At 68.3% G+C, this 54,591-nt stretch carries 61 protein-coding genes, 1 tRNA gene and 1 pseudogene (1 of these 63 only partly in view); 40 read left to right on the top strand and 23 right to left on the bottom strand.

Going from position 1 to position 54,591, the window contains the following annotated elements; genetic code table 11:
• On the bottom strand, positions 1-63 hold the start of the coding sequence (locus AC1D1T_RS05130; protein ID WP_047507726.1) for a phosphoribosylaminoimidazolesuccinocarboxamide synthase. Its footprint begins 843 nt before the window's first position; 63 of the gene's 906 nt are visible here — the first part of the coding sequence; its start codon is at positions 61-63; its stop codon lies beyond the left edge, outside the window.
• Positions 64-164: 101 nt separating this feature from the next.
• Positions 165-1,229: a class II fructose-bisphosphate aldolase gene (fba, locus tag AC1D1T_RS05125; RefSeq protein ID WP_477839225.1), complete on the bottom strand. Its 1,065-nt coding sequence runs from the start codon at positions 1,227-1,229 to the stop codon at positions 165-167.
• A gap of 254 nt (positions 1,230-1,483) precedes the next feature.
• Between fba and AC1D1T_RS05120 the strand changes: the two genes are divergently transcribed.
• On the top strand, positions 1,484-2,500 hold the full coding sequence (locus AC1D1T_RS05120; protein WP_477827827.1) for an ATP-binding protein: 1,017 nt from the start codon (positions 1,484-1,486) through the stop codon (positions 2,498-2,500).
• On the opposite strand, the gene AC1D1T_RS05115 is transcribed toward AC1D1T_RS05120, so the two are convergent.
• The 9 genes from AC1D1T_RS05115 to def form a co-directional block, all read right to left on the bottom strand.
• Positions 2,497-3,702 carry a threonine ammonia-lyase gene (locus AC1D1T_RS05115; protein ID WP_047507722.1) on the bottom strand — a complete coding sequence of 402 codons (1,206 nt, stop codon included), beginning with the start codon at positions 3,700-3,702 and terminating at the stop codon, positions 2,497-2,499. The two genes, AC1D1T_RS05120 and AC1D1T_RS05115, sit on opposite strands and share 4 nt — an antisense overlap.
• 19 nt (positions 3,703-3,721) lie before the next feature.
• Entirely contained in the window at positions 3,722-5,152 is a 1,431-nt protein-coding gene (gene pyk / locus AC1D1T_RS05110) for a pyruvate kinase (protein ID WP_047507720.1), read from the bottom strand.
• Between the two features lie 115 nt (positions 5,153-5,267).
• Positions 5,268-6,458 carry a phosphoglycerate kinase gene (locus tag AC1D1T_RS05105; RefSeq protein WP_465110645.1) on the bottom strand — a complete coding sequence of 397 codons (1,191 nt, stop codon included), beginning with the start codon at positions 6,456-6,458 and terminating at the stop codon, positions 5,268-5,270.
• 95 nt (positions 6,459-6,553) lie between these two features.
• Positions 6,554-6,883, bottom strand: coding sequence for an AzlD domain-containing protein (locus tag AC1D1T_RS05100; protein ID WP_465110646.1), 330 nt, complete (start codon positions 6,881-6,883; stop codon positions 6,554-6,556).
• A complete protein-coding gene (locus AC1D1T_RS05095) occupies positions 6,880-7,644 on the bottom strand; it encodes an AzlC family ABC transporter permease (protein ID WP_047507714.1) in 765 nt (254 codons plus the stop codon). The genes AC1D1T_RS05100 and AC1D1T_RS05095 overlap by 4 nt, the downstream gene beginning before the upstream one ends.
• A gap of 35 nt (positions 7,645-7,679) precedes the next feature.
• The gene (locus tag AC1D1T_RS05090; protein ID WP_477827465.1) at positions 7,680-8,132 is read right to left on the bottom strand and encodes a hypothetical protein; all 453 of its coding nucleotides are present in this window, start codon (positions 8,130-8,132) and stop codon (positions 7,680-7,682) included.
• Between the two features lie 115 nt (positions 8,133-8,247).
• Positions 8,248-9,093: a zinc metalloprotease HtpX gene (htpX, locus tag AC1D1T_RS05085; protein WP_465110648.1), complete on the bottom strand. Its 846-nt coding sequence runs from the start codon at positions 9,091-9,093 to the stop codon at positions 8,248-8,250.
• A gap of 54 nt (positions 9,094-9,147) precedes the next feature.
• Positions 9,148-10,104 (bottom strand): methionyl-tRNA formyltransferase, encoded by a 957-nt coding sequence (fmt, locus tag AC1D1T_RS05080; protein WP_477991542.1) that lies wholly within the window; start codon positions 10,102-10,104, stop codon positions 9,148-9,150.
• A gap of 13 nt (positions 10,105-10,117) precedes the next feature.
• Positions 10,118-10,630 (bottom strand): peptide deformylase, encoded by a 513-nt coding sequence (def, locus tag AC1D1T_RS05075; protein WP_047507706.1) that lies wholly within the window; start codon positions 10,628-10,630, stop codon positions 10,118-10,120.
• A gap of 208 nt (positions 10,631-10,838) precedes the next feature.
• Between def and AC1D1T_RS05070 the strand changes: the two genes are divergently transcribed.
• From AC1D1T_RS05070 to AC1D1T_RS05060, 3 genes are all read left to right on the top strand, one after another.
• On the top strand, positions 10,839-12,008 hold the full coding sequence (locus tag AC1D1T_RS05070; RefSeq protein ID WP_465110650.1) for a LysM peptidoglycan-binding domain-containing protein: 1,170 nt from the start codon (positions 10,839-10,841) through the stop codon (positions 12,006-12,008).
• A 59-nt stretch (positions 12,009-12,067) separates the two neighbouring features.
• A complete protein-coding gene (gene dprA, locus AC1D1T_RS05065) occupies positions 12,068-13,225 on the top strand; it encodes a DNA-processing protein DprA (RefSeq protein WP_477825074.1) in 1,158 nt (385 codons plus the stop codon).
• 63 nt (positions 13,226-13,288) lie between these two features.
• Positions 13,289-13,741: a Smg family protein gene (locus AC1D1T_RS05060; RefSeq protein WP_047507702.1), complete on the top strand. Its 453-nt coding sequence runs from the start codon at positions 13,289-13,291 to the stop codon at positions 13,739-13,741.
• 70 nt (positions 13,742-13,811) lie between these two features.
• Here the strand turns inward: AC1D1T_RS05060 and AC1D1T_RS05055 are convergent, their stop codons facing one another.
• The 4 genes from AC1D1T_RS05055 to yajC are packed head-to-tail and all read right to left on the bottom strand — an operon-like array spanning position 13,812 to position 19,440.
• A complete protein-coding gene (locus AC1D1T_RS05055; protein WP_477825075.1) occupies positions 13,812-16,103 on the bottom strand; it encodes a DUF1631 family protein in 2,292 nt (763 codons plus the stop codon).
• Between the two features lie 40 nt (positions 16,104-16,143).
• Complete coding sequence (secF, locus tag AC1D1T_RS05050) at positions 16,144-17,175, bottom strand: protein translocase subunit SecF (protein WP_477825076.1); 1,032 nt, start codon at positions 17,173-17,175, stop codon at positions 16,144-16,146.
• A gap of 32 nt (positions 17,176-17,207) precedes the next feature.
• Positions 17,208-19,097 (bottom strand): protein translocase subunit SecD, encoded by a 1,890-nt coding sequence (gene secD, locus AC1D1T_RS05045; protein WP_047507696.1) that lies wholly within the window; start codon positions 19,095-19,097, stop codon positions 17,208-17,210.
• 10 nt (positions 19,098-19,107) lie between these two features.
• Positions 19,108-19,440, bottom strand: coding sequence for a preprotein translocase subunit YajC (gene yajC / locus AC1D1T_RS05040; RefSeq protein ID WP_047507694.1), 333 nt, complete (start codon positions 19,438-19,440; stop codon positions 19,108-19,110).
• Positions 19,441-19,711: 271 nt separating this feature from the next.
• On the opposite strand from yajC, the gene rplN reads away from it, so the two are divergent.
• From rplN to AC1D1T_RS04905, 27 genes are all read left to right on the top strand, one after another.
• A complete protein-coding gene (gene rplN / locus AC1D1T_RS05035; RefSeq protein WP_011831006.1) occupies positions 19,712-20,080 on the top strand; it encodes a 50S ribosomal protein L14 in 369 nt (122 codons plus the stop codon).
• Between the two features lie 25 nt (positions 20,081-20,105).
• Entirely contained in the window at positions 20,106-20,423 is a 318-nt protein-coding gene (rplX, locus tag AC1D1T_RS05030; RefSeq protein WP_047507692.1) for a 50S ribosomal protein L24, read from the top strand.
• Positions 20,424-20,433: 10 nt separating this feature from the next.
• Positions 20,434-20,973 (top strand): 50S ribosomal protein L5, encoded by a 540-nt coding sequence (gene rplE, locus AC1D1T_RS05025; protein ID WP_047507690.1) that lies wholly within the window; start codon positions 20,434-20,436, stop codon positions 20,971-20,973.
• Positions 20,974-20,981: 8 nt separating this feature from the next.
• Positions 20,982-21,287 (top strand): 30S ribosomal protein S14, encoded by a 306-nt coding sequence (rpsN, locus tag AC1D1T_RS05020; protein WP_047507688.1) that lies wholly within the window; start codon positions 20,982-20,984, stop codon positions 21,285-21,287.
• Between the two features lie 27 nt (positions 21,288-21,314).
• Positions 21,315-21,710 (top strand): 30S ribosomal protein S8, encoded by a 396-nt coding sequence (gene rpsH / locus AC1D1T_RS05015; protein ID WP_047507686.1) that lies wholly within the window; start codon positions 21,315-21,317, stop codon positions 21,708-21,710.
• 16 nt (positions 21,711-21,726) lie between these two features.
• The gene (rplF, locus tag AC1D1T_RS05010; protein ID WP_047507684.1) at positions 21,727-22,260 is read left to right on the top strand and encodes a 50S ribosomal protein L6; all 534 of its coding nucleotides are present in this window, start codon (positions 21,727-21,729) and stop codon (positions 22,258-22,260) included.
• Between the two features lie 11 nt (positions 22,261-22,271).
• Positions 22,272-22,637 (top strand): 50S ribosomal protein L18, encoded by a 366-nt coding sequence (gene rplR / locus AC1D1T_RS05005; protein WP_047507682.1) that lies wholly within the window; start codon positions 22,272-22,274, stop codon positions 22,635-22,637.
• A gap of 44 nt (positions 22,638-22,681) precedes the next feature.
• Positions 22,682-23,200, top strand: coding sequence for a 30S ribosomal protein S5 (gene rpsE / locus AC1D1T_RS05000; RefSeq protein ID WP_047507680.1), 519 nt, complete (start codon positions 22,682-22,684; stop codon positions 23,198-23,200).
• 20 nt (positions 23,201-23,220) lie between these two features.
• A complete protein-coding gene (rpmD, locus tag AC1D1T_RS04995; RefSeq protein ID WP_047507678.1) occupies positions 23,221-23,403 on the top strand; it encodes a 50S ribosomal protein L30 in 183 nt (60 codons plus the stop codon).
• A 14-nt stretch (positions 23,404-23,417) separates the two neighbouring features.
• A complete protein-coding gene (rplO, locus tag AC1D1T_RS04990) occupies positions 23,418-23,849 on the top strand; it encodes a 50S ribosomal protein L15 (protein WP_047507676.1) in 432 nt (143 codons plus the stop codon).
• Between the two features lie 33 nt (positions 23,850-23,882).
• Positions 23,883-25,193 carry a preprotein translocase subunit SecY gene (secY, locus tag AC1D1T_RS04985; protein ID WP_047507673.1) on the top strand — a complete coding sequence of 437 codons (1,311 nt, stop codon included), beginning with the start codon at positions 23,883-23,885 and terminating at the stop codon, positions 25,191-25,193.
• A 39-nt stretch (positions 25,194-25,232) separates the two neighbouring features.
• Positions 25,233-25,451: a translation initiation factor IF-1 gene (gene infA / locus AC1D1T_RS04980; RefSeq protein WP_047489367.1), complete on the top strand. Its 219-nt coding sequence runs from the start codon at positions 25,233-25,235 to the stop codon at positions 25,449-25,451.
• 60 nt (positions 25,452-25,511) lie between these two features.
• Positions 25,512-25,625, top strand: coding sequence for a 50S ribosomal protein L36 (rpmJ, locus tag AC1D1T_RS04975; RefSeq protein ID WP_011830995.1), 114 nt, complete (start codon positions 25,512-25,514; stop codon positions 25,623-25,625).
• A 36-nt stretch (positions 25,626-25,661) separates the two neighbouring features.
• Positions 25,662-26,027, top strand: a complete 366-nt coding sequence (rpsM, locus tag AC1D1T_RS04970; RefSeq protein WP_047507671.1) for a 30S ribosomal protein S13 — start codon at positions 25,662-25,664, stop codon at positions 26,025-26,027.
• A 17-nt stretch (positions 26,028-26,044) separates the two neighbouring features.
• A complete protein-coding gene (rpsK, locus tag AC1D1T_RS04965; RefSeq protein ID WP_025495798.1) occupies positions 26,045-26,446 on the top strand; it encodes a 30S ribosomal protein S11 in 402 nt (133 codons plus the stop codon).
• 162 nt (positions 26,447-26,608) lie between these two features.
• A complete protein-coding gene (gene rpsD / locus AC1D1T_RS04960) occupies positions 26,609-27,232 on the top strand; it encodes a 30S ribosomal protein S4 (RefSeq protein WP_047507670.1) in 624 nt (207 codons plus the stop codon).
• A gap of 166 nt (positions 27,233-27,398) precedes the next feature.
• Positions 27,399-28,385 (top strand): DNA-directed RNA polymerase subunit alpha, encoded by a 987-nt coding sequence (locus tag AC1D1T_RS04955; protein ID WP_047507668.1) that lies wholly within the window; start codon positions 27,399-27,401, stop codon positions 28,383-28,385.
• A 132-nt stretch (positions 28,386-28,517) separates the two neighbouring features.
• On the top strand, positions 28,518-28,910 hold the full coding sequence (gene rplQ / locus AC1D1T_RS04950; protein ID WP_047507665.1) for a 50S ribosomal protein L17: 393 nt from the start codon (positions 28,518-28,520) through the stop codon (positions 28,908-28,910).
• 65 nt (positions 28,911-28,975) lie between these two features.
• Positions 28,976-29,920 (top strand): ATP-binding cassette domain-containing protein, encoded by a 945-nt coding sequence (locus AC1D1T_RS04945; protein ID WP_477827849.1) that lies wholly within the window; start codon positions 28,976-28,978, stop codon positions 29,918-29,920.
• A gap of 10 nt (positions 29,921-29,930) precedes the next feature.
• Positions 29,931-30,716, top strand: coding sequence for an ABC transporter permease (locus tag AC1D1T_RS04940; protein ID WP_047507663.1), 786 nt, complete (start codon positions 29,931-29,933; stop codon positions 30,714-30,716).
• A gap of 57 nt (positions 30,717-30,773) precedes the next feature.
• A complete protein-coding gene (gene dsbD, locus AC1D1T_RS04935) occupies positions 30,774-32,657 on the top strand; it encodes a protein-disulfide reductase DsbD (RefSeq protein WP_477991539.1) in 1,884 nt (627 codons plus the stop codon).
• A gap of 45 nt (positions 32,658-32,702) precedes the next feature.
• Positions 32,703-32,779 (top strand) — tRNA-Met (locus AC1D1T_RS04930).
• Between the two features lie 121 nt (positions 32,780-32,900).
• Entirely contained in the window at positions 32,901-33,365 is a 465-nt protein-coding gene (locus AC1D1T_RS04925) for a cupin domain-containing protein (protein WP_465110698.1), read from the top strand.
• Between the two features lie 127 nt (positions 33,366-33,492).
• Positions 33,493-34,599: a 6-pyruvoyl trahydropterin synthase family protein gene (locus AC1D1T_RS04920; RefSeq protein WP_477827334.1), complete on the top strand. Its 1,107-nt coding sequence runs from the start codon at positions 33,493-33,495 to the stop codon at positions 34,597-34,599.
• 43 nt (positions 34,600-34,642) lie between these two features.
• Positions 34,643-35,278 carry a 7-carboxy-7-deazaguanine synthase gene (gene queE / locus AC1D1T_RS04915; protein ID WP_477827335.1) on the top strand — a complete coding sequence of 212 codons (636 nt, stop codon included), beginning with the start codon at positions 34,643-34,645 and terminating at the stop codon, positions 35,276-35,278.
• Positions 35,279-35,282: 4 nt separating this feature from the next.
• A complete protein-coding gene (locus AC1D1T_RS04910; RefSeq protein ID WP_477991537.1) occupies positions 35,283-35,831 on the top strand; it encodes a methylated-DNA--[protein]-cysteine S-methyltransferase in 549 nt (182 codons plus the stop codon).
• A 41-nt stretch (positions 35,832-35,872) separates the two neighbouring features.
• Positions 35,873-36,196, top strand: coding sequence for a hypothetical protein (locus AC1D1T_RS04905; RefSeq protein WP_477825476.1), 324 nt, complete (start codon positions 35,873-35,875; stop codon positions 36,194-36,196).
• Positions 36,197-36,199: 3 nt separating this feature from the next.
• Here the strand turns inward: AC1D1T_RS04905 and AC1D1T_RS04900 are convergent, their stop codons facing one another.
• From AC1D1T_RS04900 to AC1D1T_RS04865, 8 genes are all read right to left on the bottom strand, one after another.
• The gene (locus tag AC1D1T_RS04900) at positions 36,200-37,282 is read right to left on the bottom strand and encodes a hypothetical protein (RefSeq protein WP_477825475.1); all 1,083 of its coding nucleotides are present in this window, start codon (positions 37,280-37,282) and stop codon (positions 36,200-36,202) included.
• Positions 37,283-37,610: 328 nt separating this feature from the next.
• Positions 37,611-38,327 (bottom strand): ABC transporter ATP-binding protein, encoded by a 717-nt coding sequence (locus AC1D1T_RS04895; protein ID WP_047509040.1) that lies wholly within the window; start codon positions 38,325-38,327, stop codon positions 37,611-37,613.
• Positions 38,324-39,073: an ABC transporter ATP-binding protein gene (locus tag AC1D1T_RS04890; protein ID WP_477825474.1), complete on the bottom strand. Its 750-nt coding sequence runs from the start codon at positions 39,071-39,073 to the stop codon at positions 38,324-38,326. The genes AC1D1T_RS04895 and AC1D1T_RS04890 overlap by 4 nt, the downstream gene beginning before the upstream one ends.
• Positions 39,070-40,044: a branched-chain amino acid ABC transporter permease gene (locus AC1D1T_RS04885; protein WP_477825473.1), complete on the bottom strand. Its 975-nt coding sequence runs from the start codon at positions 40,042-40,044 to the stop codon at positions 39,070-39,072. Before AC1D1T_RS04885 ends, AC1D1T_RS04890 begins: the two co-directional genes overlap by 4 nt.
• The gene (locus AC1D1T_RS04880) at positions 40,044-40,916 is read right to left on the bottom strand and encodes a branched-chain amino acid ABC transporter permease (protein WP_465110706.1); all 873 of its coding nucleotides are present in this window, start codon (positions 40,914-40,916) and stop codon (positions 40,044-40,046) included. The genes AC1D1T_RS04885 and AC1D1T_RS04880 overlap by 1 nt, the downstream gene beginning before the upstream one ends.
• 1 nt (position 40,917) lies before the next feature.
• A complete protein-coding gene (locus AC1D1T_RS04875; RefSeq protein ID WP_477825472.1) occupies positions 40,918-42,084 on the bottom strand; it encodes an ABC transporter substrate-binding protein in 1,167 nt (388 codons plus the stop codon).
• A gap of 17 nt (positions 42,085-42,101) precedes the next feature.
• Positions 42,102-42,917 (bottom strand): alpha/beta fold hydrolase, encoded by an 816-nt coding sequence (locus tag AC1D1T_RS04870; RefSeq protein ID WP_477825471.1) that lies wholly within the window; start codon positions 42,915-42,917, stop codon positions 42,102-42,104.
• Between the two features lie 3 nt (positions 42,918-42,920).
• Positions 42,921-44,489 carry a benzoate-CoA ligase family protein gene (locus AC1D1T_RS04865; RefSeq protein WP_477991535.1) on the bottom strand — a complete coding sequence of 523 codons (1,569 nt, stop codon included), beginning with the start codon at positions 44,487-44,489 and terminating at the stop codon, positions 42,921-42,923.
• 156 nt (positions 44,490-44,645) lie between these two features.
• Between AC1D1T_RS04865 and AC1D1T_RS04860 the strand changes: the two genes are divergently transcribed.
• The 9 genes and pseudogenes from AC1D1T_RS04860 to AC1D1T_RS04820 all read left to right on the top strand — a co-directional run.
• Positions 44,646-45,569 (top strand): helix-turn-helix transcriptional regulator, encoded by a 924-nt coding sequence (locus tag AC1D1T_RS04860; RefSeq protein ID WP_477825469.1) that lies wholly within the window; start codon positions 44,646-44,648, stop codon positions 45,567-45,569.
• Positions 45,570-45,646: 77 nt separating this feature from the next.
• A complete protein-coding gene (gene boxC, locus AC1D1T_RS04855; protein WP_477825468.1) occupies positions 45,647-47,329 on the top strand; it encodes a 2,3-epoxybenzoyl-CoA dihydrolase in 1,683 nt (560 codons plus the stop codon).
• A gap of 3 nt (positions 47,330-47,332) precedes the next feature.
• Entirely contained in the window at positions 47,333-48,760 is a 1,428-nt protein-coding gene (gene boxB, locus AC1D1T_RS04850) for a benzoyl-CoA 2,3-epoxidase subunit BoxB (RefSeq protein ID WP_477991534.1), read from the top strand.
• A gap of 7 nt (positions 48,761-48,767) precedes the next feature.
• On the top strand, positions 48,768-50,012 hold the full coding sequence (gene boxA, locus AC1D1T_RS04845) for a benzoyl-CoA 2,3-epoxidase subunit BoxA (protein WP_477991532.1): 1,245 nt from the start codon (positions 48,768-48,770) through the stop codon (positions 50,010-50,012).
• 80 nt (positions 50,013-50,092) lie between these two features.
• Positions 50,093-50,866 carry a crotonase/enoyl-CoA hydratase family protein gene (locus AC1D1T_RS04840; protein ID WP_477825510.1) on the top strand — a complete coding sequence of 258 codons (774 nt, stop codon included), beginning with the start codon at positions 50,093-50,095 and terminating at the stop codon, positions 50,864-50,866.
• Positions 50,863-52,713, top strand: a complete 1,851-nt coding sequence (locus tag AC1D1T_RS04835; protein ID WP_477825511.1) for a feruloyl-CoA synthase — start codon at positions 50,863-50,865, stop codon at positions 52,711-52,713. The genes AC1D1T_RS04840 and AC1D1T_RS04835 overlap by 4 nt, the downstream gene beginning before the upstream one ends.
• Positions 52,710-53,162, top strand: coding sequence for an acyl-CoA thioesterase (locus AC1D1T_RS04830; protein ID WP_477825512.1), 453 nt, complete (start codon positions 52,710-52,712; stop codon positions 53,160-53,162). The genes AC1D1T_RS04835 and AC1D1T_RS04830 overlap by 4 nt, the downstream gene beginning before the upstream one ends.
• Positions 53,159-54,298: an ABC transporter substrate-binding protein gene (locus tag AC1D1T_RS04825; RefSeq protein WP_477825513.1), complete on the top strand. Its 1,140-nt coding sequence runs from the start codon at positions 53,159-53,161 to the stop codon at positions 54,296-54,298. Before AC1D1T_RS04830 ends, AC1D1T_RS04825 begins: the two co-directional genes overlap by 4 nt.
• 16 nt (positions 54,299-54,314) lie before the next feature.
• Positions 54,315-54,591, top strand: a pseudogene (locus AC1D1T_RS04820) (branched-chain amino acid ABC transporter permease); the annotation flags it as partial.

The raw sequence follows: 54,591 nt of genomic DNA, 5'->3' as shown, positions 1-54,591 counted from the left end.
GCGAACCTTGCCGCGCGCGAGCAGGGGCAGGGAGGTGAGGGTGGAGTTCAGAACGGCGTTCATGGGCTCTTTCGGCGCAGGGGCAGGACAGCGCCGGATTGTAGTGAGCCACGAACGACGAAGCCCGGCATGGCCGGGCTTCATCAACAGTGAGGATGCGGGTTTCAGACCACCATCTGCGCCAGCTCACCCTTGGCGTAGCGCTGTGCCACCTGCGCGAGGCTCTGCGCCTTGATCTTGCCGGACTGGCCTTCGCAGCCGAACTCCAGGTAGCGCTGCTTGCAGATCGCCTTGGCGGCCTCGCGCGCCGGCTTCAGGTACTCGCGCGGGTCGAACTTCTCCGGGTTCTGCACGAAGAACTTGCGGATCGCCGCCGTCATCGCCAGGCGGATGTCGGTGTCGATGTTGATCTTGCGCACGCCGTGCTTGATGGCTTCCTGGATCTCGCTGACCGGCACGCCGTAGGTTTCCTTCATGTCGCCGCCGTACTCGCGGATCGCGGCCAGCAGCTCCTGCGGCACGCTCGAGCTGCCGTGCATCACCAGGTGGGTGTTCGGGATGCGGGCGTGGATTTCCTTGATGCGGCTGATCGCGAGGATGTCGCCGGTGGGCTTGCGGGTGAACTTGTAGGCGCCGTGGCTGGTGCCGATCGCGATCGCCAGCGCATCGAGCTGGGTGCGCTTGACGAAGTCGGCGGCCTGCTCCGGGTCGGTCAGCAGCTGGTCCATCGTCATCGTCGCGTCGGTGCCGTGGCCGTCTTCCTTGTCGCCCTTCATCGTCTCGAGCGAGCCGAGCACGCCCAGCTCACCTTCGACCGTGACCCCCACCCGGTGCGCCATGTCGACCACCTTGCGCGTCACGTCGACGTTGTAGTCGTAGCTCGCGATGGTCTTGCCGTCGGCCTGCAGCGAGCCGTCCATCATCACCGAGCTGAAACCCAGGTTGATCGCGCCCTGGCAGACGTCCGGGTTCTGGCCGTGGTCCTGGTGCATCACCAAGGGAACCCGGGGGTAACTTTCGACCGCCGCGAGGATCAGGTGCTTGATGAACGGCTCGCCGGCGTACTTGCGGGCGCCGGCGCTGGCCTGCAGGATGACCGGGGCGCCGACCTCGTCGGCCGCGCTCATCACGGCCTGCACCTGCTCGAGGTTGTTGACGTTGAAGGCCGGAATTCCGTAGCCGTTCTCGGCGGCATGGTCCAGCAGCTGACGCATCGAAACGAGTGGCATGGCGATGTCCCTGGAAGTGAAGAAACCCTTCAGCCGGCATGAAACCGCGCTGTAACTCGCAGCATTGTACTGAGCAGCTCCGCGGGAAAACCCCGTGCCGGCGATGGCCTCCCCCGAGCGCGGGGGGCGGCGAGCCGGTCTCCAGCATGCACCGGAAATGGCCGGTCTTCCAGCCGCTTTTCCTGCTCAAGTCGCGCGGCGGGCGCGGGACACTGTTTGCAACATCCGACCGTCCCGCTGGAGGGAAACCCGTCATGGCCCGACTCGACCTGAATGCACTCACGCTGTGGATCACCGCGGCGGCCCACCAACAACCGCAGGACTTGGCGTCGCAGGTGATGGAGCGGGCCGGCGTCTCGCGCGCCACCGCCAACAAGGCGCTGCGCCGGCTGGCCGAGATGGCGTGGCTGCTGCGCGAAGGCAGCGCCTCGCGGCCGCTGTACCGGCCCGGCACGATGCGCCAGGTGGTGCAGCGCTACCCGCTGCACGGCCTCGGCGAGGACCTGCCGTGGTCGCGCGACTTCTCGCCGTTCTTCACGCTGCCGGATGCCGTGCGCCGCATGCTGCACCACGCCTTCACCGAGCTGCTGAACAACGCGATCGACCACAGTGCCGGGCAGAGCGTCACGGTGTCGATGCGCCAGACGGCCAGCCACGCGCAGCTGCTGGTGTCCGACGACGGCCGCGGCCTGTTCGACAAGATCAACGAATCCTTCGCGCTCGACGAGCCGCATCTCGCGATGCTCGAGCTCAGCAAGGGCAAGCTGACCAGCGCGCCGGACCGCCACTGCGGCCGCGGGCTGTTCTTCACCTCGAAGCTGGCCGACGTGTTCGACCTGCACGCCAACGAATCGGCGTTCCAGCATCGCGGCTGGGAGGCCGGCCGCTGGCGCGAAGGCAAGCCGCTGAAGCACCAGGGCACGTCCATCTACGTGGCGTTCGCGCTGGACAGCACGCGCACGCTGGAGCAGGTGCTGCAGGCGCACAGCGCCGACGGTGCCGGCTACGACTTCGAGCGCACCGTGGTGCCGCTGCGCCTGCTGACGACGACGCAGTCGGGACTGGAATCGCGGGCACAGGCACGCCGCGTCGGCGCCCGCCTGAACCAGTTCCGCCGCGCGGAGGTCGACTTCAGCGGCGTGACGAGCGTCGGGCACAGCTTTGCGGACGAACTGTTCCGCGTGCTGGCGAACGAGCAGGAAGGCCTGGACCTGGTGCCGATCAACATGCTGCCGGCGGTGGCAGCCATGGTGGGCAGCATCCGCCGCTAGCCGATCCGCTCGGCTCGATAGCCCTGGGCGCGCATCGCGGCCAGGATCTCCTCGATGTGGGCCACGCCGCGCGTGTGCACCACCACCTCGATCTCGGCGCGCTCCACCGACAGCGAGCTGAACGCCCGCTGGTGCTGCACCTCGTCGATGTTGGCGCCCAGCTTGCCGAGCAGCGTCGCCACGTCGGCCAGCGCGCCCGGCACGTCGCGCACGTCCATGCGCAGGCGCGCCAGCCGGCCCGACTTCACCATGCCGCGCTGGATGATCTCGCCCAGCACCAGCGGCTCGATGTTGCCGCCGGAGAGGATCAGCCCGACCTTGCGTCCGGCGAAGCGCGCGCGGTGCTTCATCAGCGCCGCCAGGCCGACGGCGCCGGCGCCCTCGACCACCGTCTTCTCGATCTCCAGCAGCATCAGGATCGCCTGCTCGATGTCGTCCTCGCCGACCAGCAGCACGTCGTCGACATGCTGCTTGATCAGCGGCGCGGTCAGCACCCCGGGCACCTTGACGCCGATGCCGTCGGCGATCGTCGCCTGCGCGCTCTCGCGCTGCTGGTTGTGCACCACGTTCCAGACGGCGGGGAAGCGCTCGGTCTGCACGCCGATCACCTGGATGCCCGGCTTCAGCGCCTTGGCAGCGCTCGCGATGCCGCCGATCATGCCGCCGCCGCCGATCGCCACCACCAGCGTGTCGAGCGCCGGCTGCTGCGCCAGCATCTCGAGCGCGATCGTGCCCTGGCCGGCCGCCACATCGAGGTCGTCGTAGGGGTGCACCAGCGTCAGGCCGCGCTCCTGCGCGAGGCGCAGACCGTGGGCACGGGCGTCGTCGAAGGTGTCGCCTTCGAGCACCACGGTGGCGCCGAAGCCGCGCGTGCGCTCGACCTTCACCGCCGGCGCGAAGCGCGGCATCACGATGGTGGCGGGGATGCCCAGGCGCTGCGCGTGGTACGCGACGCCCTGTGCATGGTTGCCGGCCGAGACGGCGAGCACGCCGCGTGCGCGCTCGATGTCGCTCAGCTGGGCGATCTTGTTGAGGGCGCCGCGCTCCTTGAAGGAGGCGGTGAACTGCAGGTTCTCGAACTTCAGGAACACCTCGCAGCCGGCGATGGCCGAGAGGGTTCGCGAAGGCACGCAGGGGGTGTCGAGCACCTGGCCGTGCAGGCGCTCGGCGGCGGCACGGATGTCAGCGAGGACTAGGGTCATCCCGCCATTGTGCTTGGGCTCAGCCGACTCGGCACACCTTCAGCATGTTGGTGCCGCCGGGGTAGCCCATCGGCTCGCCGCAGGTGATCGCGTAGGTGTCGCCCGGCTTCAGCACGCCCTTCTCGACCAGCAGCAGCTCGGCGCGCTTCAGCGCCTCGTCGCGGTCGCTGAAGTTCGGCATCAGCAGCGGGCGCACGTTGCGGTACAGCATCATCTTGCGCTGCGTGACCACCTGCGAGGTCAGGCCGTAGATCGGCACGTGGATCTTATGGCGGCTCATCCACAGCGACGTGGAGCCCGACTCGGTCAGCGCGAGGATCGCCTTGCAGCCCAGGTGGTAGGCGGTGAAGAGCGCGCCCATCGCGATCGACTGGTCGATGCGGCCGAACTTCTTGTTCGTGAAGCCGGCGTCCAGCGAGATCTCCTCGGCGCGCTCGGCCTCGATGCAGATCGTGGACATCATCTCCACCGTCTCGACCGGGTACTTGCCGGCCGCCGTCTCGGCGCTCAGCATCACCGCGTCGGTGCCGTCGAGCACCGCGTTGGCCACGTCGCTCACCTCTGCGCGGGTGGGCACCGGGTTGACGATCATCGATTCCATCATCTGCGTCGCGGTGATGACCACGCGGTCCATCTCGCGCGCCATCTTGATCATGCGTTTCTGCAGTGCGGGCACCGCGGCGTTGCCGACCTCGACCGCCAGGTCGCCGCGCGCGACCATGATGCCGTCGCTCGCACGCAGGATGCTCTCCAGCGCCGGGATCGCCTCGGTGCGCTCGATCTTCGCGATCAGCGCCGGCTTGTGGCGCCACGGCTCGCCGGCCACGTTGGCCAGCTGGCGCGCCATTTCCATGTCGGTCGCGTTCTTCGGGAAGCTCACCGCCAGGTACTCGCACTGGAAGCTCATCGCGGTCTTGATGTCCTCCATGTCCTTGGCGGTCAGCGCCGGGGCGGTCAGGCCGCCGCCGGCCTTGTTGATGCCCTTGTTGTTCGACAGCTCGCCGCCGATCACGACGGTGGTGTGCACCTGGTCGCCGCGCACCGCGTCGACCGTCAGCTTCAGCAGCCCGTCGTTCAGCAGCAGCGTGTCGCCGGGCTTCACGTCGCGCGGCAGCTCCTTGTAGTCGAGGCTCACGAGCTCGTTGGTGCCGAGCGCGGTGCTGCTGGCGTCGAGCACGAACTTCTGGCCCGGCTCGAGCATCGTCTTGCCGCCCTCGAACTTGCCGACACGGATCTTCGGGCCCTGCAGGTCGGCCATGATGGCCACTTCCTTGCCGGCGGCGCGGGCGACCTCGCGCACCAGGTTCGCGCGGTCGATGTGGTCCTGGGCCTTGCCGTGCGAGAAGTTCAGGCGCACGACGTCGACGCCGGCGCGGATCATCTGTGCGAGCACCTCGGGCGAGCTGGAGGCGGGGCCGAGGGTGGCGACGATCTTGGTGGCGCGGGGCATGGTGGAGGTCTCCTGTATTTTCATTGTGGATCAGCGCGCTGCACCGGCCGCCGCCGGGCCGTCCCAAGGCGGCCGCGCCCCCTCGGGGGGCAGGAACGCAGTGACGTCGGGGCGGTCACCCTGCACGGCGCTGCAGGATCTCGAAGGCGGGCAGGGTCTTGCCTTCCAGCACTTCCAGGAAGGCACCGCCGCCGGTCGAGATGTAGCCGACATCCTTCTCGATGCCGTACTTCGCGATCGCGGCCAGCGTGTCGCCGCCGCCGGCGATGCTGAACGCATCGGAGGCGGCGATCGCGCGCGCCAGCGTCTCGGTGCCGTGCGCGAACGCATCGAACTCGAACACGCCGACCGGGCCGTTCCAGACGATGGTGCCGGCGGCCTTCAGCTGGGCGGCGAGCCTGGCCGATGTCTCCGGGCCGATGTCGAGGATCAGGTCGTCGGCTTCGACGGCCGAGGCCGCCTTCACGGTGGCCGGCGCATCGGCCGCGAAGGCCTTCGCGGTGACGACGTCGGTCGGGATCGGCACCGCGGCGCCGCGCGCCTTCATGGCCTCGATCACCGCCTTGGCCTCGCCGACCAGGTCGGCCTCGACCAGCGACTTGCCGATCGGCAGCCCGGCGGCCAGCAGGAAGGTGTTGGCAATGCCGCCGCCGACGATCAGCTGGTCGACGTTCTTCGCGAGCGACTGCAGGATCGTCAGCTTGGTGCTGACCTTGCTGCCGGCGACGATCGCCACCAGCGGGCGTTTCGGGTTGGCCAGCGCCTTCGTGATCGCGTCGATCTCGGCGGCCAGCAACGGGCCGGCGCAGGCGATCTTCGCGAACTGCGCGATGCCGTAGGTCGAGGCCTCGGCGCGGTGCGCGGTGCCGAAGGCGTCGTGCACGAAGATGTCGCACAGCGCGGCCATCTTGCGCGAGAGCTCCTCGCTGTTCTTCTTCTCGCCCTTGTTGACGCGGCAGTTCTCGAGCAGCACCACCTGGCCCGGCGCGACCTGCACCCCATCGACCCAGTTCGCGATCACCGGCACGTCGCGGCCGAGCAGCTCGCCCAGGCGCTTCGCGACCGGGGCCAGCGAATCCGCCGGCTTGAACTCGCCCTCGGTCGGGCGGCCCAGGTGCGAGGTCACCATCACCGCGGCGCCGGCCTTCAGGGCCAGCTCGATGCAGGGCACCGAGGCGCGGATGCGGGTGTCTTCGGTGATGCGGCCGCTGTCGTCCAGCGGCACATTCAGGTCGGCACGGATGAACACGCGCTGGCCTGCAGCTTTGCCTTGGGCTGCAAGGTCTTCAAAACGGAGAACGTTCATGGGTGGCCAAAGTTAGAGGGGGAATTCTAGGGATGCCGCAGGCGCAAAAGTTACGAAGCGGTTCCGAGATCCATTGGACACCAGCCGGACGGCGTCTACCACCCCAGCAGCAGTTTCAGCGGCATCAGCACGGCCATGCCGACCACGATGGTGCCGAGGATGCCGCGGCGCCAGAAGAACCAGGCGGTGGCGGCCGCCACGGCGTAGATGCGCGCGTCCTGCCAGGTGCTGATCAGCTGGCCGTGGCTCATCACGACCTCGGGCACGACGACGGCCGCCAGCGCCGCGAGCGGGGCGAAGCGCAGGCCGCGCTGCACCCAGCCGGGCAGGCGCAGCTCGCGTTCGGGAATCAGGAAGAAGCAGCGGGTGACCACCGTGATCACGGTCAGGCCCACGATCGTGATGAAGGATTCCCAATCACTCATGACGCCACCCTGTCGCGCGGCTTGGCGCGCATCAGCGACGCGAGCACGCGCCGTCCGGCATCGCCGCCGCCGTCGATCATCAGCCCGATGCACACCGCGGCGGCGATCGCGACCACGATGTTCAGCCGGTACGGCAGCGCGAAGGCCGCGACGGCGGCGGCGCCCGCCACCACCGCCGCGAAGCTGGTCGCCTTGTCGGACAGCAGCGCGTAGCCCAGCCCGAGCAGCGCCAGCACGCCGGCGAAACCGAGGCCCCAGTGCGTCGGCACCACGTCGGCCAGCACGATGCCGAGCACCGACGGCACCTGCCAGGCCAGCCAGCTCATGAAGCTGCTGCCGAGGAAGTACTCGACCTGGCCCTCGTCGTCGCGCGGCTCCTTGAACCTCTTCATGAAGAGCACGTAGTTCAGGTCGGCGGTCAGGTAGCCGAGCAGCATCCGCTGGCCGCGCGGGAAGCGCATGAAGAACGGCCGCCAGTGGGCGCTGAAGATCACGAAGCGCAGGTTCACGCACAGCGCGGTGGCCCAGATCACCCAGGCCGGCGAGCCGGCGCCCATCAGCGGGATGGCCGCCAGCTGCGCGCTGCCGGCGAACACCGCGAAGGTCATCAGCAGCGACAGCGGGATCGAGAGCCCCGCCTTCACCATCGCGACGCCGGTCACCAGGCCCCAGGCGGCGATGCCCAGGCTGACGCCGGACATCTCGCGCATGCCGAGGGCGAACTGGGGGTGGCGGACGAGGGCGCGCAGCGGGGAACTCATGCGGGCATTGTCACCGCATGCGGGTTATCCCGCTGTCAGGTGTCGTTGTGGCGGGCCGCCTTGGCGCCCGGCGTCTTGGCCGGCCGCTTCTCGGCGGCGGGCGCGGGGGTTTCAGCCGGGGCGTCGCCTTCGGGGGCGGCCTTGGCCTCGGACTTCGCGTCGGCGCGGACGTCCGCCTTGGGCTCGGCCTTGGATTCACCCGACTTCGCGCCGCCTGCCAGCTGCGGCACCACCGGCTCGATCTTGTTCTCGCGCATGTAGTCGTTCATGTCGCGCCAGCCGGCGAACACCGAGGCCTTGTCGGCCTTCTTGTTCAGCGCGTAGCAGTCCTCGATGGCCCGGTTGGCGTGGCGGCAGGCGCCGCCGATCGCGCGGCCGTCGGCCTCGCGGGCCGCGGCCAGCTTCTCGGCCGAGTCGACCCCCAGCATGTCGCAGCCGGCGAGGGCGGCGGCGCAGAGCAGGAACGCGGTGATCAGGTGGCGTGGCATGGCGGGCGGTGGTCCGGGGACGGGGCTGTGGCTGCAGTGTCCGCTGGTTCGCGGGCGGGGCAGGCGTGAAAAAGCCCCTCGAAGAGGGGCCAGTTCCAGGCTTTGCCGAAGAAGCTCAGGCCGGGCGCATCGCCATCAGGCGGGCGACGCGCTCTTCCGTCGACGGGTGGGTCGAGAACAGCCCGCGCAGCCCGCCGCCGGACAGCGGGTTCATGATCATCATCTGCGCCGTCTCCGGGTGGCGTTCGGCGGCCTCCATCGGCATGCCCTGCGCGTAGCGGTGGATCTTCTGCAGCGCGCTGGCCAGCGCCTGCGGGTCGCCGGAGATCTCGGCGCCGCCGCGGTCGGCCTCGAACTCGCGGGCGCGGCTGATCGCCATCTGGATCAGGCTCGCCGCCAGCGGCGCGAGCAGCATCACCAGCAGGCCGACGATCGGGTTGTGCGGCCGGCCCTCGCTGTCGCGGCCGCCGAAGAACATCGCGAAGTTCGCGAGCATCGAGATCGCGCCGGCCATCGTCGCGCTGACCGTGCTGATCAGGATGTCGCGGTGCCGCACGTGCGCCAGTTCATGGGCCATCACGCCACGCAGCTCGCGCTCGCTGAGCACGCGCAGGATGCCGGTGGTGGCGGCCACCGCCGCGTGCTCCGGGTTGCGGCCGGTAGCGAAGGCGTTCGGCGCGTCTTCGTTGATCAGGTAGACGCGCGGCATCGGCAACTGGGCGCGCTGCGCGAGCTCGCGCACCATCCGGTAGAACTGCGGCGCCGAGGTCTCGTCGACCTCCTGCGCGTTGTACATGCGCAGCACCATCTTGTCGGAGAACCAGTAACTGAAGAAGTTCATGCCGACGGCGACGAGCAGCGCGACCATCATGCCGGCGCGGCCGCCGATCATCGCGCCGATGGCCATGAACAGCGCCGTGATGGCAGCCATCAGCACCGCGGTCTTCAACAGGTTGAACATGGAGAGGCCCTTTCTCTGGCTACAGGGCCTCAGATGAGGTCCTGCGCTTCAAGTTCAATCGGCGCGGCCAAAAGCGCTGCCCGGCGCGACCGGGCGCGACTGCAGCCAGGCCGCCGCCGCCAGCCGCTTGCCGCCCGGGCGTTGCAGCTCGGTCAGCCGCAGCGATCCGGTGCCGCAGGCGACCTCGAGGCCCTCGGGGCCGCTGGCCAGCACGCTGCCGGGTGCGCCGCTGCCGGCGCGGACTTCGCCGCGCCACAGCTTCACCGTCTCGCCCTCCAGCAGGCCGGTGGCGCCGGGGAACGGGTCGAAGGCGCGCAGCCGGCGCTCGATCTGGTCGGCGGACAGTGCCCAGTCGACCGCGGCCTCCGCCTTGTCGATCTTGTGCGCGTAGGTCACGCCCTCGGCCGGTTGCGGCGTGCGCGGCATGCCGCCACAGGCCGCCAGCTCGAGCGCCTCGACGATCAGCCGGCCGCCGAGCGGCGCCAGCCGGTCGTGCAGGCTGGCGGTGGTGTCGGCCGGCCGGATCGGCAGTGTCTCGACCAGCAGCATGTCGCCGGTGTCGAGCCCGGCATCCATCTGCATGATCGTGATGCCGGTCTGCGTGTCGCCGGCCTCGATCGCGCGGTGGATCGGCGCCGCGCCGCGCCAGCGCGGCAGCAGCGAGGCATGGATGTTCAGGCAGCCGCGTGCCGGCAGGTCGAGCACCCACTGCGGCAGGATCAGTCCGTAGGCGGCCACGACCATCACGTCGGGGCGGGCGGCCAGCAGCGCCGTGCGGGCAGCGGCGGCATCGTCGGGGTACTTGCCGTCCAGGCGCAGGCTGCGCGGCTGCGCGACCGCGATGCCATGGCTTTCGGCGAATGCCTTCACCGGCGACGGCTGCAGCTTCATGCCACGGCCGGCCGGGCGGTCCGGCTGGGTCAGCACCAGCGGGATCTCGAAGCGGGCGGCATGCAGGCGGGCCAGTGCGACCTGCGCGAACTCAGGGGTGCCGGCGAAGACGACGCGCATCGGGGCAGGCCGCTCAGGGACGCTGTTCGTCGCGGGTGCGCTTCAGCATCTTGGTCTTGATGCGGTCGCGCTTCAGCGAGCTCAGGTACTCGACGAACACCTTGCCCAGCAGGTGGTCCATCTCGTGCTGCACGCACACCGCGAGCAGGCCTTCGGCGTCGAACTCGTAGCTTTCGCCGGCGCGGTTCAGCGCCCGCACGCTGACGCGGGCGTGGCGCGGCACCTTGTCGTAGACCTGCGGCACCGACAGGCAGCCTTCGTCGCCGGTCACCATCTCTTCACTGAGCGCGGTCAGCTCGGGGTTGATCAGGACGTGCGGTTCGTCACGGCGTTCCGAGGTATCGATCACGATCACGCGTTCGTGGACGTCGACCTGCGTCGCCGCCAGGCCGACGCCGTCGGCCTCGTACATGGTCTCCAGCATGTCGTCGACAAGCTGTCGGATGCGTGCGTCCACTTGCGTGACGGGCTTGGCCACGGTGTGCAGGCGGGGATCGGGGTAACGGAGGATAACGAGCTTGGCCATGTGGGAAACGCGCAACGCCGGACGGCGTGACAGGACGCACGCGAGGTGTGTCCGGAAGTCAATTTCGTTGCGATATCAAGGGTTTAGGGGCAGAATCTGTGAAACTGAATGAAGATTTTCGCTGAGCCGCAGGCATCGTGCCGCGGCCCGGTTCAGTTAACCGCACAACGCAGCATTGTGCTGCCTGAGCGCCCGGAGACTTACCTTCATGACCCGAAGCCACCGTATCGCCCTGTCGTTCCCCCGGGCTGCCGCCATCACCGTTGCGCTGGGCGTCTGCTTCGGTTCCGCGACCGCGAACGCACAAGCCGGCAACTACCCGATCACTCCCAAGCAGCGCAGCACCGCGCAGCAGGTGGCCGAAGCCGGCGTCGCGCTGTCTGACCTGTCCCCCAATGCGCCCGATTCGTACACCGTGAAGAGCGGCGACACGTTGTGGGGCATCTCCAGCATGTTCCTGGTCAGCCCGTGGCGCTGGCCCGAGCTGTGGGGCATGAACCTCGACCAGATCCGCAACCCGCACCTGATCTACCCGGGCCAGGTGCTGTTCCTCGACAAGGCCAACGGCCGTGCGCGCCTGCGCGTCGGCTCCGGCGAGCAGGGCGGCGTCGTCAGGCTGTCGCCGCGCGTGCGCGAAGGCGACCTGTCGCGCGACGGCATCCCGGCGATCGCACTCAACCTGATCGAGCCGTTCCTGAACGAGGCCGTGATCGTCGACGAGAACGAACTCGCGAAGGCGCCGCGCGTTGTCGCGACGCCGGAAGCCCGCGTGCTGCTGGCGCGTGGCGACAAGGCCTATGTGCGCGGCGACCTGGGCGGCGTGCGCAACTTCCGCTTCTTCCGCGAGCCGCAGCCGCTGCGCGACCCGACCACCAACGAGGTGCTGGGCTACGAGGCCTTCTACCTCGGCACCGGCGAGCTGATCCGCCAGGGCGACACCAGCGGCACCGCGCGTGCCGACGACATCGTTCCCGACACCTTCATGCTGACCAGCATCCGCCAGGAAGTGCGCGTCGGCGACAAGCTGTCGCCGGTTCCGCCGCGCGAATTCCAGAACTACATCCCGCGCGCGCCGCAGTCGCCGATCACCGGCCAGATCGTCTCGGTGTACGGCGAGGCCGTGGCGGCCGGCCAGAACCAGATCGTGTCGCTGAACAAGGGCGCGCGCGACGGGCTCGAGAAGGGCAACGTGCTGGCGCTGTGGAAGGACGGCCCGCGCACCGTCGACAAGACCGAGAAGGGCACGCCGGCGATCAAGCTGCCGGACGAGCGCCATGGTTTCCTGTTCGTCTTCCGCGTGTTCGACCGCATGTCGTATGCGCTGATCCTGTCGGTGCAGGAACCGGTCCGCCGCGGCGACCGCTTCACGCAACCCTGATCGCCATCCGCTGATCGCGACCGCAGCGTTGTCAAGCGGTCGCCGGTCGGTCGACCGGCATGGGTGCTTCCCCCGCGTTCCACGAGTCCGTCCCGATCGATGATTGGGCGGACTGGGTTCGGGTGGTCGAAACCCCCGGCATGGGGCGCGAGGCGGCTCGCAAGCTGCTGGCCGCCTTCGGGTCACCTGCGGCCGTGCTGCAGGCCGGCTCAGCCGCTCGCCGGCACGTCGTCGAGCCTGCCATCGCGGATGCGCTGGAGGACCTGCCCGCCGGGCTTGCCGACCTGCTGGACAGGACGCGCCGCTGGCTCGCGGCGTCATCCGCCGAGGCGCCGCGCCGCATCGTCACGCTGGGCGACCCTCGCTACCCGGCCGCCCTGCTGCAGACCGCCGACCCGCCGCTGATGCTCTATGCCGAAGGGCGCATCGAGCTGCTGGCCGCCCCGTGCGTGGCCATCGTCGGGAGCCGGCAGGCGACGATCCAGGGTCTCGCGAATGCAAAAGCCTTCGCCCAGGCGCTGGGCGAGGCCGGCATGACCGTGGTGTCGGGGCTGGCCCAGGGCATCGATGGCGCCGCCCACGAAGGGGCGCTGCAGGGGCCGTCGAGCACCATCGCGGTGGTCGGCACCGGCCTGGACCAGGTCTTCCCGAAACGCCATGCCGCCCTGGCGAAACGCATTGGCGTCGAAGGGCTGATGCTGAGCGAATACGCGCTGGGCATGCCGCCGCTCGCGCACAACTTCCCGCAGCGCAACCGCATCATCGCCGGCCTGTCGCGCGGCACGCTGGTCGTCGAGGCGGCGCTGCAATCGGGGTCGCTGATCAGCGCCCGGCTCGCCAGCGAGGCGGGTCGCGAGGTGTTCGCGATTCCCGGCTCGATCCATTCGCCGCAGTCTCGCGGCTGCCACGGGCTCATCAAGCAGGGCGCCAAGCTGGTCGAGAGTGCGGCCGATGTGCTCGAGGAGTTCCAGCTCCAGCACCCGGGTGATATTGGGATGGCGGCTGGAGCGAAGGCCGACGTGGGCGTTGACTCCGGCAGCATCCCCGACGATGCCGTCATGGCGGCGCTCGGCTTCGAGCCCGTCACGCTGGACGCGCTGGTCGCACGCACCGGATGGTCGGCGCAGCAGCTCAACATCCGCCTGCTGGAGCTGGAATTGGAAGGCCGCGTGAGCCGGCTTCCGGGCCAGCTGTTTCAGAGGGTTTCAGCCGCCTGAGCCACCCCGGACCCAGGGCTTTTTGCCAGTCATGCAGCAGTGACCGTGCGGTATAGTGGGTTCATGTTCGACGTGCTTGTCTACCTGTACGAAAACTACTGGCGGCCGGACGCATGCCCGGACCACGCCCAACTGACACGCAAGCTGTCAGCGATGGGCTTCGAGTCCGATGAGATCGAAGAGGCGCTGTCCTGGCTCGACGGCCTGGCGACGGCAGCGCAGTCGTACGGCGGCGAGCAGGGCGCCGACAGCCTTCGCGTCTACACACCCACCGAGCAGGAGCATCTGGGCGAGGCGTCCATCGGCTTCGTCAGCTTCCTCGAATCGGCCGGCGTGCTGCCGCCGCCGATGCGTGAGATGGTCATCGATCGCGCGACGGCGATTTCCGGCGGACCGGTCGACCTCGAAGACCTGAAGATCATCGTGCTGATGGTGTTCTGGAGCCTGGGCGAAGAACCCGATGCGCTGATCCTGGACGAGTTGTTCGTCGACGAGGCGGATCGGTTGATCCACTGACTGCCCACTCACTCCACCAACAAAAAAGCCACCGGACGCGGTGGCTTTTTTGTTGGCGGGCCGGGAGGGATCAGTTCAACAACCGGCTCGGATCGACATCGAGCTTGGCCAGCGCGCTGCGCGTGGCCCGCACGGTCAGCGATTCATCCTGCGCCGGCACCAGCAGGCCGGCCTGCAGGAAGGCCGCCAGGCGGTGCTGCTGGAACAGGATGCCGCGCCCATGCGGCGACACGAACAGCGCCAGCTGGCGGCGCAGGCCCTGCCAGGCGAGCTGCACGGCCTCGTTGCGATTGCGGTAGTCGAGCATGTACCAGCCGCCGACCTGCAGCTCGCGCGCCCAGGTCAGCATCGCCGGCGTCGGCATCGAGCCGCCTTCGCCGACCACCTCGAGCTCGGCGCTCTCGTGGCCCGACAGGTCCAGCACCATCGCCTCGTCGATGTCGACATCGGCCGATTCCGGCAGCATTTCCTCGAGGGTCTCGAGGCGGACCATCAGTTCCTCGAGCCGCTCCTGCGGGATCGCGGCCGTCTTCGCGGTGAACGCCGCGGCGAGCGAGTTGTTCAGCCGCTGGATGTGCTCGTCCTGGCGCTCCGGCGAGACGCCGGCGTGGTCCATGCCTTCGCGCAGCGTCTTCAGCAGCGGCGGCAGGCGGCGGATCACTTCGGCGCGTTCCTCGCGGGAGACCTTCGCGCTCGCCGACCAGATCAGGTCGGCCGCGGCGCGCTTCATCGTCTTCGTCTCGGTGCCCTGCGCGCCGCTCTTCACCGCGGTCATCGCCATCACGTCGGCCCAGACCTGGAACAGGAAGTCGCGCACGCCTTCCTGCACCGGCACCTCGTTGAGCATCTTGCGCAACTCGATCGTGTACTGGATCGCGAGCGTCTCGCGCTGCTCGACCTGCTGGGCCAGCGAGACGCCCTTGCGGGTCGCCTCGTTCTCGTTCTGGAAATAGTTCTCGAGGAACTTCTCGAACTCGGTCAGCACGGTCTGGAACACCCGGCGCCCGGTATCCGGGTACGCCTCGACGACCTGCACGACGCGCTTGATCTCGCGCTCCAGCGCATCGCCGACGGCGCGGCTGGTGGAGTCGAAGCCCATCACGCAGGCCCCCATGCGATCGATCAGCCGGCGCGCCGGGTGGTCGACGGTCGCGAAGAAGTCGGGCTCGCTGACGGCCACCCGCAGCACCGGCATCTGCAGCCGGGCGAACCAGACCCGCACGACGGCAGGGATGCGCTCCTCGGTCAGGATGCTCTGGAACAGCAGCGCGACGATCTCGATCGTGGCGCGCTCGACCGGCGTCGACGCGGCCTTCTTCAGCGCCTGCTTGCGCTGGTGCAGTTCCTCGAGCAGGGCCGGGGTGCTGACCTGGCCGGGCGAGGTGCGCGGGGAATCGGGCGAGCCCGATCCGAGGCGCCGCTGGATGCCTTGCTGGGCGTCCGTGATCGCGGCCCGCAGCTCGGGCGAGGCCGAATTCATCGGTGCCGTGCGGCTGAAATCGGGGAGCTGCCGGCCGATCAGGCGGTTCAGGCGTCCGAGCACCGCCTCGGCGTGGTCGGACCCGCGGGCGAAGCCGCCGGCCCGGGTCATCATGCGGGTTTCCTCGCCGACGCCGGTGCGGCCGAAGCCGGTGCCTGCCGGCGATGCGACGGTTGCCGGCCCGCCGGAGGCTCCACCGCCGCCGGCAGCGCCCTGGCCATTGCGCGTGCGCCGGATGAACGGCCGCAGATCGACGTCGGGCAACACGCCCTTCTGCACCAGCCAGCGGTTGGTCTCGTGATACGCCTCTTCGGCGAAATGCGCGAATTCCTCGTGGATCACGCCCTGCAGCGTGCGCCACAGGTCATGGTTGAGCGAGGCCCCGCGCCAGGCGGCGGTGACGATGCGGGCCAGTACATGGGGGCGCAGCACGTCGTTGGTGTCGAGTTCGTCGCGGCGTTCCATCGCCGACATGCGCGAGCGCAGGTCGGTGAACTCCCACGACGACTTGTCCATCATCGCCAGCGCCAGCCGCGAACTGAGGATCTCGACCTCGATGGTGTCGTCGTCGACCAGCGTCATGCTGGCCGCGCGACCGGGCAGCGGCAGGTCGCCGGGGCGCGATGCCGACACCATGCCGTTGCCGAGCGAGGCACGCAGCGCCGTCGTCATGCCGCTGACCCACAACGGCGCGGCGCGGCGCAGATCGGCCGCCGCATCGCGGCGCTTGTACTGGATCCCGTGCTCGGCCGTCTGGGCGGCCAGCAACCGGGCGCCTTCCTCGACAGCCTGGACGATGCCGGGCACGCCGTAGAGGAGCCGCTCGACGTAGGAGCGGCGCGCCTGGGCGGCCAGGGCCAACGAATCGGCGGCGGTCGCCATGAAGGTGTCGGATAGCGATCGAGTGGGGGAAGTCCTTACTCTACACCACCGCTCCGGCGTTCGGATCGTCCGGATCGGTCTCTTTGACCGTCGCTTTCATCAGGTCTTCACGCTTCACGCCCAGCCACATCGCGATGGCGGCGGCCACGAAAACCGACGAGTAGATGCCGAACAGGATGCCGATCGTCAGCGCCACGGCGAAGTAGTGCAGCGTCTGGCCGCCGAAGATCAGCATCGACAGCACCATCATCTGGGTGCTGCCGTGCGTGATGATGGTGCGGCTCATCGTGCTGGTGATCGCGTGGTCGATGACCTCGGGCGTCGTCATCTTGCGGTACTTGCGGAAGGCCTCGCGGATCCGGTCGAAGATCACGACCGATTCGTTGACCGAGTAGCCGAGCACCGCGAGCACGGCCGCCAGCACCGACAGGCTGAACTCCCACTGGAAGAACGCGAAGAAGCCCAGGATGATGATCACGTCGTGCAGGTTGGCGACGATCGCGGCGACCGAGAACTTCCACTCGAAGCGGAAGGCGAGGTACAGCATGATCCCGGCGATCACGAAGACCAGCGCCTTGGCGCCGTCCTCGGCCAGTTCGCGACCGACCTGCGGGCCGACGAACTCGTTGCGGCGCAGCGATACCGGCTCCGCGTCCCCGACCTTGCAGACCGGGCGCGACACGGCCTCGCCCTTGTCGCTGACCGACTGCAGCGTCGACACCGTGCCGTTCTCGGCCTTGCACAGCGCACCGAACACCCGCTCGACGACCACGTCCTGCTTGATGTCCGTCCGCACCGGCAGGCGGATCAGCACGTCGCGCGCGCTGCCGAAGTTCTGCACCTGGGCCTCGCCCAGCTGCAGGCCTTCGACGATGCCGCGCACCCGGTTGATGTCGGCCGACTGCGAATAGGCGGTCTCGATCAGCGTGCCGCCGGTGAACTCGACCGACAGGTGCAGCCCGCGGGTCGCGAGGAAGAACACCGCCGCCAGGAAGGTCAGCAGCGACACGACGTTGAACACCAGCGCATGCCGCATGAACGGGATGTCGCGCTTGATCCGGAAGAATTCCATGGAATTGCCTGCTAGTTCGGGTGTTGCGTGGGTCAGCCTTGCGGCTGGTCGCCCGGCGTGGCCGGTGCGCCCTGCGGGCGCCAGACCTGGCCGATCGACACGCTCTTGAGCTTCTTCTTGCTGCCGTACCAGAGGTTCACGAGGCCGCGCGAGAACATCACCGCCGAGAACATCGACGTGAGGATGCCCAGGCAGTGCACCACGGCGAAGCCCTTGATCGGGCCGGAGCCGAAGGCCAGCAGCGCGACGCCGGCGATCAGCGTGGTGACGTTGGAGTCGAGGATGGTCGCGAACGCACGCTCATAGCCGGCGTGGATCGCCGCCTGCGCCGATGCGCCGTTGCGCAGTTCCTCGCGCACCCGCTCGTTGATCAGCACGTTGGCGTCGATCGCCATGCCCAGCGTCAGCGCGATGGCGGCCACGCCCGGCAGTGTCAGCGTGGCCTGCAGCATCGACAGCACCGCCACCAGCAGCAGCAGGTTGAACGCGAGCGCCAGCGTCGAGAACACGCCGAACAGCAGGTAGTAGCAGCACATGAACAGCGCGATCAGGGCAAAGCCGCCCATCACGCTGTGGAAGCCCTTGGCGATGTTGTCGGCGCCGAGCGTCGGGCCGATCGTGCTCTCCTCGATGATGTCCATCGGCGCAGCCAGCGAGCCGGCGCGCAGCAGCAGCGCGGTGTCGGTGGCCTCGGACGGCGTCATCGAGCCGGAGATCTGGAAGCGGTTGCCGAGCTCGCCCTGGATCACCGGCGCGGTCACGACCTCGCCCTTGCCCTTCTCGAACAGGATGATCGCCATGCGCTTGCCGATGTTGTCGCGCGAGGTGTCGCGCATGATGCGCGCGCCCTTCGCATCGACGGTCAGGTCGACCTTCGGCTGCTGGGTCTGGCTGTCGAAGCCGGGTTGCGCATCGGTCAGGCTGTCGCCGGTCAGCACGACGTTGCGCTTGACGATGATCGAGCGGCCGCCACGTTCGGTGAAGCGCTCGGTGCCGAACGGCACCGGTCCGTTGCCGGCCGCCGCCGAATTGGCTTCGGCGCTGTCGTCGACCATGCGCAGCTCGAGGGTCGCGGTGCGGCCGAGGGTCTGCTTGGCGCGCGCGGTGTCCTGCACGCCCGGCAGCTCGACGACCACGCGGTCGACGCCCTGCTGCTGGATCACCGGTTCGGCGACGCCCAGTTCGTTGACGCGGTTGTGCAGCGTCGTGATGTTCTGCTTGATCGCGGCGTCCTGGACCAGGCGGGCGGCCGCCGGCTTCAGCACGCCGGACATGCGGACCTCGGTGCCGTCGGGCGTCTCGGTCCACTGCAGGTCGGGCAGCTGTTCGGTCAGCAGCGCGCGCGCCGCATTCACCGTCTCGCGGTCACGGAAGCGCACCTCGACGGTGTTGCCGTCGCGCGAGATGCCGGCGTGGCGCAGGTTCTTGTCGCGCAGCAGCGTGCGGATGTCGCCGGTCAGCGCCTCGGCCTTCTTGGTCAGCGCCGACTTCATGTCGACCTGCATCAGGAAGTGCACGCCGCCACGCAGGTCCAGGCCCAGGTACATCGGCAGCGCACGGATCGCGGTCAGCCAGTGCGGCGAGCGCGACAGCAGGTTCAGCGCGACGACGTAGCTCGGGTCGTTCGGGTCCGGGTTCAGTGCATTGGCGATCGCTACCTTGGCCTTGCCCTGGGTGTCGACGTCGCCGAAGCGGGCGCGCACCGAGTTGCCGTCGAACTCGACGAAGTCGGACTGGATGCCGGCCGCGGCCAGCGCCTGCGACACGCGCTGCGTCATCGACGCATCGAGCTTCAGCGTCGGCTTGCCGCTGCTGACCTGCACGGCCGGCGCTTCGCCGAACACATTGGGCAGCGTGTACAGCAGGCCGACCACCAGCGCGATCCCGAGGATCGCGTACTTCCACCACGGATAGCGATTCATGGCACCCTGCTTACTTGACCGTGCCCTTGGGCAGCACTTGCACGATGGAGCTGCGCTGCACCTGCACCTCGACGCCGGTGGCGATCTCGACGTGGATGAAGGTCTCGCCGAGCTTGGAGACCTTGCCGAGCAGGCCGCCCGCGATCACGACCTCGTCGCCCTTGGCGACGGCCTCGATCATCGCCTTGTGCTCCTTCTGCCGCTTCATCTGCGGGCGGATCATCACGAAGTACATCACCACGAACAGCAGCACGAACGGCAGCATGCCGGTGATGCCGCCACCGAACGGCGACTGGGCGCCTGCAGCGGGAGCGGCCTGGGCAAAAGCTTCGGAAATGAACACGTGAGAATCCTCAGTGGACGCCCCTGCGTGCCAGACGGCCCCGGGGCAGAAATGAAAAGTCCGCGATTGTAGGTTGTGGCGCGCGGGCAAAGTCCTGGTGCCGCACCCGGTTTCTTTTGCCGGCCCGGGTTGACACGGGTTTCAGAAATCCCCCATAATCCGCAGCTTCGCCGAAACGCCCGTTGCACTTGTAGTGAAACGAGCCTCGGCTCCGCCCAAACCACGGGCCCAAGACTGACTGCGCTTGCGCAGTACAAGTTGGGGACAGAACATGATTCAAATGCAATCGCGGCTTGATGTCGCGGACAACACTGGCGCGAAATCCGTCATGTGCATCAAGGTGCTCGGCGGCTCGAAGCGTCGTTACGCCGGCATCGGTGACGTGATCAAGGTCAGCATCAAGGAAGCTGCGCCGCGTGGTCGCGTGAAGAAGGGCGAGGTCTACAGTGCCGTCGTCGTTCGCACCGCCAAGGGCGTTCGCCGCCAGGACGGCTCGCTGGTCAAGTTCGACGGCAACGCCGCCGTCCTGCTGAACGCCAAGCTCGAGCCGATCGGCACCCGCATCTTCGGCCCGGTCACGCGTGAACTGCGTACCGAGCGCTTCATGAAGATCGTTTCGCTCGCACCTGAAGTGCTCTGAGCTGAGACAAGTCAAAGGACGAGCCATGAACAAGATTCGTACAGGCGACGAGGTCATCGTGTTGACCGGTCGCGACAAGGGCAAGCGCGGCAAGGTCGTCGCACGTGTCGATGCTGACCACCTGACCGTCGACGGCGTGAACGTCGTCAAGAAGCACGTCAAGCCGAACCCGATGAAGGGCACCACCGGCGGCATCGTCGACAAGGTCATGCCGATCCATCAGTCGAACATCGCCATCTTCAATGCGGCGAGCGGCAAGGGTGATCGCGTGGGCATCAAATTGCTGGCTGACGGCAAGAAGGTCCGCGTGTTCAAGTCCAGCGGCGAAGAAATCAAGGCATAAGAGGTTAGCCATGGCTCGTTTGCAACAGTTTTACCGCGAGAAGGTCGTTCCCGACCTCGTGACGAAGTTCGGCTACGTCTCGACGATGCAGGTTCCCCGCATCACGAAGATCACGCTCAACATGGGCGTGAGCGAGGCGGTCTCGGACAAGAAGGTCATGGAACACGCTGTCAGCGACCTGACCAAGATTGCCGGCCAGAAGCCCGTGGTCACGAAGTCGAAGAAGGCGATCGCCGGCTTCAAGATCCGTGACGGCGTGCCCATCGGCTGCATGGTCACGCTGCGTGGCGTCCAGATGTATGAATTCCTGGACCGCTTCGTCACGATCGCGCTGCCGCGCGTTCGTGACTTCCGCGGCATCTCGGGTCGTTCGTTCGATGGCCGTGGCAACTACAACATCGGCGTCAAGGAACAGATCATCTTCCCCGAGATCGAGTACGACAAGGTCGATGCGCTGCGTGGTCTGAACATCAGCATCACGACGACTGCCAAGAGCGACGATGAAGCCAAGGCGCTCCTCGCTTCGTTCAAATTCCCGTTCAAGAACTGAGGTGGCCCGTGGCTAAGACATCCCTCATCCAGCGCGAAGAGAAGCGCGAGCGACTGGTTGCCAAGTTCGCGAAGAAGTACGCCGAGCTGAAAGCTACGGCGAACGACGCGAAGAAGTCCGACGAAGAGCGCTACGCCGCGCGCCTGGAGCTGCAGAAGCTGCCGCGCAATGCGTACCCGACGCGTCAACGCAACCGTTGCGAGCTGACCGGCCGCCCGCGTGGCACCTTCCGCAAGTTCGGCCTGGGCCGCAACAAGATCCGCGAACTCGCGTTCAAGGGCGACATCCCCGGTGTCGTCAAGGCCAGCTGGTAATCGGCAGGACGATCAGGAGATATTCGAATGAGCATGAGTGATCCTATCGCCGATCTGCTGACGCGCATCCGCAACGCACAGATGGTCCAGAAGACCTCCGTGACGATGCCGGCGTCGAAGCTGAAAGTGGCGATCACGCAAGTCCTGAAGGACGAGGGCTACATCGAGAGCTTTGCGCTGGTGGGCGAAAAGTCCAAGCCGCAGCTCGAGATCACGCTGAAGTACTACGCCGGCCGCCCGGTGATCGAGCACATCGAGCGCGTCAGCCGCCCGGGTCTGCGGATCTACAAGGGCCGCCACGACATCCCGAGCGTGATGAACGGTCTCGGTGTCGCCATCGTGACCACGCCGAAGGGCGTGATGACGGACCGCAAGGCTCGCCAGGCCGGTATCGGCGGCGAAGTGCTTTGCTACGTCGCCTAAGCAACGGAGAAGCGAAATGTCCCGCGTAGGAAAAATGCCGATCGCTCTCCCGCAAGGCGTGGATGTGTCGATCACCGCTGAGAAGATCAGCGTCAAGGGCTCGCTCGGCACGCTGGTGCGTCCGGTGAACAGCCTGGTGACCGTGAAGAACGAAGGCGGCAAGCTGCAGTTCGCACCGGCCAACGACAGCGTCGAAGCCGATGCGATGTCGGGCACGATGCGCGCGCTGGTGGCCAACATGGTCAACGGCGTGAGCAAGGGTTTCGAGAAGAAGCTGACGCTGGTCGGCGTGGGCTTCCGCGCCCAGGCTGCCGGCACCAAGCTGAACCTGCAGATCGGGTTCTCGCACCCGGTGTCGAAGGACATGCCGACCGGCATCAAGGTCGAGTGCCCGACGCAGACCGAAATCATCATCAAGGGTTCCGATCGCCAAGCCGTTGGCCAGATCGCCGCTGAAGTCCGCGCGATCCGCCCGCCCGAGCCCTACAAGGGCAAGGGCATCCGGTATGCCGACGAGAAGGTCTCCCTCAAAGAGACCAAGAAGAAGTAAGGAGCGACGACATGTTGAACAAAAAAGATCAGCGCATTCGCCGCTCCCGCCAGACCCGTGCACGCATCGCGGTCCAACGCGTGGCGCGCCTGACGGTCTTCCGCACCAACCTGCACATCTACGCCAGCGTCATTTCCGACGACGGCCAGAAGGTGCTGGCCAGCGCCTCGACCGCCGAAGCCGACGTCCGCAAGGAACTGGGCGCTTCGGGCAAGGGTGGCAACGTGGCTGCTGCCACCGTCATCGGCAAGCGCATCGCCGAGAAGGCGAAGGCTGCGGGCATCGAGAAGGTGGCGTTCGACCGCGCCGGTTTCGCATACCACGGCCGCATCAAGGCGCTGGCAGACGCGGCTCGCGAAGCCGGCCTGCAGTTCTGATGCCCCCGGGCATCTGAGAATCGGCGAAGACAAGGAATTCGACAATGGCAAAGTTTCAACCCCGCGCGCAGGCCGAAGGCAACGACGACGGCCTGAAGGAAAAGATGATCGCGGTCAACCGCGTCACCAAGGTCGTCAAGGGTGGTCGCACGCTGAGCTTCGCGGCTCTGACCGTGGTCGGTGACGGCGATGGCCGCATCGGCATGGGCAAGGGCAAGGCGAAGGAAGTTCCGGTCGCCGTGCAGAAGGCGATGGAATCCGCCCGTCGCAACATGGTCAAGGTCTCGCTGAAGAACGGCTCGATCCACCACAAGGTGATCGGTGAGCACGGTGCTTCGCGCGTCCTGATGGCACCGGCCAAGCCGGGTGACGGCATCATCGCCGGCGGCCCGATGCGCGCGGTGTTCGAAGTGATGGGCGTCACCGACATCGTCTGCAAGAGCCTCGGTTCGACCAACCCGTACAACCTCGTTCGCGCCACGCTGAATGCCCTCAAGCATGTCAGCACGCCGGCTGAGATCGCCGCCAAGCGTGGCCTGACCGTCGAGCAGATCCTCGGCTGAACGGCACGCGGAGAAACATCATGGCTGACAAGAAAACCGTCAAGATCAAGCTGGTCCGCAGCATCGCCGGCACGCGCGAATCGCATCGCGCGACCGTGCGCGGCCTGGGCCTGCGCAAGCTGAACAGCGAATCGACGCTGGAAGACACGCCGGCAGTGCGCGGCATGATCACCAAGGTCCAGTACCTGGTCAAAGTGCTCTGAGCCGAGGAACGAACATGGAACTGAACAACATCAAGCCCGCCGCGGGCGCCAAGCATGCCAAGCGCCGTGTCGGCCGTGGCATCGGCTCCGGCCTGGGCAAGACGGCCGGTCGCGGCCACAAGGGCCAGAAATCGCGTTCGGGCGGCTACCACAAGGTCGGCTTCGAAGGCGGCCAGATGCCGCTGCAACGTCGCCTGCCGAAGCGCGGCTTCAAGTCGGCGCTGCTGAAGTACAACGCCGAGATCACGCTGTCCGACCTCGAGGTGCTGGCCACCAATGAAGTCGACGTGCTGACGCTGAAGCAGGCGGGCCTCGTCGGCCAGCTGGCCAAGGTGGTCAAGGTCGTCAAGACCGGCGAGCTGACCAAGAAGGTCGTGCTCAAGGGCATCGGCGCGACCGCCGGCGCGAAGGCTGCGATCGAGGCCGCTGGCGGCTCGGTGGCGTAAGCCTTTTCATCAACACCTACGGGACGCGCTTCAGTGGCAACCAACGCGAATCAGCTGGCCAAGAGCGGCAAGTTCGGCGACCTCCGTCGCCGGCTCGTCTTCCTGGTGTTGGCGCTCGTCGTGTACCGCATCGGCGCGCACATCCCGGTGCCGGGCATCGATCCGAACCAACTGCAGCAGCTCTTCAAGGGCCAGCAGGGCGGGATCCTGAGCCTGTTCAACATGTTCTCGGGTGGGGCCCTGTCCCGCTTCACGGTGTTCGCGCTGGGCATCATGCCGTACATCTCGGCGTCGATCATCATGCAGTTGATGACCTACGTGGTGCCGAGCCTGGAGGCGCTGAAGAAGGAAGGTGAGTCGGGCCGTCGCAAGATCACGCAGTACACGCGCTACGGCACGCTGGGTCTCGCGATCTTCCAGTCGCTGAGCATTGCGCTGGCGCTCGAGGGCCAGGCGGGTCTGGTCGTCTCCCCCGGCATCGGCTTCCGTCTGACGGCGGTCGTGAGCCTGGTGGCCGGCACGATGTTCCTGATGTGGCTCGGTGAGCAGATCACCGAACGCGGCCTGGGCAACGGCATCTCGATCCTGATCTTCGGTGGCATCGCGGCCGGCCTGCCGAACGCGATCGGCGGCTTGCTCGAGCTGCGCAACACCGGGGCGATGAGCGTGCTGGTCCTGCTGTTCATCCTGCTCGTTATCGCGGCGGTGACCTATGCGGTGGTGTTCGTCGAGCGAGGCCAGCGCAAGATCCTCGTGAACTATGCGAAGCGCCAGGTCGGCAACAAGGTCTACGGCGGCCAGTCGTCGCACCTGCCGCTGAAGCTGAACATGTCGGGCGTGATCCCGCCGATCTTCGCGTCGTCGATCATCCTGCTGCCGGCCACCGTGGTGAGCTGGTTCGCGACGGGCGAAAGCCTGCGCTGGCTGAAGGACCTGGCCGGCCTGCTGTCTCCGGGCCAGCCGATCTACGTGATGCTGTATGCCGCGGCGATCGTGTTCTTCTGCTTCTTCTACACGGCGCTGGTGTTCAACAGCCGTGAGACGGCAGACAACCTGAAGAAGAGCGGCGCGTTCATTCCGGGCATCCGCCCGGGCGACCAGACGGCCAAGCACATCGACCGCATCCTGTCCCGCCTGACGCTGGCCGGTGCGATCTACATCACGCTGGTCTGCCTGCTGCCCGAATTCCTGGTGCTGAAGTACAACGTGCCGTTCTATTTCGGCGGGACCTCGCTGCTGATCATCGTGGTCGTCACGATGGACTTCTGGGCGCAGGTGCAGTCTTATGTGATGAGCCAGCAGTACGAGTCGCTGCTGAAGAAAGCGAATTTCAAGGCCAGCTGAGGCTGGTGATCGGCGAAGACAGTCACGAAACCGACAGGCATGGCGAAAGACGACGTCATTCAGATGCAAGGCGAGATTCTGGAGAATCTGCCGAATGCCACGTTTCGTGTGAAGTTGGAAAACGGGCACATCGTGCTGGGCCATATCTCCGGAAAAATGCGGATGCACTACATCCGCATCCTTCCCGGCGACAAGGTGACAGTCGAGTTGACGCCTTACGATTTGACGCGGGCCCGCATCGTGTTCCGGGCCAAGTGATTGTTCGGAACACGACGAGTTTGAATCAGGAAGCGCTCTGAAAGGGCCTAGGAGAAGAGTATGAAAGTTGCAGCATCGGTCAAGAAGATGTGCCGGAATTGCAAGGTCATCCGTCGCAAGGGCGTTGTGCGCGTGATCTGCACGGATCCGCGCCACAAGCAGCGCCAAGGCTGAACCTGGCCTTCGACGACAAGCGAATAGAGGAAGCTCATGGCACGTATTGCTGGTATCAACATTCCGCCCCAGAAACACGCTGAGATCGGCCTGACGGCGATCTACGGCATCGGTCGCAGCACCGCGCAGAAGATCTGCGCCGCCTGCAGTGTCCCGTTCGATCGCAAGATCAAGGACCTGACCGACACCGACCTGGAGAAGATCCGGGAAGAAATCGGCCGCATGACGATCGAGGGCGACCTGCGCCGCGAGATGTCCATCAACATCAAGCGACTGATGGACCTCGGCTGCTACCGCGGCTTCCGTCATCGCCGTGGCCTGCCGGTTCGCGGCCAGCGCACGAAGACGAATGCGCGCACTCGCAAGGGCCCGCGCAAGTCCGGCGCCCTGGTCAAGAAGTGATTTGAGAGAAGGTCGATATGGCTAAAGCACCGAATACCGCTGCCCAGCGTGTGCGCAAGAAGGTCCGCAAGAATGTTGCGGACGGCATCGCCCACGTTCACGCATCGTTCAACAACACGATCATCACGATCACCGATCGTCAGGGCGGCGCGCTGTCCTGGGCGTCGAGCGGTGGCCAAGGCTTCAAGGGTTCGCGCAAATCGACGCCCTTCGCAGCCCAGGTGGCGGCTGAAGTCGCAGGTCGTGCTGCCCAGGAACAGGGCATCAAGAACCTCGACGTGCGGATCAAGGGCCCCGGCCCGGGTCGTGAATCGTCGGTGCGTGCCCTGGCTTCGCTGGGCATCCGCATCAACTCGATTTCCGACGTGACGCCGGTGCCGCACAACGGCTGCCGTCCGCAGAAGCGTCGTCGCATCTGATCGCTGAAGTTTTTCTCGTCGCCGGCGGGTGCCCAGCACCGCGCCGGCGCATTCGTTAGGCCGACAGGCCTCAAGCCCACCGTCCGAGCGCCCAGAACAACACTCGCCGGACTCGCATGAGCTTCAGGAGAAGCCCATGTCAGATTGACCAAAGGAAGCAACGTGGCACGTTATCTTGGCCCCAAGGGCAAACTCGCCCGCCGTGAAGGCACCGACCTGTTCCTGAAGAGCGCCCGTCGCGCCATCGGTGACAAGGTCAAGTTCGACAGCAAGCCCGGCCAGCATGGCCGCACCTCCGGCTCGCGCACCTCCGACTTCGGCCTGCAACTGCGCGAGAAGCAGAAGGTCAAGCGCATGTACGGCGTGCTGGAACGTCAGTTCCGCCGCTATTTCGCCGAGGCCGAGCGCCGCAAGGGCAACACCGGCGCCAACCTGCTGCTGCTGCTGGAATCGCGCCTGGACAACGTCGTCTACCGCATGGGCTTCGGCTCGACCCGTGCCGAAGCGCGCCAGCTGGTGTCGCACAAGGCGATCACGGTGAACGGTGCCACGGTCAACATCGCGTCGTACCTGGTCAAGGCCGGCGACACAGTGGCCGTGCGCGACAAGTCGAAGAAGCAGCTGCGCATCACCGACTCGGTCAAGCTGGCCGAATCGCAAGGCATGCCGAACTGGGTGCAGGTCGATGCGAGCAAGCTGGAAGGCGTGTTCAAGAAGGCGCCGGACCGCGACGAATTCGGCGCGGACATCAAGGAAGCGCTGATCGTTGAACTGTATTCGCGTTGATGCCCGTGCCGGCCACGCCGACGTCGCCCCCGTGGGCGGCGCGGGGTGGCCCGTCCGCGTTTCGCGAATCGCTCGATTTCCCTGGTGCGGCCGTGGCACCCGCCGTGGCCGTTGGTCCCTCAGCCTTATCGGTGTAACGAACCGAGGGTATTGAAAGAAAGACCTCATGCAAACAAATCTGCTCAAACCCAAAGCCATCAATGTGGAGCCGCTGGGCGGCAACCGCGCCAAGGTCACGCTCGAACCGTTCGAGCGCGGCTACGGCCACACGCTGGGCAACGCGCTGCGCCGCGTGCTGCTGTCGTCGATGGTGGGGTATGCGCCGACCGAAGTGACGATCGCCGGCGTGCTCCACGAGTACTCGACCGTCGACGGCGTGCAGGAAGACGTGGTTCACATCATGCTGAACCTGAAGGGCGTCGTGTTCCGCCTGCACAACCGCGACGAAGTGACGCTGGTGCTGCGCAAGGAAGGTGAAGGCCCCGTCACCGCCGGCGACATCCAGACGCCGCACGACGTGGAAATCATCAACCCGGATCACGTCATCGCCCACCTGTCGCAAGGCGGCAAGCTGGACATGCAGATCAAGGTCGAGAAGGGCCGCGGCTATGTGCCGGGCACGCTGCGCCGCTACGGCGACGAGCCGACCAAGTCGATCGGCCGCATCGTGCTGGACGCTTCGTTCTCGCCGGTCGCCCGCGTCAGCTACACGGTCGAGAGCGCCCGCGTCGAGCAGCGCACCGACCTGGACAAGCTGGTGATGGAGATCGTCACGAACGGCGCGATCACGCCGGAAGAGGCGATCCGCGCGTCGGCGAAGATCCTGGTGGAACAGCTGGCCGTGTTCGCGCAGCTGGAAGGCAGCGAGATCGCCGCGTTCGACCAGCCGGCCCAGCGCAGCACGCAGTTCGACCCGATCCTGCTGCGCCCGGTCGACGAGCTCGAGCTGACGGTGCGTTCGGCCAACTGCCTGAAGGCCGAGAACATCTACTACATCGGCGACCTGATCCAGCGCACCGAGACCGAGCTGCTGAAGACCCCGAACCTGGGTCGCAAGTCGCTGAACGAAATCAAGGAAGTGCTCGCCTCGCGTGGTCTCACGCTGGGCGCACGCCTGGAGAACTGGCCCCCGCAGGGCCTGGACAAGCGGTAACGCTTCGCCGACAGGAAAGACGGCCTGAAGGCCGTCATCGGATGACGAACGCGCCTGGCGCGTTCGATCGTGCAACCCCTCAGTACCTCGTACGGCTGGGGGCTCATAAGTTAGTCAAGAAAGGAAAGCACCATGCGTCACCGTAACGGACTTCGCAAACTCAACCGCACGTCGGAGCACCGCGCCGCGATGCTGCGCAACATGTGCAACTCGCTGCTGCAGCACGAAGCGATCAAGACCACGGTCCCGAAGGCCAAGGAACTGCGCCGTGTCGTCGAGCCGCTGATCACGCTGGCCAAGGAGCCGACGCTGGCGAACCGCCGCCTCGCCTTCGACCGCACGCGCGACCGCGATATCGTCACGAAGCTCTTCAACGAACTGGGCCCGCGCTACAAGGCGCGCCCGGGCGGCTACACCCGCATCCTGAAGATGGGCTTCCGCGTCGGCGACAACGCACCGATGGCCTTCGTCGAGCTGGTCGACCGCCCGGAAGTGGCCGACGAAGCGGCAACCGACAACGCCTGAGCGGCAGCGCCTGAAAAGGCGCACTGGATCGAAGGGCCGGTGATTCCGATCACCGGCCCTTTTTCATGGGCGATGGCACACTGCGCGGCATGGCCGAGCCGATCTTCCGCATCTCCCACCTGCACAAGAAATTCGGCACCAACACCGTCGTCGACGATCTCTCGCTGGAGATCCAGGCGGGCGAATGCCTCGGCGTGATCGGCCCGAACGGCGCCGGCAAGACCACCACGATCCGCATGTGCCTGGGCCTGGTCGGGCCGGACGCCGGCGAGGTGCACGCGTTCGGGCTGCCGATTCCGCAGCAGGTGCGCGAGGCCAAGAAGCGGATCGGCGTCGTCACGCAGTTCGACAGCCTCGATCCCGATTTCACGTGCGCCGAGAACCTGCGCGTCTATGGCCGCTACTTCGGCCTGCCGAAGGCGACGATCGAGGCGCGCATCCCGAAGCTGCTGGAGTTCGCCTCGCTGCAATCGAAGGCCGATGCGAAGCCCGGCGAGCTGTCCGGCGGGATGAAGCGGCGCCTGAGCCTCGGCCGTGCGCTGATCAACGACCCCGACCTGCTGCTGCTCGACGAGCCGACCACCGGCCTCGATCCGCAGGCGCGGCACCTGATGTGGGAGCGGCTGCAGAACCTGCTGCAGCAGGGCAAGTCGATCCTGCTGACGACCCACTTCATGGACGAGGCCGAGCGCCTGTGCGATCGCCTGCTGGTGCTGGACCACGGCCGCAAGATCGCCGAGGGCACGCCGCGCGGCCTGATCAACGAACACCTCGAGAGCGACGTCGTCGAGGTGTTCGGCGATGGTGCGCTCGCGATGGCGGCACAGCATGCGGGCCTGGCCGAGCGCGTCGAGACCAGCGGCGAGACGGTGTTCTTCTACCTGCGCCGGCCGCAACCGCTGCTGCAGGCGCTGGCGCAGCACCACGACATCCGCACCTTGCACCGGCCGGCGAACCTGGAGGACCTGTTCCTGAAGCTGACCGGTCGCCAGATCCGCGACGACGCATGAAGGGCCGACGATGCTGATCTCGTTCTATGCCGCTCCCCGCATCACCGCACGCTTCTGGCCGGTGGTGCTGCGCAACCTGCTGGTGTGGCGAAAGCTCGCCGTGCCGAGCGTGCTGGGCAACATCGCCGAGCCGCTGATCACGCTGGTGGCGTTCGGCTACGGGCTCGGCTCGATGATCGGCCAGGTGCAGGGGCTGCCGTACATCGAGTACCTGGCGTCGGGGAGCATCGCTGTCAGCGGTGCGCTGGCCGCGACCTTCGAGGCGCTGTACTCGGCCTACTCGCGCATGCAGGTGCAGCGCACCTGGGACAGCATCATGAACGCGCCGATCGCGCTCGACGACATCGTGTTCGCCGAGATGCTGTGGGCGGCGATGAAGTCGGTGTTCACGGTGGCGGCGATCATGGCGGTGATCTTCGTGCTGGGGATCAGCCGGGCGCCGACGATGCTGCTCGCGCTGCCGGTGCTGTGCTTCATCGGCGTGACATTCGCCTCGATCGCGCTGGTGTTCAACGCGCTGGCGCAGAGCTACGATTTCTTCACCTACTACTTCACGCTGGTGATGACGCCGATGACCTTCCTGTCGGGCGTGTACTTCCCGATCGAGCAGATGCCCGGCTGGCTGCAGGTGATCGCGCATGTGCTGCCGCTGACCGCCGCGGTCGACCTGGTGCGGCCGCTGATCCTCGGCCAGTGGCCGCAGCAGGTGGCGCTGCCGGTGCTGGTGCTGGCCGCCTACGCGCTGGGCGGCTACTACCTGGCATTGGTGCTCACCCGCCGCCGATTCTTCAAATAGCGGCACGGAACCTGTCGCGTGCCTTCGACTCCCCCTCCCATGCGTGCATTGAATCCCGTGACCCCCTGGCCGCGTCTGGCGGCTGCGTTGATGATGCTGGCGGCCGCGCTGTGCGTGCTGCCCGGCGCGGCGCGGGCCGCCGACGATTTCCTCGACCCTGCGGTGGCCTTTCGCTTCGATGCGAAGCCGCTGGACGCGAAGAGCGTCGAGGTCAGCTTCGCGATCGCGCCGGGCTACTACCTCTACCGGGAGCAGTTCAAATTCGCGGCCGGCGGAGCGACGCTCGGCGAGCCGGTCATCCCGCCGGGCAAGGTGAAGTTCGACGAGACCTTCCAGAAGAACGTCGAGACCTACCGCGACGTGATCCGCATCGTCGTGCCGGTGCAGCAGGCCGCGCCGAGCTTCACGCTGACGGTGACGAGCCAGGGGTGTGCCGACAAGGGCCTGTGCTATCCACCGCGCGAGACGCAGGCGGAGATCGGCCTGAGCGGCTTCGGCGGCGACGGGACGGCGCGGCTGGTGGCGGCGGGCGGCAGCGGTGCCACGTCGTCGAGCGTCGCGCCCTCCACCGGCTCGGCCGCCGCGGCCCTGGCGCGGACGGAGGCCGCGCCGCCGTCGCCGTCGCCGTCATCGGCAGTGTCGACATCCACCGACAGCGCCGGCATCGACGCCGCGTTGCGCGGTGGCCGTTTCTGGACCGTGGTCGGCGTGTTCTTCCTGGCCGGCGTGCTGCTGTCGTTGACGCCCTGCGTGCTGCCGATGCTGCCGATCCTGTCGTCGATCATCGTCGGGCAGGGGCACAGCGTGACCCGCTCGCGCGGGCTGGCGCTGGCCGCGAGCTACTCGCTCGGCATGGCGCTGGTCTACACCGCGTTCGGCGTGGCGGCGGGGCTGGCCGGCGTCGGGCTCGCGGCGGCGCTGCAGAACCCGTGGGTGCTGGGCGTGTTCGCGCTGGGGTTGGTGGCGCTCGCGGTCTCGATGTTCGGCGTGTATGAGTTGCAGTTGCCGGCGGCGCTGACCGGCCGCCTGACCGAAGCCTCGCAGCAACTGCCGGCCGGGCGCATGGCCAGCGTGTTCGCGATGGGCGGCGTGTCGGCGTTGATCGTGAGCCCGTGCGTGGCCGCGCCGCTGGCCGGTGCGCTGGTGTACCTGAGCCAGACACGCGACGTGCTGCTCGGTGGCACGGCCTTGTTCTCGTTGGCGGCCGGCATGAGCATCCCGCTGCTGCTGGTCGGGGCGTCGGCTGGCACGCTGCTGCCGCGTGCCGGCGCATGGATGGACGGCGTCAAGCGCCTGTTCGGCCTGATGTTGCTGGCGGTGGCGTTGTACACGGTGCAGCCGGTGCTGCCGGCCGCGCTGGCGCTGGCGCTGTGGGGCGCGTTGCTGATCGGTGCGGCGGTGGTGGCGTTGGCCGGGGGCGCGCACGCGCCGGCGACGGCGCCGGGCACGCTGCTGCGCAAGTCGGGTGCGGCGGTGCTGGCCTTGCTGGGCACGCTGCAATTGGTGGGCGCGGCCTCGGGCGGCACCGATCCGCTGCAGCCGCTCGGGCATTTGCGGGGTGGCGGTGCCGTCGCGGCAGCGCATGGGCCGACCTTCGCGACGGTGCGCAGCGTGGCCGAGCTCGATGCCGCGCTGCGCAGCACGGGCCGGCCGGTGATGCTCGACTTCTATGCCGACTGGTGCGTGTCGTGCAAGGAAATGGAGCGCTTCACGTTCACCGACGCGGCGGTGCAGGCGAAGCTCGCGAACGCGCTGCTGCTGAAGGCCGACGTCACGAAGAACAACGACGACGATCGCGCGCTGCTGAAGCGCTTCCGCCTGTTCGGCCCGCCGGGCACGATCTTCTTCTCGGCGGACGGTCGTGAAATGCAGGGCACCCGCGTGATCGGCTTCCAGAAGGCCGAAGAGTTTCTCGTGACATTGCAGCGGGCCGGTCTGTAAACCTCGCAATGCCATCAGTTCCTGTGCTATAGTCACAGGCTCAGTCGCGGGGTGGAGCAGTCTGGTAGCTCGTTGGGCTCATAACCCAAAGGTCGTTGGTTCAAATCCAGCCCCCGCAACCAAATCCAGAACAAGAAGGCCCTCCATGCGAGGGCCTTTTTGCATTTCAAATCTGGCGCGGGATGTGGCGCAGACTTTGCGACATGCAGGTCCTGCAGTCCTGCAGATTCAACAGGGTCAACCATGAACATCAAACCAACAATCTTGTTTCTGTGCGCGGCGGCTGTGCTGTCGTGCAACGTGATCGCCCAAGCTGCTGATGCAGGCGTGGTCACCTTGACGCCGGAAGAAATGAAATGGGACACGGGCGGCCTCGCCGTGCGCGGCATCTCCCAGGCGATCCTGATCGGCGACCCGGCCAAGCCGGGGCCTTACACGATCCGACTGAAAGTGCCCGCCGGCTACAAGCTTGCCCCGCACACGCACCCCGATTTCCGGCAGATCACCGTGCTGTCCGGCACTTGGTACACGGGCTATGGCGAGAAGTGGGATGCCAAGGCCCTGAAAGCCCTGCCCGCGGGCAGCTTCTACACCGAGCCGGCCAACGTCCCCCACTTCGTCGAAGTGCGGGACGAGACCATCGTTCAAGTGACCGGCATGGGTCCCGGCGGACGGCACTTCGTGAACCCCGCCGACGAACAGAAGTAAGGCCTCCACAGGCCGCGACGGGGTTTTCGACCCTCGCTAAAATGGCCCTCCGGAGCGCCCGTGGACGGCGCCGCGCAACGCCCACGGACCGTGGGCGTTCCTGCTTCCAGACTCCCACAGAGACAGCGTGCCGATCAAGACCCTCCACTGCGCCGCCAGCGGTTTCGAGTCCGCCTGCGAGGTCAGCCTGCTGCCCGCAGGCCATCGCTCGCGCCGCCTGCATGGCCACAGCTTCCTCGCGACGCTGCGCGCCGAGTTGCCGCACGGCTGGGCCGCCTTTCCCGGTGGCGAGGTCGAACGCCTGCGCGCCGATCTCGAATCGCGCACCGCCCAGCTCGACTACCGCCTGCTCAACGACATCGTCACGCAGCCCACCGACGAGAACCTCGCGCGCTGGATCCGCTCGCAGCTCGACGCCCCCGGCATCACGCAACTCGGCATCCAGAGCACCGCGCACGGCGGTGTCGACCTCGATGCCGCCGGCCAGGCCCATGTCTGGCGCCGCTACCTCTTCCAGGCCGCGCACAAGCTGCCGAACGTGCCGCTCGGCCACAAGTGCGGCCGCATGCACGGCCATGGCTTCGAGGTCATCGTGCACGCCAACCAGGACCTCGGCGCGCGCGACCTCAGCATCGACTACGACCACCTCGACGACTGCTGGGCCCCGCTGCACCACGAGCTGAACTACGGCTGCCTGAACGACCTGCCCGGCCTGCAGAACCCGACCAGCGAGCTGATGTCGAGCTGGCTGTGGGAGCGCCTGAAGCCCACGCTGCCCGAACTCTCGTGGATCACCGTCTACGAAACCGCCTCGTGCGGCGCCAACTACGACGGCCACCACCACCGCATCTGGAAGGAGTTCACGCTCGACAGCGCGCTGCAGCTCAAGCACGCACCCGACGGCAGCCCGCTGCGCCGCATCCACGGCCACACCTACACGCTGCGGCTGCACTTGGCCGCACCGCTCGATACGCTGATGGGCTGGACGGTCGACTTCGGCGACGTGAAGACGCTGTTCGATCCGATCTTCAAGGCGCTCGACCACCGCCCCCTGTACGAGATCGAAGGCCTCGCCGACTGCGATACCGCCACACTCGCCGCATGGATCCTGAAGGAGGCACGCGCCGTGCTGCCGATGGTCGATCGCGTCGACCTCTACGAAACGCGCGGCTGTGGCGCCATCGTGATCGCCGACCAGGCCGAGGCGCAGGCCGGCCTCGCGATCCCGATCTGAATCGACGCACGAACGGACGCGTGAACGAACGGAAGGACGCAGCATGACCTATGCGGTCAAGGAAATCTTCTACACGCTGCAAGGCGAGGGCGCCCAGGCCGGGCGCCCCGCGGTGTTCTGCCGCTTCGCCGGCTGCAACCTGTGGTCCGGCCGCGAGCAGGACCGCGCGGCGGCCGTCTGCCAGTTCTGCGACACCGACTTCGTCGGCACCAACGGCGTCAACGGTGGCAAGTTCGACACCGCGCTCGCGCTGGCGCAGGCCGTCGCGTCGCACTGGCCGAAGCCGCACACCGGCCGGCCGTTCGTCGTGTGCACCGGCGGCGAGCCGCTGCTGCAGCTCGACGAGGCGCTGGTCGACGCCTTCCACGCCCAGGGCTTCGAGATCGCCGTCGAGACCAACGGCACGCAGCCCGCACCCGAGGGGATCGACTGGATCTGCGTCAGCCCGAAGGCCGATGCCGAGCTGGTGCTGACGCAGGGCCACGAGCTCAAGCTCGTCTACCCGCAGCCGAAGGCGATGCCCGAGCGCTTCGCGGCGCTGAAGTTCGACCACTTCTTCCTGCAGCCGATGGACAACCTCGAGCGCAAGCGCAACACCGAGCAGGCGGTGGCCTATTGCCTGGCCCATCCGCTGTGGCACCTGAGCGTGCAGACGCACAAATACATCGGCATCGCGTGACGCGATGAACAACGTTCGCCACGCCGTGTTCGCCACCGCCATCGGGCCCTGCGCGATCGCGTGGGGCGCGCAAGGCATCGTCGGCAGCTGGCTGCCCGATGCCGACGAGGCGGCCTTGCGCCGGCGCATCCAGCGACGGCTGCCGGAGTCGATCGAGGGCCTGGCGCCGCAGGACATCCAGGTCGTGATCGACCGCCTGCAAGCATTGATGGAAGGCGAGCGCGTCGACCTGTCCGGCTCGCCGCTCGACATGACCGGGCAGCCCGATTTCCACCGCCGTGCCTACGCGATCGCGCTGGCGATCCCGCCCGGCGAGACCCGCAGCTATGGCGAGATCGCGCAGCAGCTCGGCGAGCCCGGCGCTGCGCGTGCGGTCGGCCAGGCGATGGGCAGCAACCCGTTTCCGCCGATCGTGCCGTGCCACCGCGTGCTGGCGGCGGGCGGACGCTCCGGTGGGTTCTCGTCGCCGGGCGGCGTCGACATGAAGCGCCGGCTGCTCGGCATCGAGCGCGCCCGCATCGGCAGCGAGCCCGGGCTGTTCGACGACCTGTAGATCGCGACGCTGCTGCAACGAAGGCTGGCATCATCGGCGCGATGTCCGATGAGTATCAAATCCACGTTCCGCCGAGCTTCTACGCGCTGTACACCGACGCGCGCCAGCGCCTCACCGTGCCACTGACCGAACTGCGCGAGCGCTACGAGCTGTGCGAGGACCTGTCGCAGCACCTGAGCGAGCGCGCGAGCGCCCAGCATTTCGGCACCGGGGCTTCGCAGGCGTCGGTGCTTGCCGATTGCCTGCGCGGCCTGCAGGCCGGCCCGGTGGTGTCGAAGGACGAGGCGGTGTGGGTGGTGCACCGCCTTGCGGAGGTGCTGGGGTGGCCGTTCCTCGACAGCGGCGAACCGGCCGCCGGGGACTGATCCCTACTCGGCCTGGCCGCTGTTGCCGCCGTTGGCCGCCATCGTCGTCGCCGCCGGCACCTTCGGGGCCTCGAGCAGCGCCACCGTCGGGCTCTTCAGCGTCTTCGCGAAGCCCACCACCGTCTGGGTCGGCTGGTACGGCAGCGATTGCCACGGGTTCGCGCCATGGCTCAGCAGGAAGCTCACCATCTGCGTCTGCGCACGCTCGTCGTTCATGAACGCCGGCACCACGACGCGCGCCAGCGGAATCCACGGCAGCTGCTGCCCCTGCGTCGACGGCACCTTGTCGACCAGCTTCGGCTCGCGCTTGAACCACCATTCGAGCGCCGCATAGTCGGAGGTGCGCAGCGCCTCTTCGAACCCGGCCGCCAGCTTGCCCTGGTACGGGCCCAGGCCGGATTTCGCGGTATGACCGGCGGCCTCGAGCTTGGCCGCGAGCGGCGTCTGCAACGCGCTCGGGTGCAGGGCGCTCAGCGGGCTGAAGGCCAGCTGGCCGACCGCCAGGTCGCCCTGGTCCGACCACTGCGCGATCACGTCGTCGAGCCCGGCGGCGCGCGCGCTCGGCGAGCTCAGCAGGCGCAGCACGTCATGGTTCACCGAGCGCGAATCGGCCTCGGCCAGGAAGCGCAGCGAGCGCAGCGTCTGCGGCGAGGCCTTCGAGAAGTCGACCGGATTCGGCGAACGCGCCAGTGCGACCATCGGCGGCTGGTAGCAGGTCTCGGGCTGCGCGCCCTTGTCGAGCAACTCCGGCAGCACCGGCCAGAACTGCGGATCGCGTGCCGCGATCGTCAGCGTGCATTCCTGGAAGCCGCTGGCGCGGATGTCGGCGACCTTCAGGCTGCCGGGCTGGAACGGCAGGCAGCGTGCGGTGAGTGCCCGTTGGGCCGAGTTCAGCGCCGCGCAGGACTGCGGATCGCCCTCGGTGAACTTGGCGTGGATGTGCTTGATGATTTCCCAGGTCGGGCTGGAGTCGGTCGCGATGCCGGTGGCGCTCATGATCGCGCTGGCCGTGGTGGTGCAGCCGCCGGTCAGCAGCAAGCCCGAGATCGCGGCGCTGAGCACCAGCAGCCGTGGCAGAAAGTTCATGGTGTCGCGCTCCCAACGCACAGCCGCCCGGCTCGTGGCCGGAATGCGTTCTACAGCGCAAAAAGCAAGCCACCGCTGCCGGACGCGTCCAGGCGGGTGCGTGGCGAGAATCCGAACCGGTGCATGGCTGCACGAAGCAAGCGCCGGCGCGGCTTGCGGGCGATGTTGGGAAGCACTCGCCTGCCGGAGGCCGGTGAAACGGATGCTGACGCAGCTGACACAAAAGGGAAGCCCGCTTCGCCGTCGGGGTCATGCAGCGCAAAAAACGGCAGCCCTGGCGACAGGCGGTAACGCGGCGTATCGCTGCGTACGCAGGCGGGTCCGAGCGTCAGACGCCCAGCCAGCGCGCGAGCGCCGCCGGGTCGCCGGCGAGTGTCGACGAGGCCGCCGCGCACACGATCCGCCCCTTCTCCAGCACCACCGCCTGGTCGGTGTGCTCCAGCACGCGCCGCACGTTGCGGTCGACGATCAGCGTGCTGATGCCGCTCGCGCGGATCTGCGCGATCACGCGCCAGATCTCGGCCACCACCAGCGGCGCCAGGCCTTCGGTCGCTTCGTCGAGGATCAGCAACTGCGGGCTCGTCATCAACGCACGCCCGATCGCGAGCATCTGCTGCTCGCCGCCGGAGAGCTGCTGGCCGCCGTGTGCGAGGCGCTCGCCGAGGCGCGGAAATGTCTCCAGCACGCGCTCCAGCGTCCACGGCCGCTGCCCGTCGGCCGCGGCGCGCGCGGCCATCACGAGGTTCTCGCGCACCGACAGGTTCGGGAAGATGCCGCGGCCCTCGGGCACGTAGCCGGCGCCGAGCCGCGCGATGCGCTCCGGCGGCCAGCCGGTCACGTCGCGGCCCTGCCAGCGCACCCGGCCGGCGCTTGGCCGCAGGTAGCCCATCAGCGTGCGGATCAGCGTCGTCTTGCCCATGCCGTTGCGCCCGAGCAGGCCGAGCGCGCTGCCGGCCGGCACCGCGAACGACACGCCGTGCAGCACGCGGCTGTCACCGTAGCCGGCATGCAGCCCGTCGATCTCCACGAGCGGCACCGTGTTCATGCGTGCGCCTCGCCGAGGTAGGCCGTCACCACCTGCGGATGCTCGCGGATGCGCTGCGGTGCGTCGCAGGCGATGACCGCGCCGTTGACCATCACCGTGATGCGGTCGGCGATGCGGAACACCGCGTCCATGTCGTGCTCGACCAGCAGGATCGCGTGGCCCGCCTTCAGCGACTGCAGCAGCGCGAGCATGCGCTCGGTCTCCTCGGCGCCCATGCCGGCCAGCGGCTCGTCGAGCAGCAGCACGCGCGGCCGGGTGGCCAGGCACATCGCGATCTCGAGCTGGCGCTTCTGGCCGTGGCTGAGCGTGCCGGCGAGGTGGGCGGCGCTGTCGGCGAGGCCCGCGGCCTGCAGCGCCTGCCCGGCCACCTCGAGGCTGGTGCTGCAGCGCTGCGCCGATTGCCACACCTGCCACGGCCGCTGCAGCGCGGCCTGCGCGCTGAGCCGGCAGTTCTCCAGCACGCTGAAGCTGTCGAAGATGGTGGTGCGCTGGTAGCTGCGGCCGATGCCGGCGCGCGCCCGGCGCGGTTGCGACCAGCCGGTGATGTCGTCGTCGCCGAAGCGGATCTGCCCGGCGCTGGCCGGCAGCTCGCCCGACAGCAGGTTGATCAGCGTCGACTTGCCGGCGCCGTTGGTGCCGATCACGGCGTGCACCTCGCCGAGCCGCAGGTCGAGCGAGACCGCGTCGACGGCCGCGAGGCCGCCGAAGGTGCGCGACAGGCCGCTCGCCTGGATCAGCGCGCTCATGCGGCCCCCCGGCGCCAACGGATGCCGACGATGCCGCGCGGCAGCAACGCAACGAACGCGATGATCGTGAAGCCGAGCGTCATTTGCCAGTGCGCCGCCAGCGGCCCGACCAGCCCTTCGCTCGCGAACAGCTCCTTCAGCAGCGTGAACGCCACCGCGCCGACGATCGCGCCGCGCAGCGGGCCGAGGCCGCCGAGGATGATCATCAGCAGCACCGCGCCCGATTCGTGCCACGACAGCAGCTCTGGGTTGACGACGCCGTCCTGGATCGCGAGCAGCGCGCCGGCCAGCCCGGCCAGCGCGCCGGCGATCACGAAGGCCGCGAGCTTGTAGCCGTAGGTGCGGAAGCCGACCGCCCGCATGCGCGCCTCGTTGACGCGGATGCCCTGCAGCGCATGGCCGAAGCGCGAGCGCAGCAGCAGCGCGAGCCCGCCCCAGGTGAACGCGAGCGAGGCCAGCACCAGGCCGTAGACCTGGTGCTTGTTCTCGAGGTCGAGCAGCGTGGTGTCGCCCAGCCGCAGCACCGGCCGCACGTACAGGTAGATGCCATCGCTGCCGCCGCCGAGCTTGGTGTCGTGGAAGACGAAGTAGGCCATCTGCGCGAACGCGAGCGTCACCATGATGAAGTACACGCCGCGGGTGCGCAGGCTCAGCGCGCCGACGAACAGCGCGTACGCGGCCGCGCCGCCCATCGCCGCCGGCAGCAGCCACCAGAGCGACGCGCCTTCGCCCTGCGGCGACGCGAGTACCGTCACGTAGGCGCCGATGCCGAGGAAGGCCGCGTGCCCGAGGCTCACCAGCCCGGTCGCGCCGACCAGCAGCTGCAGGCTCAGCGCGAAGATCGCCGAGATCAGGATCTTGACGGTCAGGTCCATCAGGTACGGCGACAGCACCGCCGGCAGCAGCGCCAGCGCGAGCAGGATCGCCAGCGGCGCGACCTGCGGCAACCCACGAGACCCCGCGAGCGCCATCAATGCCCCCGCCGCATCAGGCCTTCGGGCCGCCACACCAGCACGATCGCCATCAGCAGGTAGATGCCGATGCCGCTCAGCTCGGCGAAGAACACCTTGCCGAAGGTGTCGACGAAGCCGACCAGCAGCGACGCGACCAGCGCGCCGGTGATCGAGCCGATGCCGCCGATCACGACGATCACGAAGCTGACGATCAGCACGCTGCCGCCCATGCCCGGGTACACCGACGACATCGGCGCGGCGATCATGCCGGCCAGCGCCGCGAGCGCGACGCCGGCCGCGAACACGCCGCGGTACAGCAGCCGGATGTCGATGCCGAGCCCGCGCACCATGTCGCGGTTGCTGGCACCGGCGCGCACCATCATCCCGAGCCGCGTGCGGTTGACCACCAGGTACAGCAGCGCCGCGATCGCGAGGCAGGCGGCCGACGCGAACAGCCGGTACACCGGGTACGACATCAGCTCGCCGAGCGCGATGCTGCCGGCCAGCCACGCGGGCGGCTGCACGCCGTGCACGTCGTTGCCGAGCAGCAGGCTGCGCGACTCCTCGAACACCAGGATCAGCGCATACGTCATCAGCACCTGCTGCAAGTGCTCACGCTGGTACAGGAAGCTGAAGAACGCCCACTCCAGCACGAAGCCGAAGGCCGCCGCCAGCAGCGTGCCGACCACGAGCATCAGCACGAACTGATCGGTGAAGTACGGTGCCAGCGCGAACGCGAGGTAGGCGCCGATCATGTAGAAGCTGCCGTGCGCGAGATTGATCACGCCCATGATCCCGAAGATCAGCGTCAGCCCGCTGGCCACCAGGAACAGCAGCAGGCCGTACTGGACGGCGTTCAGGCACTGGACGAGGAAGGTGGTGGCATCCACCTCAGAGCTTGCAGCCGCGGGCGGGGTCAGCCAACGCCTTCACGGCGATCGACTTGAACTCGTTGTTCGCGCCCTTCACCTCGCGCAGGTACATGTCCTGCACCGGGTTGCCGGCCGCCGACAGCGTGAACTTGCCGCGCGGGCTGTCGACCGTCGTCTTGCGCATCGCGGTGGTCAGCGCCTCGCGCTTCGCGAGGTCGCCCTTCACCGCGTTGAGGCCGGCCGCGAGGATCTGCGCCGCGTCGTAGCCCTGCACCGCGTAGACGTCGGCATTCGCCTTGTACGCGAGCGCGAAGCTCTTGCGGAACGCGTTGTTGCGCGGCGTGTCGAGGTTGTCGGCGTAGTGCAGCGTGGTCAGCAGGCCCTGCGCGGCGGCGCCCTGGGCCTCGAGCGTGCCGTCGGTCAGGAAGCCCGAGCCGTACAGCGGGATGGTCTTGTTCAGGCCCGCGGCGGCATAGTCCTTGACGAACTTCACCGCGCCGCCGCCGGCGAAGAACGCGTACACCGCGTCGGGCTTCTGCGCGGCGATCTCGGTCAGCAGCGCCTGGAACTCGACGTTCGGGAACGGCAGGTTCAGGTCCTTCACGACCTTGCCGCCGCCCTTCTCGAAGGCCTCGGTGAAGCCCTTGACGGCCTCGCTGCCGGCCGCGTAGTTCCAGGTGATCGTCATCGCGCGCTTGTGGCCCTTCTGCGCCATCACGACGCCGGTGGAGTAGCCCGGCTGCCAGTTCGAGAACGAGCTGCGCACGATGTTCGGCGAGCACAGCGGGCCGGTGATCGCGTCGGCACCGGCGTTCGGGATGATCAGCAGCGTATTGCTCTCCTTGGCCGCCTTCGCCATGCCGAGCGCGACGCCCGAATGGACCGTGCCGACCAGCACGTCGACCTGGTCGCGCTTGATCAGCTTGTTGACGTTGTCGGTGGCCTTGGCCGGCTCGGATTCGTCGTCGACCTTGAAGTACTGGATCTCGCGGCCGCCGAGCTTGCCGCCCTGCTCCTGCACGTACAGCCTGAAGCCGTTCTCGATCATCGTGCCCAGGCTCGCGTAGGTGCCGGTGTAGGGCAGCATGAAGCCGACCTTGATCGGGCCGGTGGCCTGCGCATGGGCCGCGCCGCCCGCCATCGACATCGCCAGGGCCGCGAGGGCCGGGAACTTGATCAGGTGCATGCCAGTCTCCGTGAGGTTCAGGATTCGAGAGGATCGGACAACCCGGTGATGAAGCGGCCGGCTTCGTGGATCACGAGGTCGGGTTGATCGCGGTGCGGCGAGTGGCCGCAGTCCGCGATCTCCAGCAGGCGCGTCTGCGGGGCACGCCGCGCGATGCCGCGGATCTGCTCCAGCGTACCGTACTCGTCGTCGACGCCTTGCAGCGCCAGCACCGGGCAGGGGACCGCGGCCAGCTCGTCTTCGATGCTCCAGCCGCGGAACGACGGATCGAGCCAGATGTCGTTCCAGCCGCGGAACGCCGATTCCGCGTCTGCATGGTAGCGGCCCAGGCGCTGCGGCAGGTCGGTGGTTTCATAGGTGTGGCGGGCGCGCTCGATGCTCGCGATGCTCAGCGCCTCGACGACGATGTGCGGCGCCATCGCGACGACGCCCGCGGTCGGGTGCGACGCCGCATGCAGCAGCGCGATGCTGCCGCCATCGCTGTGGCCGAACAGCCAGGGCCGCGCGACGCCGAGCTGCCGCAGCAGGGCCGGCAGCACCTCGCGCGCCTGCACGTGCATGAAATCGACCGGCCAGCGCTCGCCGGGCGGCTTCGGCGTCGACTGGCCGTAGCCGTAGCGCGAGTACACCAGGCCGCGCAGGCCGTGCGCTTCGCAGAGCTGGCGCGGAAAGTTCTTCCACATCGCGAGCGAGCCCAGCCCTTCGTGCAGGAACACGACCACCGGCCGCGTCGAGGCCGCATCGCCGACCCACTGGTACTCGAGGCGCAGCGGACGGCCGAGCCCGTCGAGCTCGGCGAACTGGATCGGTTCGGCGTAGCGGCGTCCGACCATGCGTCAGGCCGATGCCTCGTTCAAGGCGCGCAGCTTGAAGCGCTGGATCTTGCCGGTCGCCGTCTTCGGCAGCTCGGTCGTGAAGAGGATCTCGCGCGGCGTCTTGTGCGGTGCGAGCCGCGTCTTCACGAAGGCCTTCAGCGCGGCTTCGAGCTCGGGGCCCGCCACGTGGCCCTTGTTCGGCACGACGTAGGCGCGCGTCTTCGTCAGCCCCTGCGCATCGGCCAGGCCGATCACCGCGCACTCCATCACTGCCGCGTGGCCCATCAGCGCCGACTCGACCTCGATCGGCGACACGTACTGGCCGCTGACCTTCAGCATGTCGTCGCTGCGGCCGGCGTAGGTGTACCAGCCGTCGGCATCGACCACGTACTTGTCGCCGCTGCGCACCCAGTCGCCCAGGAAGGTCGAGCGCGTCTTGTCGCGGCTGGTCCAGTACAGCAGCGCGGCGCTCGGCCCGCGGATGAACAGGTCGCCGATCTCGCCGGGCGCGACCGGGCGGCCGTCGTCGCCGCGCAGCTCGAGCTCGTAGCCCGGCACCGGCTTGCCGGTGCAGCCGTAGCGCAGCGCGCCGGCGCGGTTGGACAGGAAGATGTGCAGCATCTCGGTCGAGCCGATGCCGTCGAGCACGTCGCAGCCGAAGTGCGCGCTGAAGCGTTCACCGACCTCGCGCGGCAGTGCTTCGCCGGCCGAGGCGCACACGCGCAGCGCGACCGCGTCGCGCGGTGGCAGCGCCTCGTTCGCGAGCAGCGCGACGTACAGCGTCGGCACGCCGCAGAACACGGTCGGGCGGTGCTGCGTCAGGCGCTTGAAGACCGCGGCCGGCGTCGGCCGTTCGGCCATCAGCACGACGGTCGCACCGACGCTCAGCGGAAACGTCAGCGCATTGCCGAGCCCGTACGCGAAGAACAGCTTGGCGGCCGAGAACACGATGTCGTCTTCGCGCACGCCGAGCACCGGCTGGCCGTACAGCGCGGCGGTCCAGTACAGGTTGGCATGGCTGTGCACCGTGCCCTTGGGCTTGTCGGTGGAGCCGGATGAATAGAGCCAGAACGCGAAGTCGTCGGCGTGCGTGTCGGCGGGGGCGGCCAGCGGCGGGGTGTCGAGCAGCGCGGCGAACGGGGTCGCACCCTCGGCCGCCGCGGCGCCGGACAGCACGACGGCCGGCTGGTCGGCGAGCGTGGCCAGCGCCTGCTGCGCCACCGGCCACAGTGCGCCCGACACCACCAGCGCACGGGCGCCGCTGTGCGCCAGCAGGTAGCCGTAGTCCGCGGCCGGCAGCAGCGTGTTGACCGGCACCGGCACCAGCCCGGCATACAGCGCACCGAGAAAGGCCACCGGCATGTCCACCGTGTCCAGCATCAGCAGCAGCACGCGCTCCTCGCGGCGCAGCCCCAGGCGCAGCAGGCCGGCGGCGCAGCGCCGCACGCGGTCGGCCAGTTCGCCGTAGCTGAGCCGGCCGTCGTCGTCGATGTAGGCGGTCTTCGCGGCACGGCCCGCGTTGCGCTGCAGCAGGTGGGCTGCGACGTTGAATCGTTCGGGCGGCGCCACCACGGCGGGGTTCGCGGGCATGCTGTTCTCCTGACGGGCCGGCCGCGGTTTTACCTCAAGCCGACCCGATCTCCGCATAATGCATTCACAGACAGTGCAGCGATCGGTTTATGCAATATGTTGCACTGAATTTCAGTATAGCCAGCAGTCCCGATCGACCTCGTTACGGACATACCCTTGGACCGAATCCCGAACTCGCCCCCCGCGCCGGAAGGCGAACCTGATCCGACCACCGACAAAGACCCGTTCCTGGCCGCCCTGGGCGAGCGCACGCGGGCACTGCGATCCCGGCGCGGCCTGACACGCAAGAGCCTGGCCAAGGTGGCCGACGTGTCCGAGCGGCACCTGGCCAATGTCGAGATGGGGGTCGGCAATGCGTCGGTGCAGTTCCTGCGGCAGCTCGCGCAGGCCCTGAACTGCACGCTGGCGGAGCTGGTCGGCGACGAGACGGCCAGCTCGCCGGAGTGGCTGATGATCCGCGAGATCCTGCGCGGCCGCAGCGAATCGGAGCTCGCGCAGGCGCGCTCCGCGCTGGCCTCGGTGTTCGGCGCGCCGGCCAGCCAGGCGGCGCGGCGCCAGCGGGTCGCGCTGATCGGCCTGCGCGGCGCCGGCAAGAGCACGCTCGGCAAGATGCTGGCCGACAGCTGGGCCGTGCCCTTCGTCGAGCTGAACCGCCACATCGAGGCGGTGGCCGGCTGCAGCGTCTCCGAGATCCATTCGCTGTACGGCCCGGCCGCCTACCGGCGCCACGAGCGGCGCGCGCTGGAGGAGTGCATCCAGCGCTACCCGCGCGCGGTGATCGCGACGCCCGGCGGCATCGTCTCCGACCCGGCCACCTTCAACATGCTGCTGGCGCACTGCTACACCGTGTGGGTGCGCGCCTCGCCCGAGGAGCACATGAACCGCGTGCTGGCGCAGGGCGACACCCGGCCGATGTCGGGCAATGCCGAGGCGATGAACGACCTGCGGCGCATCCTCGAGAGCCGCGCCGCCTTCTACTCGAAGGCCGACGAGGTGTTCGACACCAGCGACAAGACCATGGAGGCCGCATTCACGGCCCTGCAGGACCAATTGAGGGGCACGATCCGGCTGGCGGGTTGACGCTGGCGGCCGCATGCACTAAATTGCATCTTCATTGCCGAGCGTGCAGCATGTTGCCGCTTGCCGGAGATGCCCCCATGACAAATGTCCCTCCTGCCGCTTTCCCTGTTGACTCCCCGGTCGACTACGAGACCCATCCCGACCGCTACCGCCATTGGCGGCTGAGCGTCGAAGGCCAGGTTGCGACGCTCGTGATGGCCGTCAGCGAGGACGGCGGGCTGCGCGCGGGCTACAAGCTGAAGCTGAACAGCTATGACCTCGGCGTCGACATCGAGCTGCATGACGCGGTGCAGCGCATCCGCTTCGAGCACCCGGCGGTGCGCACGGTGATCCTCACCAGCGGCCGGGACCGGGTGTTCTGCTCGGGTGCCAACATCTTCATGCTCGGCCTGTCCAGCCACGGCTGGAAGGTCAACTTCTGCAAGTTCACGAACGAGACGCGCAACGGGCTCGAAGACAGCAGCCGGCACAGCGGCCTGAAGTTCCTGGCCGCGGTGAACGGCGCCTGCGCCGGCGGCGGCTACGAGCTGGCGGCGGCCTGCGACGAGATCATCCTGGTCGACGACCGCTCGTCGGCCGTCAGCCTGCCCGAGGTGCCGCTGCTCGGCGTGCTGCCCGGCACCGGCGGGCTGACGCGCCTGACCGACAAGCGCCGCGTGCGCCACGACCATGCCGACATCTTCTGCACCACCAGCGAAGGCGTGCGCGGCAAGAAGGCGGTGGACTGGCGGCTGGTCGACGAGGCGGTGAAGACGCAGGCCTTCGCGCAGCGCGTGCAGGAGCGGGCGCGCGAGCTGGCCGCGACGAGCGACCGGCCGGCCGATGCGCGCGGCGTGCCGCTGCCGCGGCTCGTGAAGCAGGTGTCGGCGAATGGCCTGGCCTACGGCCACGTCGACGTGCAGATCGACCGCGCCGCGCGCCATGCGACGCTGACGGTGCGCGGACCCGCGGGCGCGCAGCCGGCCGACCTCGCCGGCATCGAGGCCGCCGGCGCGGCCTGGTACCCGCTGCAGATGGCGCGCGAGCTCGACGACGCGATCCTGCACCTGCGCACCAACGAGCCCGAGATCGGCACCTGGCTGCTGAAGACGCAGGGCGCGGTCGACGCGGTGCTCGCGCTCGACGCGACGCTGCACGCGCACCGTTCGCACTGGCTGGTGCGCGAGACCATCGGCCTGTTGCGGCGCACGCTGGCGCGGCTCGACGTGTCGTCGCGCTCGCTGTTCGCGCTGGTGGATCGCGGCGCGTGCTTTGCCGGCTCGCTGCTCGAGATCGCACTCGCCGCCGATCGCATCTACATGCGGGCGCTGCCCGACGAGCCCGCTGCGGCGCCGCGCATCGCGCTGTCGGCGTTCAACTTCGACGACCTGCAGATGGTGAGCCGCGAGACGCGCCTGCAGCGCCGCTTCCACCGCGATGCCGGCGAGATCGGGGCGGTGCAGGCGACGCAGGGCCGCCTGCTCGATGCCGACGAGGCGCTCGCGCTCGGCCTCGTCACCGCGGCACCCGACGACATCGACTGGGCCGACGAGATCCGCATCGCGCTCGAGGAGCGCGCGAGCCTGTCGCCCGACGCGCTGACCGGCCTGGAAGCCAACCTGCGCTTCGCCGGCACCGAGAGCATGGAGACCCGCATCTTCGGCCGGCTGACCGCCTGGCAGAACTGGATCTTCAACCGCCCGAACGCCGTCGGCGAAGCGGGCGCGCTGAAGGTCTACGGCACCGGGCACAAGGCCCAGTTCGACTGGAAACGAATCTGACCCATGTCCAGCATCAACTACACCGACAAGATCCCCAACAACGTCAACCTGTCCGAGGACCGGACGCTGCAGCGTGCGCTCGAGCACTGGCAGCCCAACTACCTGAACTGGTGGCAGGACATGGGCCCCGACGGCTCGCACGGCTTCGATGTCTACCTGCGCACCGCCACCAGCACCACGCCCGACGGCTGGGCGCAGTTCGGCCACGTGAAGATGCCCGACTACCGCTGGGGCATCTTCCTCGCGCAGCCCGAGGCCGACCGCACGATCGGCTTCGGCGACCACCGCGGCGAGGCCGCCTGGCAGGACGTGCCCGGCGAGCACCGTGCCAACCTGCGCCGCATCATCGTCACGCAGGGCGACACCGAGCCGGCCTCGGTCGAGCAGCAGCGCCACCTCGGCAAGACGGCGCCCAGCCAGTACGACCTGCGCAACCTGTTCCAGGTGAACGTCGAGGAAGGCCGCCACCTGTGGGCGATGGTCTACCTGCTGCACAAGCACTTCGGCCGCGACGGCCGCGAGGAGGCCGAGGCGCTGCTCGAGCGCCGCTCCGGCGACCAGGACAACCCGCGCATCCTCGGCGCCTTCAATGAAGAGACGCCCGACTGGCTGGCGTTCTACATGTTCACCTACTTCACCGACCGCGACGGCAAGTTCCAGCTGTGCGCGCTGGCCGAGAGCGCGTTCGACCCGCTGTCGCGCACCACGCGCTTCATGCTGACCGAAGAGGCGCACCACATGTTCGTCGGCGAATCGGGGGTGTCGCGCGTGATCCAGCGCACCTGCGAGGTGATGAAGCAGACCGGCATCGAGGACCCGGCCGAGCTGCGGCGCCACGGCGTGATCGACCTGCCGACGATCCAGCGCTACCTGAACTTCCACTACAGCGTGACGATCGACCTGTTCGGTGCCGACCAGTCGAGCAACGCGGCGATCTTCTACAGCTCGGGCCTGAAGGGCCGCTACGAGGAAGGCAAGCGGGCCGACGACCACGTGCTGAAGGGCGCCCACTACAAGATCCTCGACGTGCGCGACGGCGTGCTGGTCGACAAGGAGGTGCCGATGCTCAACGCGCTGAACGAGGTGCTGCGCGACGACTACATCCGCGACTCGTCGGCCGGCGTGAACCGCTGGAACAAGGTGATCGAGAAGGCCGGCATCGCGTTCCGGCTGAGCGTGCCGCACAAGGCGTTCAATCGCCACATCGGCAGCTTCGCCGGGTTGCGCGTGAGCCCCGATGGCCGGGTGATCGGCGAGATCGAATGGCAGGCCCATGTGCGCGAATGGCTCGCGAGCGAGGAAGACCGTGCCTACGTCGCGTCGCTGATGGGCCGCGTGGTCGAGCCCGGCAAGTACGCGAACTGGATCGCGCCGCCGCCGATCGGCATCAACAAGCAGCCGGTCGACTTCGAGTACGTGCGCTTCAATTGAGGATGTGATGGAACCGGTCGTCTTCATCCAGCAGCACCTGATCGACCCCGAGGTCTGCATCCGCTGCAACACCTGCGAGGAGACCTGCCCGGTCGACGCGATCACGCACGACGACCGCAACTACGTCGTCGATGCGGCCATCTGCAACGGCTGCCAGGCCTGCGTGTCGCCGTGCCCGACCGGCAGCATCGACCACTGGCACCCGGTGCCGAAGGCGGCGGCCTACTCGATCGAGGCGCAGTTCGGCTGGGACGAGCTGCCGCCGAAGCAGGAGGTGCCGGCGCTCGCGCAGGCGCCGGCGGAGGCAGGCGGTGGCGTGGGTGTGTCGCCCGCGTCCGAGGTGCCGCCGCAGGCGAACGCCGCGGTGTCGCCCAGCTCGCCGCGGCCGCCGTGGTCGGCCGCGCATCCCTACCTGAACCTGCACACGCTGAAGAAGCCGGTGCAGGCGACGGTGGCCGGCAACTTCCGGCTGACCGCGGCCGACGCCGAGGGCGACATCCACCACCTGGTGCTCGATTTCGGCACGCAGTTCTTTCCGTTGCTCGAGGGCCAGTCGATCGGCATCGTGCCGCCCGGCGTCGATGGCGCCGGCAAGCCGCACTACCTGCGCATGTACTCGGTCGCGAGCCCGCGCAGCGGCGAGCGCGAGGGCTACAACAACGTGTCGCTGACGGTGAAGCGGGTCACGAGCGACCATGACGGCCGGCCGGTGCACGGCGTCGCGTCGAACTACCTGTGCGACCTGCGCAAGGGCGACACGGTGCAGGTCTGCGGCCCGTTCGGCGACCGCTTCCTGATGCCCAACCATGCAGGCTCGAACCTGTTGATGGTGTGCACCGGCACCGGCGCGGCGCCGATGCGGGCGATGACCGAGCACCGGCGCCGGCTGATGACGGCGGGCAAGCCGGTCTACGGCGGGCTGATGCTGTTCTTCGGCGCGCGCCGGCCGGAGGAGCTGCCGTACTTCGGGCCGCTGACCAAGCTGCCGGCCTCGTTCATCGACACCTCGCTCGCGTTCTCGCGCGTGCCGGGGCAGCCGCGCCGCTACGTGCAGGACCTGATGCGCGAGCGCGCCGCCGACATTGCCCTGCTGCTGCGCGGCGACACCTGCCTCTACCTGTGCGGGCTGAAGGGCATGGAGACCGGCGTGCTGGACGCGCTGGCCGACATCTGCGCCGGGGCGGGGCTCGACTGGCCGCTGCTGCACCAGCGGCTGGTGGACGAGGGGCGCTTCCACGTCGAGACGTATTGAGGTGTACGGGTATTTGCTGCTGTGACCGGCGGCCATTTGCTTAAGACTCATAACCATCCAGGCTTCAACCACCTCCGGTCGTGAGCACCTCCCTGTTGAACGTTTCGAGTGACGGCCCGGTCACCCACGTGCGCCTGGCGCGCCCCGCCAAGCGCAATGCGCTGAACGATGCGCTGATCGCCGAGCTGCAGCGCACCTTCGCCGGCTTCGATGCCGGCGTGCGCGCCGTGGTGCTGAGCGGCGAGGGCACGCATTTCTGCGCCGGGCTCGACCTGTCGGAGCTCGGGGAGCGCAGCGCCGCCGAAGGCATCCTGCATTCGCGCTCGTGGCATGCCGCCTTCGAGCAGATCCAGTTCGGCCGTGTGCCGGTGGTCGCGGTGCTGCACGGCGCGGTGGTCGGCGGCGGGCTCGAGCTCGCGAGCGCAGCGCACATCCGCGTCGCCGAGCGCAGCAGCTTCTACGGCCTGCCCGAAGGCCAGCGCGGGCTGTTTGTCGGCGGCGGCGGCTCGGCACGCATCCCGCGATTGATCGGCGTCGCCCGCATGAGCGACATGATGCTCACCGGCCGCGTGCACGATGCCGAGGAAGGCCAGCGCATCGGGCTGTCGCAGTACCTGGTCGACGACGGGCAGGGACTCGCGACCGCGTTCGAGCTGGCGCGCAAGATCGCGTCGAACGCGCCGTTGTCGAACTTCGCGGTGATGCACGCGCTGCCGCGCATCGCCGAGCAGGGCCAGGCGGCCGGGCTGTTCACCGAATCGCTGATGGCCGCGATCGCGCAGGCCGACGATGCGGCCAAGCAGCGCATGCGCGACTTCCTCGACGGCAAGGCCGGCAAGGTTGCGAAGTCATGAGCACCGCGCTGCCTCGTTATCGACGGGTGGCGCTCGGCGGCTCGCTCTCCGCACGCTTCACGCCGCGTGACGACGGCAGCCTGCGCATCGCATCGACCGAACCGCTGCTGCCGCACCCGCTGCGCCTGACCGATCGCCTGCAGCAATGGGCCGCGAAGGCCCCCGACCGCACGCTCGCCGCGAAGCGCGACGCGCAAGGCATCTGGCGGCACCTGAGCTACCGCGATGCGGTGCACGGCGCGCGCAGCATCGCGCAGGCGCTGCTCGACATCGGGCTCGGCCCTGAGCGGCCGCTGGCCATCCTCTCCGACAACGACCTCGAACACCTGCTGCTGATGCTCGGCGCGATGTGGGCCGGCGTGCCGTGCGCGCCGATCTCGCCGGCCTATTCGCTGCTGTCGCAGGACCATGCGAAGCTGCGCCACATCCTCGGGGCGCTGACGCCGGGGCTGGTGTTCGCCGCGAACGGCAGCGCCTACGCGCGGGCGATCGATGCGGCGCTGCCGGCCGGAACACCGCTCACGCTCGCCACCGGCGCGGTCGAGGGCCGCCATGCGCTGCAGTTCGCCGACCTGCTCGCGACGACGCCCACCGACGCGGTCGACGAGGCGCACGCCCGCGTCGGCCCCGACACCATCGCGAAGATCCTGTTCACCTCCGGCTCGACGCAGGCGCCCAAGGGTGTGATCAACACGCAGCGCATGCTGTGCAGCAACCAGCAGATGATCCTGCAGTGCTTCCCGTGCCTCGGCGAGACGCCGCCGGTGCTGGTCGACTGGCTGCCGTGGAACCACACCTTCGGCGGCAACCACAACGTCGGGCTGACGATCTGGAACGGCGGCACGCTGTACATCGACGACGGCAAGCCGACGCCGGCGCTGATCGGCCACACGCTGCGCAACCTGCGCGAGATCGCACCCACCGTCTACTTCAACGTGCCGAAGGGCTTCGAGGAGATCGCCAACGCGCTGGAGCACGACGCCGCGCTGCGCGACACGCTGTTCAGCCGCGTGCAGATGTTCTTCTTCGCCGGCGCCGGGCTCTCGCAGCCGGTGTGGGACCAGCTCGACCGGCTGGCCGAGGCTGCCTGCGGCGAACGCATCCGGATGCTGACGGGGCTCGGCATGACCGAGACCGCGCCGTTCGCGATCTGCGCCAACGGCGGCGACGTGCGCTCCGGCCACATCGGCCTGCCGGCACCGGGCATCGAGCTGAAGCTGGTGCCGAGCGGCGACAAGGCCGAGCTGCGCTACCGCGGGCCGAACGTCGCGCCGGGCTACTGGCGCCTGCCGTCCACCGCGCACTTCGACGACGAAGGCTTCTACGCGAGCGGCGATGCGGTGCGCCTGGTCGACCCGGCCGACCCGCAGCGCGGCCTCGCGTTCGACGGCCGCATCGCCGAGGACTTCAAGCTCGCGACCGGCACCTTCGTGTCGGTCGGCCCGCTGCGCGCCCGCGCGATCGCGGTCGGCGACCCGTGCGTGCAGGACGTGGTCGTCACCGGACTGAACCGCAACGAGATCGGGCTGCTGGTGTTCCCGCGCGCCGACCGCTGCCGGGTGCTCGCGGGCTTGCCGGCCGATGCGCCGCTCGCCGAGGTGTTGGCCGCACCGCCGGTGCGTGCGTTCTTCCAGCACTGGCTCGACGCGCTGCACGACACCGGCACCGGCAGTGCGACGCGCGTCGCCCGTGCGTTGCTGCTGGCCGAGCCGCCGGCGATCGACCGGGGCGAGGTCACGGACAAGGGATCGATCAACCAGCGCGCGGTGCTGGCCTGTCGGGCCGCGCTCGTCGAGCAACTGCACGCCGGCAGCGCACCCGGCCTCTTCGTCCCCGCACGCGCATGAGCGAATCCCGCACCACCACGCACACCGTCGCCGTGAACTTCGGCGACTGCGACCCGGCCGGCATCGTCTTCTTCCCGAACTTCTCGCGCTGGATGGATGCGGCCTCGCTGTCGTTCTTCATGCAATGCGGCGTGCCGCCGTGGCGCGTGCTCGAGAAGACGCGCGGCATCGTCGGCACGCCGCTGCTGGAGATCCACACGCGCTTCATCCAGTCGGTCACCTACGGCGAGACGATCCAGATCGAGACCTGCATCGAGGCCTGGCACGGCAAGGCCTTCGTGCAGTTGCACCGCGTCATGCGCGACGGCGAGCTGGTCTGCGAGGGCCGCGAAACGCGCATCTTCGTGACCCGCGATGCCACCGGAAAACTGAAGTCCATGGCAGTGCCGGATGACATCCGCGCGCTGTGTCAGGCAGCATCACGACCCCGAACGGAGACACCCCCATGAAGCACCTGAAGACCTGGCTGGCCGCTGCCGCGCTGGCCACCCTCGCGGCCGGCGCACAGGCCGACGTGACGATCGGCGTCAGCGTCCCGCTGACCGGCCCGACCTCGGCGCTCGGCATTCCGAGCAAGAACGGCATCAGCCTGTGGCCCGCGACGATCGCCGGCGAGAAACTCAACGTGATCGTGCTCGACGACGCGACCGACCCGACCGTCGGCGTCAAGAACGCGCGCCGCTTCGTCACCGAGGACAAGGTCGACCTCATCGTCGGTTCGTCGGCGACGCCGATCGCGATCGCGATGTCGGACGTGGCGGCCGAGGCGCAGACGGTGCAGCTGGCGCTGTCGCCGATCCCGCTGCCCGAGGGCAAGGGTGCCTGGACCTTCCGGCTGCCGCAGTCGACCGCGGTGATGGCGATCCCGATCGTCGAGCACTGGAAGAAGACCGGCGTGAAGACCTTCGGCTTCGTCGGCTACGCCGATGCGTACGGCGAGGCCTGGCTGAAGGACATCACCGCGCAGGCCACCGCGGCCGGCATCAAGAGCGTCGGCGTCGAGCGCTTCGCGCGGGCCGACACCAGCATCACCGGCCAGGCCTTGAAGCTGGTCGGCGCGAACCCGGATGCGATCCTGATCGCGGCCTCGGGCAGCGGCGCGGCGATGCCGCACAAGGGCCTGGTCGAGCGCGGCTACCCGAAGGGCAGGATCTACCAGACGCATGGCGCGGCCACGCTCGACCTGATCCGCGTCGGCGGCAAGGACGTCGAAGGCTCGTTCGTCTCGTCCGGCCCGGCGCTGGTGGCGCCCAAGCTGCCCGACAGCAACCCGAGCAAGGCGATCGGCATGCGCTTCATCGAGCAGTACGAGAAGGCGTTCGGTGCGAAGAGCGCGAACCAGTTCGGCGCGCATGCGTTCGATGCGGCGATCGTGCTCGAGAAGATCATCCCGATGGCGCTGAAGAAGGCCAGGCCCGGCACGAAGGAATTCCGCGCCGCGCTGAAGGAGGCGCTGGAGACGGCCGGCCGCATCCCGGTGTCGCAGGGCGTGCTGAACTACACCGCGGCCGATCACTTCGGCTTCACGCCCGACACCGGCGTGCTGCTGAAGGTCGTCAACGGCGACTGGGAAGTCGTCAAGTGACGCTGATCTGCCGCTGATGGACCTCTCGATCGCGGGCATCCTGCTGCTCGACGGCGCGACCAGCGGTGCGGTCTACGCGCTGCTGGCGCTCGCGCTGGTGCTGGTGTTCGCGGTCACGCGGGTGATCTTCATCCCGCAGGGCGAGTTCGTCGCGTACGGCGCGCTGACGCTCGCGATGCTGCAGATGGGCAAGCTGCCCGGCACGGTGTGGCTGCTGGCCGCGCTGGCCGTGCTGGCGGCGCTGCGCGATGCGGTCGCGGCCGCGCGCGAAGGCCGGGCCGCCGGCCGCATCG

This window comes from Rhizobacter sp. P2_H3 (assembly GCF_056403355.1).
The sequence above is the reverse complement of the archived record's forward strand: the minus strand, read 5'-3'. Positions and strand labels throughout refer to the sequence as shown.

Coding starts and splice junctions, on each gene's coding strand:
- fba (WP_477839225.1), bottom strand. CDS start 1,229: ATGCCACTCGTTTCGATGCGTCAGCTGCTGGACCATGCCGCCGAGAAC.
- AC1D1T_RS05120 (WP_477827827.1), top strand. CDS start 1,484: ATGGCCCGACTCGACCTGAATGCACTCACGCTGTGGATCACCGCGGCG.
- AC1D1T_RS05115 (WP_047507722.1), bottom strand. CDS start 3,702: ATGACCCTAGTCCTCGCTGACATCCGTGCCGCCGCCGAGCGCCTGCAC.
- pyk (WP_047507720.1), bottom strand. CDS start 5,152: ATGCCCCGCGCCACCAAGATCGTCGCCACCCTCGGCCCCGCCTCCAGC.
- AC1D1T_RS05105 (WP_465110645.1), bottom strand. CDS start 6,458: ATGAACGTTCTCCGTTTTGAAGACCTTGCAGCCCAAGGCAAAGCTGCA.
- AC1D1T_RS05100 (WP_465110646.1), bottom strand. CDS start 6,883: ATGAGTGATTGGGAATCCTTCATCACGATCGTGGGCCTGACCGTGATC.
- AC1D1T_RS05095 (WP_047507714.1), bottom strand. CDS start 7,644: ATGAGTTCCCCGCTGCGCGCCCTCGTCCGCCACCCCCAGTTCGCCCTC.
- AC1D1T_RS05090 (WP_477827465.1), bottom strand. CDS start 8,132: ATGCCACGCCACCTGATCACCGCGTTCCTGCTCTGCGCCGCCGCCCTC.
- htpX (WP_465110648.1), bottom strand. CDS start 9,093: ATGTTCAACCTGTTGAAGACCGCGGTGCTGATGGCTGCCATCACGGCG.
- fmt (WP_477991542.1), bottom strand. CDS start 10,104: ATGCGCGTCGTCTTCGCCGGCACCCCTGAGTTCGCGCAGGTCGCACTG.
- def (WP_047507706.1), bottom strand. CDS start 10,630: ATGGCCAAGCTCGTTATCCTCCGTTACCCCGATCCCCGCCTGCACACC.
- AC1D1T_RS05070 (WP_465110650.1), top strand. CDS start 10,839: ATGACCCGAAGCCACCGTATCGCCCTGTCGTTCCCCCGGGCTGCCGCC.
- dprA (WP_477825074.1), top strand. CDS start 12,068: ATGGGTGCTTCCCCCGCGTTCCACGAGTCCGTCCCGATCGATGATTGG.
- AC1D1T_RS05060 (WP_047507702.1), top strand. CDS start 13,289: ATGTTCGACGTGCTTGTCTACCTGTACGAAAACTACTGGCGGCCGGAC.
- AC1D1T_RS05055 (WP_477825075.1), bottom strand. CDS start 16,103: ATGGCGACCGCCGCCGATTCGTTGGCCCTGGCCGCCCAGGCGCGCCGC.
- secF (WP_477825076.1), bottom strand. CDS start 17,175: ATGGAATTCTTCCGGATCAAGCGCGACATCCCGTTCATGCGGCATGCG.
- secD (WP_047507696.1), bottom strand. CDS start 19,097: ATGAATCGCTATCCGTGGTGGAAGTACGCGATCCTCGGGATCGCGCTG.
- rplN (WP_011831006.1), top strand. CDS start 19,712: ATGATTCAAATGCAATCGCGGCTTGATGTCGCGGACAACACTGGCGCG.
- rplX (WP_047507692.1), top strand. CDS start 20,106: ATGAACAAGATTCGTACAGGCGACGAGGTCATCGTGTTGACCGGTCGC.
- rplE (WP_047507690.1), top strand. CDS start 20,434: ATGGCTCGTTTGCAACAGTTTTACCGCGAGAAGGTCGTTCCCGACCTC.
- rpsH (WP_047507686.1), top strand. CDS start 21,315: ATGAGCATGAGTGATCCTATCGCCGATCTGCTGACGCGCATCCGCAAC.
- rplF (WP_047507684.1), top strand. CDS start 21,727: ATGTCCCGCGTAGGAAAAATGCCGATCGCTCTCCCGCAAGGCGTGGAT.
- rplR (WP_047507682.1), top strand. CDS start 22,272: ATGTTGAACAAAAAAGATCAGCGCATTCGCCGCTCCCGCCAGACCCGT.
- rpsE (WP_047507680.1), top strand. CDS start 22,682: ATGGCAAAGTTTCAACCCCGCGCGCAGGCCGAAGGCAACGACGACGGC.
- rpmD (WP_047507678.1), top strand. CDS start 23,221: ATGGCTGACAAGAAAACCGTCAAGATCAAGCTGGTCCGCAGCATCGCC.
- rplO (WP_047507676.1), top strand. CDS start 23,418: ATGGAACTGAACAACATCAAGCCCGCCGCGGGCGCCAAGCATGCCAAG.
- infA (WP_047489367.1), top strand. CDS start 25,233: ATGGCGAAAGACGACGTCATTCAGATGCAAGGCGAGATTCTGGAGAAT.
- rpmJ (WP_011830995.1), top strand. CDS start 25,512: ATGAAAGTTGCAGCATCGGTCAAGAAGATGTGCCGGAATTGCAAGGTC.
- rpsM (WP_047507671.1), top strand. CDS start 25,662: ATGGCACGTATTGCTGGTATCAACATTCCGCCCCAGAAACACGCTGAG.
- rpsK (WP_025495798.1), top strand. CDS start 26,045: ATGGCTAAAGCACCGAATACCGCTGCCCAGCGTGTGCGCAAGAAGGTC.
- AC1D1T_RS04955 (WP_047507668.1), top strand. CDS start 27,399: ATGCAAACAAATCTGCTCAAACCCAAAGCCATCAATGTGGAGCCGCTG.
- rplQ (WP_047507665.1), top strand. CDS start 28,518: ATGCGTCACCGTAACGGACTTCGCAAACTCAACCGCACGTCGGAGCAC.
- AC1D1T_RS04945 (WP_477827849.1), top strand. CDS start 28,976: ATGGGCGATGGCACACTGCGCGGCATGGCCGAGCCGATCTTCCGCATC.
- AC1D1T_RS04940 (WP_047507663.1), top strand. CDS start 29,931: ATGCTGATCTCGTTCTATGCCGCTCCCCGCATCACCGCACGCTTCTGG.
- AC1D1T_RS04925 (WP_465110698.1), top strand. CDS start 32,901: ATGAACATCAAACCAACAATCTTGTTTCTGTGCGCGGCGGCTGTGCTG.
- queE (WP_477827335.1), top strand. CDS start 34,643: ATGACCTATGCGGTCAAGGAAATCTTCTACACGCTGCAAGGCGAGGGC.
- AC1D1T_RS04910 (WP_477991537.1), top strand. CDS start 35,283: ATGAACAACGTTCGCCACGCCGTGTTCGCCACCGCCATCGGGCCCTGC.
- AC1D1T_RS04905 (WP_477825476.1), top strand. CDS start 35,873: ATGTCCGATGAGTATCAAATCCACGTTCCGCCGAGCTTCTACGCGCTG.
- AC1D1T_RS04900 (WP_477825475.1), bottom strand. CDS start 37,282: ATGAACTTTCTGCCACGGCTGCTGGTGCTCAGCGCCGCGATCTCGGGC.
- AC1D1T_RS04895 (WP_047509040.1), bottom strand. CDS start 38,327: ATGAACACGGTGCCGCTCGTGGAGATCGACGGGCTGCATGCCGGCTAC.
- AC1D1T_RS04890 (WP_477825474.1), bottom strand. CDS start 39,073: ATGAGCGCGCTGATCCAGGCGAGCGGCCTGTCGCGCACCTTCGGCGGC.
- AC1D1T_RS04885 (WP_477825473.1), bottom strand. CDS start 40,044: ATGGCGCTCGCGGGGTCTCGTGGGTTGCCGCAGGTCGCGCCGCTGGCG.
- AC1D1T_RS04875 (WP_477825472.1), bottom strand. CDS start 42,084: ATGCACCTGATCAAGTTCCCGGCCCTCGCGGCCCTGGCGATGTCGATG.
- AC1D1T_RS04870 (WP_477825471.1), bottom strand. CDS start 42,917: ATGGTCGGACGCCGCTACGCCGAACCGATCCAGTTCGCCGAGCTCGAC.
- AC1D1T_RS04865 (WP_477991535.1), bottom strand. CDS start 44,489: ATGCCCGCGAACCCCGCCGTGGTGGCGCCGCCCGAACGATTCAACGTC.
- boxC (WP_477825468.1), top strand. CDS start 45,647: ATGACAAATGTCCCTCCTGCCGCTTTCCCTGTTGACTCCCCGGTCGAC.
- boxB (WP_477991534.1), top strand. CDS start 47,333: ATGTCCAGCATCAACTACACCGACAAGATCCCCAACAACGTCAACCTG.
- boxA (WP_477991532.1), top strand. CDS start 48,768: ATGGAACCGGTCGTCTTCATCCAGCAGCACCTGATCGACCCCGAGGTC.
- AC1D1T_RS04835 (WP_477825511.1), top strand. CDS start 50,863: ATGAGCACCGCGCTGCCTCGTTATCGACGGGTGGCGCTCGGCGGCTCG.
- AC1D1T_RS04830 (WP_477825512.1), top strand. CDS start 52,710: ATGAGCGAATCCCGCACCACCACGCACACCGTCGCCGTGAACTTCGGC.
- AC1D1T_RS04825 (WP_477825513.1), top strand. CDS start 53,159: ATGAAGCACCTGAAGACCTGGCTGGCCGCTGCCGCGCTGGCCACCCTC.